The organism is Arthrobacter sp. TJ-240, from assembly GCF_058269195.1.
Map to the genome: position 1 here is coordinate 509,926 of NZ_JBZCNG010000003.1, position 54,698 is coordinate 564,623.

Annotated in this window: 58 protein-coding genes and 2 riboswitches (2 of these 60 only partly in view); of the genes, 23 read left to right on the forward strand and 35 right to left on the reverse strand. The window is 70.6% G+C overall.

The genetic code is table 11. The annotated features are described in order from the left end of the window. From AC4D2C_RS10670 to AC4D2C_RS10690, 5 genes are all read left to right on the forward strand, one after another. Positions 1-429 carry the 3' portion of a carbohydrate ABC transporter permease gene (locus AC4D2C_RS10670; RefSeq protein WP_490906591.1) on the forward strand. The gene continues 420 nt to the left of window position 1, outside the view, so 429 of the gene's 849 nt are visible here — the last part of the coding sequence; the start codon falls outside the window, past its left edge; it ends in the stop codon at positions 427-429. A 38-nt stretch (positions 430-467) separates the two neighbouring features. Then, the gene (locus AC4D2C_RS10675; protein ID WP_490914699.1) at positions 468-1,853 is read left to right on the forward strand and encodes an ABC transporter ATP-binding protein; all 1,386 of its coding nucleotides are present in this window, start codon (positions 468-470) and stop codon (positions 1,851-1,853) included. A gap of 91 nt (positions 1,854-1,944) precedes the next feature. Next, on the forward strand, positions 1,945-3,615 hold the full coding sequence (locus AC4D2C_RS10680; protein WP_490914701.1) for a helicase HerA-like domain-containing protein: 1,671 nt from the start codon (positions 1,945-1,947) through the stop codon (positions 3,613-3,615). Then, positions 3,606-4,040, forward strand: coding sequence for a hypothetical protein (locus tag AC4D2C_RS10685; RefSeq protein WP_490914703.1), 435 nt, complete (start codon positions 3,606-3,608; stop codon positions 4,038-4,040). The genes AC4D2C_RS10680 and AC4D2C_RS10685 overlap by 10 nt, the downstream gene beginning before the upstream one ends. Positions 4,041-4,066: 26 nt before the next feature. Further along, on the forward strand, positions 4,067-5,050 hold the full coding sequence (locus AC4D2C_RS10690) for a hypothetical protein (protein ID WP_490914705.1): 984 nt from the start codon (positions 4,067-4,069) through the stop codon (positions 5,048-5,050). Between the two features lie 28 nt (positions 5,051-5,078). On the opposite strand, the gene AC4D2C_RS10695 is transcribed toward AC4D2C_RS10690, so the two are convergent. The 11 genes from AC4D2C_RS10695 to AC4D2C_RS10745 form a co-directional block, all read right to left on the reverse strand. Then, positions 5,079-6,170 (reverse strand): SDR family oxidoreductase, encoded by a 1,092-nt coding sequence (locus tag AC4D2C_RS10695; RefSeq protein WP_490914707.1) that lies wholly within the window; start codon positions 6,168-6,170, stop codon positions 5,079-5,081. Between the two features lie 67 nt (positions 6,171-6,237). Further along, positions 6,238-8,220, reverse strand: a complete 1,983-nt coding sequence (locus AC4D2C_RS10700) for an NHL domain-containing thioredoxin family protein (protein WP_490914709.1) — start codon at positions 8,218-8,220, stop codon at positions 6,238-6,240. Then, on the reverse strand, positions 8,217-10,367 hold the full coding sequence (locus tag AC4D2C_RS10705) for a bifunctional copper resistance protein CopD/cytochrome c oxidase assembly protein (protein ID WP_490914711.1): 2,151 nt from the start codon (positions 10,365-10,367) through the stop codon (positions 8,217-8,219). The genes AC4D2C_RS10700 and AC4D2C_RS10705 overlap by 4 nt, the downstream gene beginning before the upstream one ends. Positions 10,368-10,486: 119 nt before the next feature. Next, positions 10,487-10,765, reverse strand: coding sequence for an HU family DNA-binding protein (locus tag AC4D2C_RS10710; RefSeq protein WP_104051767.1), 279 nt, complete (start codon positions 10,763-10,765; stop codon positions 10,487-10,489). Positions 10,766-11,012: 247 nt separating this feature from the next. After that, complete coding sequence (rpsN, locus tag AC4D2C_RS10715; RefSeq protein WP_026545363.1) at positions 11,013-11,318, reverse strand: 30S ribosomal protein S14; 306 nt, start codon at positions 11,316-11,318, stop codon at positions 11,013-11,015. Positions 11,319-11,321: 3 nt separating this feature from the next. Then, positions 11,322-11,489, reverse strand: a complete 168-nt coding sequence (gene rpmG, locus AC4D2C_RS10720; protein ID WP_019481734.1) for a 50S ribosomal protein L33 — start codon at positions 11,487-11,489, stop codon at positions 11,322-11,324. Beyond that, a complete protein-coding gene (rpmB, locus tag AC4D2C_RS10725) occupies positions 11,489-11,725 on the reverse strand; it encodes a 50S ribosomal protein L28 (protein WP_043441573.1) in 237 nt (78 codons plus the stop codon). Before rpmB ends, rpmG begins: the two co-directional genes overlap by 1 nt. 304 nt (positions 11,726-12,029) lie before the next feature. Beyond that, positions 12,030-13,172 carry a glucose-1-phosphate adenylyltransferase family protein gene (locus tag AC4D2C_RS10730; protein ID WP_490914712.1) on the reverse strand — a complete coding sequence of 381 codons (1,143 nt, stop codon included), beginning with the start codon at positions 13,170-13,172 and terminating at the stop codon, positions 12,030-12,032. A 111-nt stretch (positions 13,173-13,283) separates the two neighbouring features. Next, positions 13,284-13,796: a MarR family winged helix-turn-helix transcriptional regulator gene (locus AC4D2C_RS10735; protein WP_490914714.1), complete on the reverse strand. Its 513-nt coding sequence runs from the start codon at positions 13,794-13,796 to the stop codon at positions 13,284-13,286. A 175-nt stretch (positions 13,797-13,971) separates the two neighbouring features. After that, on the reverse strand, positions 13,972-14,589 hold the full coding sequence (locus AC4D2C_RS10740; RefSeq protein WP_490914716.1) for a M23 family metallopeptidase: 618 nt from the start codon (positions 14,587-14,589) through the stop codon (positions 13,972-13,974). Positions 14,590-14,632: 43 nt separating this feature from the next. Further along, the gene (locus AC4D2C_RS10745; protein ID WP_490914718.1) at positions 14,633-15,415 is read right to left on the reverse strand and encodes an SGNH/GDSL hydrolase family protein; all 783 of its coding nucleotides are present in this window, start codon (positions 15,413-15,415) and stop codon (positions 14,633-14,635) included. Between the two features lie 83 nt (positions 15,416-15,498). Here AC4D2C_RS10745 and AC4D2C_RS10750 point away from each other — a divergent pair, with 83 nt between their 5' ends. Next, positions 15,499-16,503 carry a diacylglycerol/lipid kinase family protein gene (locus AC4D2C_RS10750; protein WP_490906576.1) on the forward strand — a complete coding sequence of 335 codons (1,005 nt, stop codon included), beginning with the start codon at positions 15,499-15,501 and terminating at the stop codon, positions 16,501-16,503. A gap of 46 nt (positions 16,504-16,549) precedes the next feature. Here the strand turns inward: AC4D2C_RS10750 and AC4D2C_RS10755 are convergent, their stop codons facing one another. The 7 genes from AC4D2C_RS10755 to AC4D2C_RS10785 all read right to left on the reverse strand — a co-directional run bounded on the left by AC4D2C_RS10755 (position 16,550) and on the right by AC4D2C_RS10785 (position 24,581). Then, the gene (locus AC4D2C_RS10755; RefSeq protein ID WP_490914719.1) at positions 16,550-17,740 is read right to left on the reverse strand and encodes a M23 family metallopeptidase; all 1,191 of its coding nucleotides are present in this window, start codon (positions 17,738-17,740) and stop codon (positions 16,550-16,552) included. A gap of 3 nt (positions 17,741-17,743) precedes the next feature. After that, positions 17,744-17,947, reverse strand: a riboswitch (cyclic di-AMP (ydaO/yuaA leader). A gap of 183 nt (positions 17,948-18,130) precedes the next feature. Then, entirely contained in the window at positions 18,131-19,183 is a 1,053-nt protein-coding gene (locus tag AC4D2C_RS10760) for a siderophore-interacting protein (protein WP_490914721.1), read from the reverse strand. Next, entirely contained in the window at positions 19,180-20,130 is a 951-nt protein-coding gene (locus AC4D2C_RS10765; protein ID WP_490914723.1) for an ABC transporter ATP-binding protein, read from the reverse strand. The genes AC4D2C_RS10760 and AC4D2C_RS10765 overlap by 4 nt, the downstream gene beginning before the upstream one ends. A 2-nt stretch (positions 20,131-20,132) precedes the next feature. Beyond that, positions 20,133-21,104: a FecCD family ABC transporter permease gene (locus tag AC4D2C_RS10770; RefSeq protein ID WP_490914816.1), complete on the reverse strand. Its 972-nt coding sequence runs from the start codon at positions 21,102-21,104 to the stop codon at positions 20,133-20,135. A gap of 98 nt (positions 21,105-21,202) precedes the next feature. After that, a complete protein-coding gene (locus AC4D2C_RS10775) occupies positions 21,203-22,264 on the reverse strand; it encodes a FecCD family ABC transporter permease (protein ID WP_490914725.1) in 1,062 nt (353 codons plus the stop codon). A gap of 132 nt (positions 22,265-22,396) precedes the next feature. Then, entirely contained in the window at positions 22,397-23,407 is a 1,011-nt protein-coding gene (locus AC4D2C_RS10780; RefSeq protein WP_490914727.1) for a glutathione S-transferase family protein, read from the reverse strand. An 82-nt stretch (positions 23,408-23,489) separates the two neighbouring features. Further along, positions 23,490-24,581, reverse strand: coding sequence for a YihY/virulence factor BrkB family protein (locus AC4D2C_RS10785; RefSeq protein ID WP_490914728.1), 1,092 nt, complete (start codon positions 24,579-24,581; stop codon positions 23,490-23,492). Between the two features lie 139 nt (positions 24,582-24,720). On the opposite strand from AC4D2C_RS10785, the gene AC4D2C_RS10790 reads away from it, so the two are divergent. Beyond that, positions 24,721-25,803, forward strand: a complete 1,083-nt coding sequence (locus AC4D2C_RS10790; protein WP_490914730.1) for an NAD-dependent epimerase/dehydratase family protein — start codon at positions 24,721-24,723, stop codon at positions 25,801-25,803. 72 nt (positions 25,804-25,875) lie between these two features. Here AC4D2C_RS10790 and AC4D2C_RS10795 read toward each other — a convergent pair whose 3' ends face one another. The 3 genes from AC4D2C_RS10795 to AC4D2C_RS10805 all read right to left on the reverse strand — a co-directional run bounded on the left by AC4D2C_RS10795 (position 25,876) and on the right by AC4D2C_RS10805 (position 30,034). After that, positions 25,876-27,945, reverse strand: coding sequence for a sensor histidine kinase (locus tag AC4D2C_RS10795; RefSeq protein WP_490914732.1), 2,070 nt, complete (start codon positions 27,943-27,945; stop codon positions 25,876-25,878). A 182-nt stretch (positions 27,946-28,127) separates the two neighbouring features. Continuing rightward, the gene (locus AC4D2C_RS10800; RefSeq protein WP_490914735.1) at positions 28,128-29,171 is read right to left on the reverse strand and encodes an NAD(P)-dependent alcohol dehydrogenase; all 1,044 of its coding nucleotides are present in this window, start codon (positions 29,169-29,171) and stop codon (positions 28,128-28,130) included. 113 nt (positions 29,172-29,284) lie between these two features. Then, entirely contained in the window at positions 29,285-30,034 is a 750-nt protein-coding gene (locus tag AC4D2C_RS10805; RefSeq protein WP_490914737.1) for a DUF7793 family protein, read from the reverse strand. A gap of 150 nt (positions 30,035-30,184) precedes the next feature. Between AC4D2C_RS10805 and AC4D2C_RS10810 the strand changes: the two genes are divergently transcribed. From AC4D2C_RS10810 to AC4D2C_RS10820, 3 genes are all read left to right on the forward strand, one after another. Next, positions 30,185-31,555, forward strand: a complete 1,371-nt coding sequence (locus AC4D2C_RS10810; protein ID WP_490914738.1) for a dihydrolipoyl dehydrogenase family protein — start codon at positions 30,185-30,187, stop codon at positions 31,553-31,555. 156 nt (positions 31,556-31,711) lie between these two features. Beyond that, positions 31,712-32,044: a hypothetical protein gene (locus AC4D2C_RS10815; protein ID WP_490914740.1), complete on the forward strand. Its 333-nt coding sequence runs from the start codon at positions 31,712-31,714 to the stop codon at positions 32,042-32,044. 95 nt (positions 32,045-32,139) lie between these two features. Further along, on the forward strand, positions 32,140-32,403 hold the full coding sequence (locus AC4D2C_RS10820; RefSeq protein WP_490914742.1) for a DUF6480 family protein: 264 nt from the start codon (positions 32,140-32,142) through the stop codon (positions 32,401-32,403). Between the two features lie 87 nt (positions 32,404-32,490). Here AC4D2C_RS10820 and AC4D2C_RS10825 read toward each other — a convergent pair whose 3' ends face one another. The 4 genes from AC4D2C_RS10825 to AC4D2C_RS10840 form a co-directional block, all read right to left on the reverse strand. Further along, positions 32,491-32,817 carry a PRC-barrel domain-containing protein gene (locus AC4D2C_RS10825; protein WP_490914744.1) on the reverse strand — a complete coding sequence of 109 codons (327 nt, stop codon included), beginning with the start codon at positions 32,815-32,817 and terminating at the stop codon, positions 32,491-32,493. Between the two features lie 77 nt (positions 32,818-32,894). Beyond that, positions 32,895-33,944: an iron-siderophore ABC transporter substrate-binding protein gene (locus AC4D2C_RS10830; protein ID WP_490914746.1), complete on the reverse strand. Its 1,050-nt coding sequence runs from the start codon at positions 33,942-33,944 to the stop codon at positions 32,895-32,897. Positions 33,945-34,072: 128 nt separating this feature from the next. Continuing rightward, a complete protein-coding gene (locus AC4D2C_RS10835; RefSeq protein ID WP_490914747.1) occupies positions 34,073-34,498 on the reverse strand; it encodes a ChaB family protein in 426 nt (141 codons plus the stop codon). Between the two features lie 138 nt (positions 34,499-34,636). After that, on the reverse strand, positions 34,637-35,620 hold the full coding sequence (locus AC4D2C_RS10840) for an ATP-grasp domain-containing protein (protein ID WP_490914749.1): 984 nt from the start codon (positions 35,618-35,620) through the stop codon (positions 34,637-34,639). A gap of 187 nt (positions 35,621-35,807) precedes the next feature. Between AC4D2C_RS10840 and AC4D2C_RS10845 the strand changes: the two genes are divergently transcribed. From AC4D2C_RS10845 to AC4D2C_RS10860, 4 genes are all read left to right on the forward strand, one after another. Further along, on the forward strand, positions 35,808-36,368 hold the full coding sequence (locus AC4D2C_RS10845; RefSeq protein WP_490914751.1) for a dihydrofolate reductase family protein: 561 nt from the start codon (positions 35,808-35,810) through the stop codon (positions 36,366-36,368). A gap of 110 nt (positions 36,369-36,478) precedes the next feature. Continuing rightward, complete coding sequence (locus tag AC4D2C_RS10850; protein ID WP_490914752.1) at positions 36,479-36,697, forward strand: hypothetical protein; 219 nt, start codon at positions 36,479-36,481, stop codon at positions 36,695-36,697. 129 nt (positions 36,698-36,826) lie between these two features. Beyond that, a complete protein-coding gene (locus AC4D2C_RS10855) occupies positions 36,827-38,464 on the forward strand; it encodes an ABC-F family ATP-binding cassette domain-containing protein (RefSeq protein WP_490914754.1) in 1,638 nt (545 codons plus the stop codon). A 70-nt stretch (positions 38,465-38,534) separates the two neighbouring features. Then, positions 38,535-38,603, forward strand: a riboswitch (guanidine-III (ykkC-III) riboswitch). A gap of 9 nt (positions 38,604-38,612) precedes the next feature. Further along, the gene (locus tag AC4D2C_RS10860) at positions 38,613-38,927 is read left to right on the forward strand and encodes a DMT family transporter (RefSeq protein ID WP_490906544.1); all 315 of its coding nucleotides are present in this window, start codon (positions 38,613-38,615) and stop codon (positions 38,925-38,927) included. 41 nt (positions 38,928-38,968) lie between these two features. On the opposite strand, the gene AC4D2C_RS10865 is transcribed toward AC4D2C_RS10860, so the two are convergent. Then, positions 38,969-39,805 carry a hypothetical protein gene (locus AC4D2C_RS10865; RefSeq protein ID WP_490914755.1) on the reverse strand — a complete coding sequence of 279 codons (837 nt, stop codon included), beginning with the start codon at positions 39,803-39,805 and terminating at the stop codon, positions 38,969-38,971. A gap of 165 nt (positions 39,806-39,970) precedes the next feature. Here AC4D2C_RS10865 and AC4D2C_RS10870 point away from each other — a divergent pair, with 165 nt between their 5' ends. Further along, the gene (locus AC4D2C_RS10870) at positions 39,971-40,468 is read left to right on the forward strand and encodes a hypothetical protein (RefSeq protein ID WP_490914757.1); all 498 of its coding nucleotides are present in this window, start codon (positions 39,971-39,973) and stop codon (positions 40,466-40,468) included. A gap of 2 nt (positions 40,469-40,470) precedes the next feature. Here AC4D2C_RS10870 and AC4D2C_RS10875 read toward each other — a convergent pair whose 3' ends face one another. After that, complete coding sequence (locus AC4D2C_RS10875; protein WP_490914758.1) at positions 40,471-41,667, reverse strand: TerC family protein; 1,197 nt, start codon at positions 41,665-41,667, stop codon at positions 40,471-40,473. Between the two features lie 137 nt (positions 41,668-41,804). Between AC4D2C_RS10875 and AC4D2C_RS10880 the strand changes: the two genes are divergently transcribed. Next, positions 41,805-42,950 carry an alcohol dehydrogenase catalytic domain-containing protein gene (locus tag AC4D2C_RS10880; protein ID WP_490914818.1) on the forward strand — a complete coding sequence of 382 codons (1,146 nt, stop codon included), beginning with the start codon at positions 41,805-41,807 and terminating at the stop codon, positions 42,948-42,950. Between the two features lie 53 nt (positions 42,951-43,003). Then, complete coding sequence (locus tag AC4D2C_RS10885; protein WP_490914759.1) at positions 43,004-43,867, forward strand: aldo/keto reductase; 864 nt, start codon at positions 43,004-43,006, stop codon at positions 43,865-43,867. Between the two features lie 83 nt (positions 43,868-43,950). Here AC4D2C_RS10885 and AC4D2C_RS10890 read toward each other — a convergent pair whose 3' ends face one another. From AC4D2C_RS10890 to AC4D2C_RS10900, 3 genes are read right to left on the reverse strand one after another with little or no spacing between them, the layout of a single operon-like run. Continuing rightward, positions 43,951-44,604 (reverse strand): cyclase family protein, encoded by a 654-nt coding sequence (locus tag AC4D2C_RS10890; RefSeq protein WP_490914761.1) that lies wholly within the window; start codon positions 44,602-44,604, stop codon positions 43,951-43,953. After that, positions 44,591-46,003 (reverse strand): purine-cytosine permease family protein, encoded by a 1,413-nt coding sequence (locus AC4D2C_RS10895; protein ID WP_490914763.1) that lies wholly within the window; start codon positions 46,001-46,003, stop codon positions 44,591-44,593. The genes AC4D2C_RS10890 and AC4D2C_RS10895 overlap by 14 nt, the downstream gene beginning before the upstream one ends. Beyond that, positions 46,000-46,422 carry a nuclear transport factor 2 family protein gene (locus tag AC4D2C_RS10900; RefSeq protein ID WP_490914765.1) on the reverse strand — a complete coding sequence of 141 codons (423 nt, stop codon included), beginning with the start codon at positions 46,420-46,422 and terminating at the stop codon, positions 46,000-46,002. Before AC4D2C_RS10900 ends, AC4D2C_RS10895 begins: the two co-directional genes overlap by 4 nt. A gap of 194 nt (positions 46,423-46,616) precedes the next feature. Here AC4D2C_RS10900 and AC4D2C_RS10905 point away from each other — a divergent pair, with 194 nt between their 5' ends. Next, positions 46,617-47,315, forward strand: coding sequence for an SDR family oxidoreductase (locus tag AC4D2C_RS10905; RefSeq protein ID WP_490914767.1), 699 nt, complete (start codon positions 46,617-46,619; stop codon positions 47,313-47,315). 139 nt (positions 47,316-47,454) lie between these two features. On the opposite strand, the gene AC4D2C_RS10910 is transcribed toward AC4D2C_RS10905, so the two are convergent. Beyond that, a complete protein-coding gene (locus AC4D2C_RS10910; RefSeq protein ID WP_490914769.1) occupies positions 47,455-48,201 on the reverse strand; it encodes a YqjF family protein in 747 nt (248 codons plus the stop codon). A 49-nt stretch (positions 48,202-48,250) separates the two neighbouring features. Beyond that, positions 48,251-49,318 carry a spore photoproduct lyase family protein gene (locus AC4D2C_RS10915; protein WP_490914770.1) on the reverse strand — a complete coding sequence of 356 codons (1,068 nt, stop codon included), beginning with the start codon at positions 49,316-49,318 and terminating at the stop codon, positions 48,251-48,253. 123 nt (positions 49,319-49,441) lie between these two features. Between AC4D2C_RS10915 and AC4D2C_RS10920 the strand changes: the two genes are divergently transcribed. The 5 genes from AC4D2C_RS10920 (at position 49,442) to AC4D2C_RS10940 (ending at position 52,019) form a co-directional block, all read left to right on the forward strand. Next, complete coding sequence (locus AC4D2C_RS10920; protein WP_490914772.1) at positions 49,442-49,858, forward strand: DUF1801 domain-containing protein; 417 nt, start codon at positions 49,442-49,444, stop codon at positions 49,856-49,858. Positions 49,859-49,862: 4 nt separating this feature from the next. Then, positions 49,863-50,561: a hypothetical protein gene (locus AC4D2C_RS10925; RefSeq protein ID WP_490914773.1), complete on the forward strand. Its 699-nt coding sequence runs from the start codon at positions 49,863-49,865 to the stop codon at positions 50,559-50,561. A 227-nt stretch (positions 50,562-50,788) separates the two neighbouring features. Further along, positions 50,789-51,292: a MarR family winged helix-turn-helix transcriptional regulator gene (locus tag AC4D2C_RS10930; RefSeq protein WP_490914775.1), complete on the forward strand. Its 504-nt coding sequence runs from the start codon at positions 50,789-50,791 to the stop codon at positions 51,290-51,292. Continuing rightward, positions 51,289-51,501: a hypothetical protein gene (locus tag AC4D2C_RS10935; protein ID WP_490914777.1), complete on the forward strand. Its 213-nt coding sequence runs from the start codon at positions 51,289-51,291 to the stop codon at positions 51,499-51,501. The genes AC4D2C_RS10930 and AC4D2C_RS10935 overlap by 4 nt, the downstream gene beginning before the upstream one ends. Positions 51,502-51,689: 188 nt before the next feature. Next, on the forward strand, positions 51,690-52,019 hold the full coding sequence (locus tag AC4D2C_RS10940; protein ID WP_490914778.1) for a hypothetical protein: 330 nt from the start codon (positions 51,690-51,692) through the stop codon (positions 52,017-52,019). Between the two features lie 77 nt (positions 52,020-52,096). Here the strand turns inward: AC4D2C_RS10940 and AC4D2C_RS10945 are convergent, their stop codons facing one another. From AC4D2C_RS10945 to AC4D2C_RS10955, 3 genes are all read right to left on the reverse strand, one after another. Beyond that, entirely contained in the window at positions 52,097-52,729 is a 633-nt protein-coding gene (locus AC4D2C_RS10945; RefSeq protein WP_334211094.1) for a uracil-DNA glycosylase family protein, read from the reverse strand. A 108-nt stretch (positions 52,730-52,837) separates the two neighbouring features. Then, positions 52,838-54,067: a D-mannonate dehydratase ManD gene (gene manD / locus AC4D2C_RS10950; protein ID WP_490914780.1), complete on the reverse strand. Its 1,230-nt coding sequence runs from the start codon at positions 54,065-54,067 to the stop codon at positions 52,838-52,840. Then, positions 54,064-54,698 carry the 3' portion of a TolB family protein gene (locus AC4D2C_RS10955; protein ID WP_490914782.1) on the reverse strand. Its footprint extends 304 nt past the window's final position, so 635 of the gene's 939 nt are visible here — the last part of the coding sequence; the start codon falls outside the window, past its right edge; its stop codon occupies positions 54,064-54,066. The genes manD and AC4D2C_RS10955 overlap by 4 nt, the downstream gene beginning before the upstream one ends.

A 54,698-nucleotide genomic window follows, 5' to 3' on the forward strand; every position in this document is an offset into this window, starting at 1 on the left:
ACGTGGCTCGGCCTGATCATCCCGTACCTCTCGCTCACGCTCCCCATCTCCATCTGGACCCTCGCCGCGTTCTTCCGGCAGATCCCTTGGGAACTGGAGCAGGCGGCCCAGGTCGACGGCGCCACGACGTGGCAGGCGTTCCGCAAGGCCATCGTCCCGCTCGCCCTGCCGGGGGTGTTCACGACGGCGATCATCGCGTTCTTCATCGCGTGGAACGACTTCGTGTACGGCATCTCGCTGACGTCCACCGAAGCGGCGCGGCCCGTGCCCGCCGCGCTCGCGTTCTTCACCGGGGCCTCGCAGTTCGAGTCACCGACCGGAGCCATCTCGGCGGCCGCGATCATCGTCACGATCCCGGTGGTCCTCCTCGTCCTCCTCTTCCAACGCCAGATCGTCTCCGGCCTGACCTCGGGCGCCGTCAAGGGCTGACGGCCCCTCGCGGCGCGCTCAAGAAAAGGAATCGCACCATGGCTTCAATCACCCTCAACCACCTGGTCAAGAAGTACGGCGACGGTTTCCCCGCCGTCAACGACATCAGCATCGACATCGCGGACGGGGAGTTCATCATCCTCGTGGGCCCGTCGGGCTGCGGGAAGTCCACGCTGCTGCGCATGATCGTGGGCCTCGAGGACATCACGGACGGCGACCTGCTCATCGACGGCCAGCGCGTGAACGACAAGGCGCCCCGGGACCGCAACCTGGCCATGGTGTTCCAGAACTACGCCCTGTACCCGCACCTGACGGTGTACGAGAACATCGCGTTCCCCCTGCGCCTGGCCAAGGGCAAGCACTCGGAGGACCAGGTGAACAAGCTCGTCACCGAGGCCGCGGCGACCCTGGAGCTGACCGACCATCTGCAGCGCAAGCCCGCGAACCTCTCGGGCGGTCAGCGGCAGCGTGTCGCGATGGGCCGGGCCATCGTCCGCCAGGCGGACGCGTTCCTCTTCGACGAGCCGCTGTCCAACCTGGACGCCAAGCTGCGTGGGCAGATGCGGTCGGAGATCTCCCAGATGCAGCGGCGCCTCGGTGTCACCTCCGTGTACGTGACGCACGACCAGACCGAGGCCATGACCCTCGGCGACCGCGTCGCCGTGCTGAAGAAGGGCGAGCTGCAGCAGATCGCCTCTCCGCGGGAGCTGTACGAGCAGCCCGTGAACCTCTTCGTGGCGGGCTTCATCGGCTCGCCGTCGATGAACTTCCTGCCCGCGACCCTCGAGGGCACCACCCTGAGGACGGCGCTCGGCGACATCAGCATCCCGGAGGACAAGGCCCGCAAGGCGGCCGGCAAGCGCGTGGTCCTCGTGGGGGTCCGTCCCGAGTTCTTCGAGGACGCCAAGCTCGTGGAGGACAGCAAGCTCCCCCACGGGTCCACGTTCACGGCGACCCTCACGCACACGGAGTGGCTCGGCAACGAACAGTACGGGTACATCAACTTCGACCCGGCACCCGAGATGCGCGAGCTCCTCAACAGTCTCGCCCGGGATATGGACGCCGACGAACTGCGCCCGCAGGTGGTGGTCACGCTCGACGCCGCGAGCCGCATCCGGGGCGGGCGTGAGGCCGAGATCTGGCTGGACACACGGAAGCTCCACCTGTTCGACGCCGAGACCGGGGAGAACCTGACCCGTGATGCCGAGGCGGGTGCCGCGCTGACGCTCGAGGCCGCCGAGGACCGCGCGGAGGAGATCGCGACCGCCCAGCAGGCGGACCGTGACGGGAGCGCGTTCGGCAACGGGGCCTCCGGCAACGGCACGTCAGGCAACGGAACGTCGGCCGCGGGGAACGCCACGGTGGATGCCGGCGCCCGTTCGGGCGGCTCGTCAGCAGCCGGGGGCAAGCACGCGGCAGGCTGACCGGCCCCGGGCGGTCAGCCGTCCCGGAGAGCACCTACACGGCAGGACCGGCACCCGGGAGGGCACCGGTCCTGCTGTGTAGTGTGGCCCTATGGTCGAACACGACGGCGCCGCCCAGGTCGCCGACATCACCGCCGGGTACGTCTTCGAGGGACCGACCCTGCACCTCGGGGCGGCGCTGGTGGGCGGCACGGTGCACGCCGACGCGCAGGTGCGCCTGCCGCTCGCCATGATGAACCGGCACGGCCTGATCGCGGGCGCCACGGGCACCGGCAAGACCGTGACCCTCCAGGTCCTGGCGGAGCAGCTCTCCGCACAGGGCGTCCCCGTGTTCCTGTCCGACATCAAGGGCGACCTCACCGGGCTCGCCGCGCCGGGAACGGCGTCGGACCGGCTGACGAAGCGCACGGCGAGCGTGGGACAGGACTGGACACCCACCGGCCTCCCCGTCGAGTTCCTCACCCTCGGCACCGGGGACGGCGTCCCCGTCCGCGCCACCATCTCCTCCTTCGGTCCCCTGCTCCTCAGCCGTGTCCTCGACCTCAACGAGACGCAGGAATCCAGCCTGCAACTCGTCTTCCACTACGCGGACCGGAACGGCCTGGAGCTGTACGACCTCGCCGACCTCCGCGCCGTCATCGTCTTCCTCACCTCCGACGAGGGCAGGGACGCCCTGAGCTCCCTCGGCGGCCTGTCACGCGCCACGGCCGGCGTCATCCTGCGCGGACTCGTGACGCTGGAGGCACAGGGCATGGACGCGTTCTTCGGCGAACCGGAGTTCGACACCGCCGACCTCCTCCGGACCGCACCGGACGGCCGCGGGATCATCACAGCGCTGGAACTCGTCGGCGTGCAGCAGAAACCGCGGCTGTTCTCCACGTTCCTGATGTGGCTGCTGGCCGACCTCTTCGCCGAACTGCCCGAGGTCGGTGACACGGACAAGCCCCGCCTGGTGTTCTTCCTCGACGAGGCGCACCTGCTCTTCACCGGTTCCTCGAAGGCCTTCCGCGAGTCCATCCAGGCGACCGTGCGGCTGATCCGGTCCAAGGGTGTGGGTATCTTCTTCGTCACGCAGACACCGAAGGATGTGCCCGCGGAGGTCCTCGGGCAGCTCGCCAACCGCATCCAGCACGCGCTGCGGGCCTTCACCCCCGACGACGCCAAGGCCCTCCGCGCCACGGTGTCCACCTTCCCCATGAGCGACTACGACCTCGAGGAGGTCCTGACCTCGGCCGGGATCGGCGAGGCCGTGGTCACCGTGATGAACGAGCGCGGTGCGCCCACGCCGGTCGCGTGGACGCGGCTCCGCTCCCCCGAATCCGTTCTGGGCCGCGGACCCGAGGGGACGGTGTCCGCCGCCGTCGCCGCCTCCCCCCTCCTCCCCCGGTACAGCCAGGCCGTCGACAGGCATTCCGCGTACGAGAAGCTGACCGGACGGTCCGACGGCGTCCCGGCCGGCGCACCGGTTCCGCCTCCCGACCCGCCGGCGCACGATGCCGGGCCCACCGGGCCGTCGCGCGAGGCACGCGAGGCGCGCGACGAGGAGGCGCGCCGCATCGAGGAGGAGATCCTCGGCCCGCCCCCGCGCCGGGTACCCGAGCACGCGGAGCGCCGCCCGGACCGGGACGAGCGGACGACGGCGGGCCGCGGCCCGGACCGGGACGAGCTGGCGGATCTCGCCCTGAAGGCGGCCGGGGTCATCGGCAAGGAACTGGCACGCGGCCTGTTCGCCACGAAACGCCGCAAGCGCCCGTGGTCCTGAGCCTGCGGGCACCGGGGGCGGTGTCCGAGGAGACACGTGCTGCGGTGGTGATCGAGTTCGTGTCGGCGGGCCTGACGGCGCTGGGACTCGGACTGTTGATCGCAGCACTCGTCATCCGGCTGATCTACGGCTCGTGGACCCGTACGCAGGCCATCACCTTCGACCACGAGGGACACCCGTACCTCCGCTGGCACGATCACCGGTACCGGATCGTGGAGGCGCTGTGGTCCGGCGGTATCCGGCGACGGCAACAGGGTGCCGCCCCGTCACCGCTACCGCCCGGTGAGGACGTCACCATCTTCTACCAGGCGAGGAACCCCGTGCAGTGGACCCTCGAGGAGCCGTACCGGGGCACCCGGGTGGTCGCCGTCGTCGGGCTCGTGTGCGCCGTGCTCGGGGCACTCCTGGGCTTCCTGCCCGGCTGAACCGGACGAGCCGGTACCGTTGAGGGGTGCAAACCACTCCTGTCGTGAAGGCGCTCGCGGGCTGGCTGCTGGCGCTCATGCTGGTCGGCACGGGCTTCCTCGCAACCGTCTCCCTCCTCAACGGGCAGCTGTACGGCCCCGAGCACCAGGTCCGCCTGTACCTCGACGCGCTGCGCGACGGCGACGGCGGCAGGGCGCTGGGCCTGCTCAACGCCTCGGTGCCGGAGGGCTCCAACCCCGCCCTGCTGGACGGCGAGAGCCTGGAGCGGGCGAGCGCGTCCCTCGAGGACGTGACGGTGGGCGACGCACGCGAGGCGGGCTCGGACCGCGTGGAGGTCCCCGTCACCTATACGCTCGACGGAGCGCAGACGACCACCGCCTTCCCCCTCCAGCGCGTCGGCACCGAATGGGGCCTGTTCACCGTGTGGCGGTTCGAGCAGAGCGTCCTGCCGACAGTCGAGGTGTCCGCCGTGAACAGCGTCCGGGCCACGGTGAACGGCGTCGACGTCGGGCTCCCCGACGGGAAGGCATCCCTCGCGTCCTTCTACCCCGCAGCCGTCACGGCGCAGTACGAGGACAGGTACTTCTCGGCGCCGGAGCGCCACGCGACGGTCACCGGCCGGGACGCTCCGCCGCCCCTGGCGCTCGCCACCGAGGCCACGCCCGAACTGACCCGGACGGTCGACGACCAGCTGCATGCCTTCCTGGACGACTGCGCCCGCCAGACCGTCTTCCAGCCCACGAACTGCCCGTTCAACTACATCACCAACGAGCGGCTGGCCGGGGATATCACCTGGTCCATCGAGGACTACCCCCAAGTGTCCATCACGGCGAACGACGGCGGGTGGCTCCTGGCGCCGCTGCGCGGGTCCGCCCGCATCGAGACCCAGCTCCGGGACTTCTTCTCGGGCGACGTCCGGGACGTGGTCGAGTCCGTGCCCTTCGAGTTCGGCGCCGACCTCGCGGTGACCGGGGACGCCATCACCGTCACGCCCGTGGTCCGCTACTAGGCGCTGCCGCTACCCGGCACGGCCGGCATCACGGGATGAGGCGCTCGGCGCGGTAGCGGTCGAACAGCGCGGTGAACGCGTCCGGGGTCCGCCGGTACCCGGTGAACCCCGCCACGCGGCTCTTGCCCATGTCGGTGACCACCTCGATGTCCCGCCCGAGGTCGCCGTCGGTGTGCCACCAGGAGGCCATCCGATCCAGCCGGGGCTCCGCGAGGCCGTGGCGCTCCGCGATCCCTGCCCACTGCGCGTCGCGGCCGGCCATGGCCTGCTCGAGCGGGCGCGGCGCGCCGCTGTACCCCTCCCACTCCACGCCGAAGTAGGCGGCGAGCTGCGGCCATAGCCAGCGCCACCGGAAGACGTCGCCGTTGACGATGTTGAACGCCTGGTCCGCGGCCGCGGGAGCCGTCGAGGCCCACAGCATGTGCTCGGCGAGGAGCCCGGCGTCGGTCATGTCGGTGAGCCCGTTCCACTGCGTCTCCGACCCGGGGAACACGAACGGTTCGCCCGCCTCGCGGCAGAGGGTGGCCTGCGTGGCGAGCGTCAGCCCCATGTTCATGGCGTTACCGACCGCATGGCCGATCACGGTGTGCGCCCGGTGGACCGACCACGTGAAGCCCTGCTCCGACGCCGCGGCGAACAGCTCGTCCTCCTGCGCATAGTAGAAGTTCCGGACCGGCAGGCGCGGCTCCTCCTCGTGGAACGGTGTATCGGCCATCTGCCCGGCAGCATAGGCCTCGAAGGGCCCGAGGTAGTGCTTCAGCCCGGTCATGAGGGCCACATGCGCCACGTCCTTGCCGCGGAGGGCGAGCAGCAGGTCCCGCAGCATGCCCGCGTTGACCTCGATGTTCGCCGCCTCGGTGTCCTGCCGCGACCAGGCGGTGAAGAACACGTGCGTGGGCCGCTCCGGGGCGAGGGCGGCCGCCACGGCGTCGGCGGAGGTGAGGTCCGCGGACAGCCAGCGGACGCCGTCCTGCCCGGCACCGGGCCTGCGGGAGAGCGCCAGGACCGCCCAGCCCTCCGCGGTGAGCCGCTCCACGAGCGCTGACCCGGCGATACCCGTGGCTCCCACCACGAGAGCCGTGGGCCGTGTCGGTGCTGCGGGTCCGCTGTCGGTGGTCATGGTGGACTCCTCGTCGTGGTGCTGGTCGTGCGGTCTGAGTCGGTGGGTCGGCGGCGGCGCGGCGGGGTCAGTCCAGGCCGCGCAGGTCCAGCGTCAGGGCGGTGTCGCCGTCGGCCGTGACCGACACCGGGATACCCCAGTCCTGCTGGTACAGATGGCAGGCGGCGTGGTCGGGGATCTCCCCGCCCGGCTCGCCGTCGCAGGACGCCGCCCGCGCCGTGATGTGCAGGACGCCGTCGCCCGCATCCGGGGACAGCACGAGTTCCCGCGTCAGTCCCGTGGACGTACCTCCGCCGGAGACCAGCAGGGACTCCGGGGAGGCGCTGATCTTCAGCTGCGTGGGGTCGCCCCAGCGGTCGTCGAGCTTCTGTCCCGTGGGCGCGGAGAAGCGCACGGTCAGGGCCACGGGCCCGGCGGACATCGGCGTCTTGGGCCGCTGCGTCCGGGACGCGCCCTCGTCGACGGCGAGCGCCTCCTTGGGCAGCGGCACGCGGACGAGCTGGTGCCGGTTCGCTTCGACGACGATCAGCAGCGGGTCCCCGCCGTCGGCGACGGGGGTCATGTCGACCAGCACGTCGGACGGCTCGGACAGGCCGCGCAGCAGCGTGGAGACCTGGCGCGTGGCCGGGTCGTAGCGGCGCACGGCTCCGTTGTAGGTGTCGGCGATGGCGATGGAGCCGTCGGGCAGGGCGGTGACGCCGAGCGGGTGCTGCAGGCGCGCCTGGTCGGCGTCGCCGTCCCGGAAGCCGAAGTCGAACAGGCCGGTCCCGATGGCCGTCTGCACCTGCACGCGCCTGCGCCCGTCGACCTCGAGGAAGGACAGGATCCGCACCGACGACGTCTCGGAGTCGGCGATCCAGATGGAGCCGTTGGCGTCCTCCGCGAGACCCGAGGACTGGGCGAACCAGGCGGCGGAGGCGTCGCCGTCGAGCAGTCCCTCCAGGCCGGTACCGGCGAGGACCTCGACGGCGTGGGTGCGGGGGTCGTAGGTGAAGATCTGGTGCGTGCCGGCCATGGCGACGACCACGCGATCCAGGACCGTCGAGTGGAGCACGTCCCAGGGGGAGGACAGCGAGATGTTCAGGGCGTCGGTGCCCAGCTGCGTCTCCGTGAGGCGCGGCGTCTCGCTCTCCGCGCCGACCTCGTGCGCGTTCTCCTGTCGGCCCGTCTTGGTGTGGTTACCGGCGTCGAGCAGGCGCTGCGTACCGTTCCCGGCGAGCGTGCGCACCTCACCCGTGGCGAGGTCCACCCCGCGGAGGCGGTGGTTCACCGAGTCGGCGACGACGACGTCGTATCCGACCTCCGCCGCGAGCCCTGCCGGGAGGAGGGCGACGCCCTGGGGCTCGTTGAACCGGGCCTCGCCGGCCGCGCCGTCGCGGAAGCCCTTGGTGCCGGAGCCGATGGTGCGGCGCACGGTGACGAGGTCCGCCTCGAGCTCCACGAGCCGGTGGTGGCCCGTGTCGCCGGCCAGGAAGGTGCCGGTGGCGGGCAGGGCGAGGAGCTTGCCCGGGAACTTCAGCTCCCCGGCCGTGCTCTCGGCCGGCACGTAGGGCCCGTCCCCGCGGTGCAGCGTGCCCTTGGCCTCGTGCTCGGCCACGAGCTCCTCCACGAGGGAGGTGAGCCCTGCGGCGTGGCCCTCGCCGGAGAGGTGCGCCACGATGTAGCCCTCGGGGTCGATGACCACGAGCGTCGGCCAGGCGCGCGCCGTGTAGGCCTGCCAGGTGGTCAGTTCCGGGTCGTCCAGCACCGGATGGTGGATGTCGTAGCGCTCGACGGCGGCGGCGAGCGCCACCGGGTCGGCCTCGTGCTCGAACTTCGGGGAGTGCACGCCCACCGTGACGAGGACGTCCGAGTACTGCTCCTCGAGGGGGCGCAGCTCGTCGAGGACGTGGAGGCAGTTGATGCAGCAGAAGGTCCAGAAGTCGAGGATGACGATCTTCCCGCGCAGGTCCTCGAGCTGCAGTTGCTTCCCGCCGGTGTTCAGCCAGTTGCGGCCGGTCAGCGCTGAACCGCGCACGCGGTAGCCGGTGCGCACGGTGGTCTCGGTCATTCGGTCTCCCCTGCAGAGTCTCCTGGTGTGGCCCGCGCGGGGGGCTGCTGCCCTGGCCTGCGGGTTCCGGCGTCGCGCTTGGCGAGGTCGGCGAACATGCTGTTGTAAGCCGCCAGGTCGGCGTCGTTATTCCTGTCCGCCGCGCGGTCGGTGCGCTTCGTCTCCCGGGCGTCCGATCTGGACCACATGATCGCGACGCCGATCGCGAGCAGCAGCGTCGGGATCTCGCCGACGCCCCACGTCACGGCACCGCCCACCTGCTGGTCGGCGAGCGCCGAGACACCCCATTCGCGGCCCATGTTGCCGAACCAGGACGCCTCGAGCAGGGAGGTGGAACCCATGAGGGTCACACCGAAGAAGGCGTGGAAGGCCATGGTGGCGAACAGGAGCACGATCCGCAGCGGGTAGGGCGCACGGAACGGGACCGGATCGGAGCCGATCATCGAGAGCACGAAGATGTACCCGGTGATGAGGAAGTGCGTGATCATGAGCTCGTGGCCCACGTGCTCGCGGAGCGCGAACCCGAACAGCGGCGAGTAGTAGAAGACGATGATCGAGGCCACGAAGTTGCCGGCCGCGAAGAGCGGGTGCGTGATGATCCGTGACGGCCAGGAGTGCACGATCACGAGGATCCATTCGCGGATGCCGCGCGTGCCGTCGCGTCGCGCGTCGAGGGCCCTGAGTGCCAGCGTGACGGGCGCTCCGAGGACGAGGAACAGCGGCACCACCATGGTCAGCGCCATGTGGTCGATCATGTGGGCGCTGAACAGCACCATGCCGTAGATGGCGGGGGCGCCGGACGTGAAGTAGGTGAGCAGCAGCAGACCCACGATCCAGCTGACGAGCTTCAGCGGCGACCAGGAGTCGCCGCGGCGGTGGAGCTTCACCGTGCCGAGGATGTAGGCGACACCGAGGGTCAGGGCGACGGTGATCCACAGCCAGTCGGGCCGCCACTCGCTGAGCCAGCGCATCGGGGTGGGCTCGGGCGGGAGGTCGTACCCCGTCAGGATGCGGGCAGGCCCTGCCGCGGTGGGCAGTTCCTCGGCGCGGGGAGGCGCGGTGCGGCCGAGGGCCCCTGCCACGCCGGAGACCGCGGCCATGATCACGAGTTCCACCGTGATGAGCTGCCACAGCACCCGTCGCGCGGACAGCTTCGACGCGGCCGTCCCGGCGGCGGCTTCCAGCTGCGGGATGATCCACTGCCGGTGCATCCAGCCGATCCCGCCCAGCAGCAGCGTGGCGATGGTCTTGAAGGTGACCAGCAGGCCCCACTGCGAGCTGAGCTGCGCGAGGTCCGTGATGCGGAGGCTCGCGTTCACCACGCCCGAGGCCACCACGAGCAGGAACGCGAACCCGGCCAGGGCCGAGAAGCGCTTGAGGACGGGCAGCGTCTGCTCGCCCAGCTTGCCGCCGACGACGGCGAGGGAGATGATCCCGCCCACCCACAGGCACACCCCGACGAGGTGGAGGGCGATCGAGTTGACGGCCGCGTTGTGGTCGTCGCCGCTGGCGGAGTGGCCGATCAGCGCCATGGGCAGCAGGTTCAGGAGCGCCAGCACCAGGGCCAGCGCCAGCCCGATCTGGGACCGCACCCCGAACAGGACCGTGGCGAGGACGGCGGACACGATGGATGTCACGAGCCAGGCGCGCCCCGTGGAGAAGTCGGTGAGGAACGCCGCGAGGCCCTGCGTGTAGGTGGGGTCGGAGCTGAGCGGGAGGCCCGCCGCGTCCGAGTAGGTGAAGACCATGACGCCCAGCGCGCCGAGCGTCCAGGCGACAGCGGAGGCGGAGGCAAGGAGCAGCACGCGGGAGAAGGCCGGATGCTCGCCGGCATCCTCCCGGGGCTTCCGCCCCTTCGAGCCGACCTGCCGCGGCAGCATGACGACGGCGAAGACGAGGGCACCGATGGTGGCGGCGGCCGCGGTGTTGTTGAGTACCTTGGCCACGGGAAGGCCCCACCGCGTCAGGGCACCGGGGTCGCCGAGCTGGCGGGCAGCCGCCGCGCCGGAGAAGAACAGGGCGACCACGAGTGCGGCGAGGACCGCGACGCCGGCGAGAACCAGCCAGACGGTCCCGATGGCGCGCTCCGGGGAGGTGCTGGCGAGCGTCTCGCGCGGGTGCTTGGCAGTAGTGGACACATACACCATTCTCTACCCGCAGTAGAAATAGGGCGAATTCCCCGCGCCCCCCACGCTTCGGGCGGATCCGTGCAGGAACGACGGAGGGCCGCTGCCATGATGGCAGCGGCCCTCCGGTGGAACGTGGACTACTTGGCGGAAGCCTTCAGCTTCGAGCCGGCGGTCAGCTTGACGCTGTGGCCGGCCGCGATCTGGATGGTCTCGCCGGTCTGGGGGTTGCGGCCCGTGCGGGCTGCGCGGCTGGTGCGCTCGACGGCGAGCCATCCGGGGATGGTGATCTTCTCGTCCTTGGCGATGGACTCGGCGAAGACGTCGAACAGCGCGTCGAGGACGCTGTTGACTGCAGCCTGGCTGGTGTCAGCCTTCGCTGCTACCTCGGAGACAAGTTCACTACGGTTCTTAGCCAATTTAGGTCCTCCTGGACGTACTCTTCGGAACGAGCTTTTCGCGGTATTCGAAAAGCCTCTGTTCGAAAACCTATCAGCTTGCACGCGGTGTTCCGCGTGTTTACGCGGCTTTTCGGCTCGATCGGGGCCGGATTGACCCAGTTCCGGTCTCTTTCGCGGGCTTCGGGCGGGAAACGGCAGAAGCCGGCAACCCGCGGGTTGCCGGCTTCTGAGGTGCCGTGCGGAGGGCGTCACGCCCCGGTGGCTGTTACCAGCTCGACTTGGTCACGCCGGGCAGCTCGCCCCGGTGCGCCATGTCACGGAAGCGGACACGCGAGATGCCGAACTTCTGGAGCGTGCCGCGGGGGCGGCCGTCGATCTGGTCGCGGTTACGCAGGCGAACCGGCGAGGCGTTCCGGGGAAGCTTCTGCAGGCCGAGGCGTGCTGCTTCGCGGGCTTCGTCGGTGGCGTTCTCGTCGACGAGGGTCTTCTTGAGCTCGAGGCGCTTGGCCGCGTAGCGCTCGACGATGACCTTGCGCTGCTCGTTGCGAGCAATCTTTGACTTCTTGGCCATGGTTTAGCGCTCCTCTCGGAATTCGACGTGCTTGCGGATCTTGGGGTCGTACTTCATCAGGACCATGCGGTCCGGATCGTTACGACGGTTCTTCCGCGTCACGTAGGTGTAGCCCGTCCCTGCGGTGGACTTCAGCTTGATGATCGGACGTACGTCCTTGTCCTTTGCCATTAGAGCTTCACTCCCCTCGCGAGGATCGACGCGACGACAGCGTCGATACCGCGGACATCGATCGTCTTGATGCCGCGGGCCGAGACCTGCAGCGTCACGTTGCGGCGCAGGGAAGGCACGTAGTAGCGCTTCTTCTGAATGTTGGGGTCGAACCGGCGCTTGTTGCGGCGGTGCGAGTGGGAAATGCTGTGTCCAAAGCCGGGCTCGGCTCCGGTCACTTGGCAGTGGGCTGCCATAACTCTCCTCCAGATTAGATGAACGTGACGGAATCACTTGTTGAGCGTCCCGCCACCAGTAATGACACCGCTATTACTGCAGCTTTCCGGAGGTTGGCCTGGCAGGGTGAGAACCTGCCGAAGCGCCTCGCCGCGGGGAAGACGGTGAAGATCGGGCGTCGCGCAGCCTCGCGGCGCACAGCCCGACATTTCAGGTAGTCGCGGGTAGCCGGGCGGACTCCGTCCCGCCCATGGACGGATCGGCGTCAGCCACAGCCAAACGCCCTACCATACTACCGACAGGATTCGGCTTGACCAAAACGGGTCAGTCGCCCATCCGCCCATCCCGGTCGACGACGACGGGCTCGTCCGGTCCTGCCCCCGCGCAGTCCCCGGACACGACCGCGCCGGAGTCGACGATCGCGTACCGGACGCGGCCTCCTGCGGTGATCCGCACGCGGTTGAGCAGCACCGAGTCCTCCACGACGGCGCCGGCCTCCACCGTGGCACCCGAGCCGATGACGCTCCTGCGGACGGTACCGCGCACCGTGGCTCCGGGGGCGATCAGCGCGTCGGCGACCACGGCGCCCTCGCCGATGCGCGCCGGGACCAGCTGCGGGGGCTCGGTGAGGATCGGCCACTGCGGGTCCGCAAGGTCCAGCCCCCGGCCGTCGACGAGGTCGAGGTGGGCGCGGAGGTAGTTGACCGGCGTCCCGAGGTCCCGCCAGTACCCTTCGAGCCGGTGCTCCACCACGGCGCCGCGTTGCACCAGGTGGGGAACCAGGTGGTGTCCGTAGTCCCCGAGCCCGTCCTCGGTGTCCTGCAGGCCGTCGAGCGTGTCGAGCAGGGCGGCCGCGGTGTAGAGGAAGATCTCGGCTGCCACGATGCTCGTGGGAGGGCTCTCGGGCTTGTAGGCGAAGTCGGTGACCCGGCCGGCGTCGTCGACGGTGGCCACGCCGTGGTTGGAGGCGTCACCGTCGAAGTCGACAGTGACCATGGTGAGGTCCGCGCCGGTGCGGAGGTGCGTGTCGACGACGTCGCGGTAGTCGAGGCGGTAGAGGTGGTCGGAGCTGAGCACCAGGACGAGGTCCGGCGCGAAGTCCCGGATGAAGGCGGCCTGGCGGAGCAGGCCGTCCGCGTTGCCGTCGGCGAAGCCCTCACCTTCCCTGCCGCTGAAGGGCGGCAGGACCAGCAGGCCGCCGCGCGTGCGGTCGAGGTCCCAGGGCCGGCCGTTGCGGAGGTGGTCGTTGATGGTCTTCGGCTGGTACTGCTCCATGATCCAGACGTCGGAGATGCCGCTGTGCTGCAGGTTCGACAGTGCGATGTCGATGAGCCGGAAGCTGCCGCCGAGGGGCATGGCCGGCTTGGCGCGGTGGTCCGTGAGGGCGCCGAGGCGGCCGCCCGCCCCGCCGGCGAGGACGATCGCGAGGACGCGGGGTTGGTGCCGGAACTGTCCGTGCGGGGCCATCTGACGTCCTCTCCCCGGCCCGCGCCGGGTGCTGTCGGATCCTCGGGACGGGGGTGCCCGGCCGAGGGGAATCGGGGAATCGGGGGAATCGGCACGACGCCGATGCCGGGCCTAGGGCGACCGGGGCGAGGCGCTCGCCCCGACCTCCTCGCCGTCGGCCAGGATCCAGTGGGCGCTGTCCATGCCGCGGAGGATCTTGCGGCCGACCCGCTCGAGGTCGGCGACGTCCTGCCCGTCGAGGGCGTCGAAGACCGTGGCGCGGACCTGTGCGACGTGCGCGACCGCGAGTTCGGTCAGCATCTCGAGTCCGGCGGGCGTCAGGGAGGCCGTCGTCACCCGGCCGTCGGAGTGGGACGGGAGGCGGGACACCCAGCCGCGCCCTTCCAGCTTCTTCACCACGTGGCTGAGACGCGAGAGCGACGCCGTCGAGCGTGCAGCCAGTTCGCTCATGGGCAGGCACCTGCCCTCGGACTCGGAGAGCATCGCGAGGACCGTGTAGTCGAACAGGGTGATGCGTGCCTCGCGGAACAGGTGCGCGTCGAGGCTCGCGGGGACCAGGGACGTCAGCGCATACAGTGCCAGCCATGCGCGCCGCTCGTCCGCTGTGAGCCATTGCGCCGCCATCCGCTCATTCTGGCACACCGGTTCCGGGCCGCCGAAGGGCTGCGCGCGGAGCGGCGCGGGCTTGCGGGCCGCCACCGGGGGTGCTTGCCGGAGCCCGTCCGGCGCCGGGGCGGAGCGGTCCCCTCCCCGGGTGCCGGATCCGGTGCGCGCGGGCCGGCCTCCCGGCCGGCGGTCCTCACGCCCGGACGATCTGCGACTCGCGCGGCACCTCGGTGCCCGTGGCGGTCCGGAAGGCGAGGGGCAGCCCACGGGCGGCGCCCCAGTCGATGCTGTCGGTGACCTGCAGGTGCACGTGCGGCTGGGTGCTGTTGCCGGAGTTCCCGCACTCGGCCAGCAACTGCCCGGCGAGGATCCGGTCCCCCACCCGGACCCGGAGCGATCCCAGGCGCAGGTGGGCGACCAGCACGAAGGGCCCGCCCCGCTCGAGGGCGACGACGACGTGGTTGCCGGCTATCGCCGCCGGCCCGTCGTGGATCCGGCGGGACTGGCCCGCGGTGTAGGCCAGCAGCGCAGGCTGCGACCTCCGCGCTGCATGGTCCTCCTCGCCGTCGTGGGCGATCACGACGGTGCCGGCGGCCGGCGCCAGGACCGGGGCCCCGAAACCGACGAACGCCTCGGGTGGTTCGGTGGCCAGCAGGGCGCGCCACCCCCGCGAGGCCACCCGGCCGTGCGCGTCGACGGGGACGAGGTCGATGGCGTAGGTGGTGCCCATCAGGTGGGTGCCGTGGCTCGGTACGCGGCGGGCGGGGCTGTTGCGGGCTCGGAAGAACCCACGGAGGGGATACTGCAGCACGACCGGTTCACGAGTGGGCGGCAGCACGTCGGGCCGGGAGGCCTCAGGCCGGAACGGTCGCCCGGTCGGGCTGGACCGGCGTCGGGTACTTGGCTGTCAGTTCGTCGCCCGAGGAGACGCCGCGCAGGCGTCGTCCCACCCACGGCTTCAGGTACTCCCGCGCCCATTGCGCGTCCGCCTTGAGCTGCTCGGCCCGCCGGAGGACCGGGCGCGCCTCCAGCTCCGGCAGGTCGATCCGGTGGGAGGCCTTCAGCGCCTCGAGGACGCGCGCGGCCATCAGCGTGTGTCCGGCGGCGGACATGTGCATGCGGTCGACGTCCCAGTAGCCCCAGTCCTGGAACTCGCGCAGCCGCCAGTAGTCGACGATCGTCGCGTCGCGCTTGTCCGCGATCTCGCGGACCCACTCGTTGTAGACGGCCGTACGCCCGCGGGTCTTCCCGAACACGGCGGAGCCAGCCGCGTCGAAGCCCGTGAACAGCACGACGGCGGCGCCGGCGTCGCGGAGCCGCCCGACGCCGTCGTCGTAGTGCGCCATGAGGGCGTCGATGTCGATGCGGGGCCGCAGGATGTCGTTGGCGCCCGCGTAGAGGGTCACGAGCGTCGGCTGCAGCGCCAGGGCGGCGTCGATCTGCTCGTCGAGGATCTGGCGCATCTTCTTCCCGCGGATCGCGAGATTCGCGTAGCCCCAGGAGGGGTCGGCGAGGATGAGCTGCTCGGCGACGCGGTCCGCCCAGCCGCGCACGCCGTTGGGGGACGCCGGATCCCAGTCGCCCACCCCTTCGGTGAAGGAGTCGCCGAGGGCCACATAGCGCTGGGGAAAGTTCACGTCCCAAAGATTACCCTCGGCGCCGGGGACGGCCGGGATAAGCTCGACGAAGCCACCCGTTGACACCCCGCACGAAGGACACCATGCCCACCGACGTTTCACCCGCGCCGACCACCGACACCGTCGCGGATGCCGGATCGGGCGGCCGTCGAGCCGCGCTGATCGTCAACCCGATCAAGGCCACCACCGCCGACGTCGAGGGCGCCGTCCGGCGCATCTCCGCCGAGGACGGCTGGGAGGAACCACTCGTGATCGAGACGACCGCCGATGATCCGGGGCACGGCCAGGCCCGGGAGGCGCTCGAGGCCGGGGTGGACCTCGTCATCGCGGCCGGCGGGGACGGCACGGTCCGGTGCGTCGCCGAGGAACTCGCCGGCACCGGGACCATGATGGCCCTCGTGCCGCTGGGTACCGGGAACCTGCTCGCCCGGAACCTCGACATCGCCGTCGACGATCCGGATGCCGCCGTCGAGTCCGCTTTCCGCGGGACGGAGCGGACCATCGACGTCGTGCACGTCACCGTGGACCGCGCCCAGGACGCCCACGTGTTCCTGGTCATGGCGGGGATCGGCTACGACGCCGCCATCATGTCCGACACGCGGGATGACCTGAAGGACAAGGTCGGCTGGCTCGCCTATGTGGACGCCGGGATCAGGAACCTGCCCGGCAGGCCCTCGCGCACCACCATCTCCGTGAACGGGGGCAAGCCCTTCGAGCGCCGCCTGCGCAGCGTGATGGGCGGCAATTGCGGGAAGATCATGGGCGGCCTGGAGATCTTCCCCGGCGCCAGGATCGACGACGGCCTCATGGACCTCATGACCGTGGCCCCCAAGGGCAGGCTCGGGTGGCTGGCCGTCGTGGGCAAGCTGGTCGCGCGCGGCAAGGGCAGGAGCAAGGATCCGTCGCTGGAGTACTTCCAGTGCCGCACCGCCGAGATCACGCTGCGTGAGCCGCTCGAGGTGCAGCTCGACGGCGACGCCCTCGGCAAGGCGACGCACATGGCCTTCGAGGTCAGGCCGGACTCGCTCCGCCTGCGGATGCCGCTCGGTTACAAGGATCCCGCAGTCGTGAGCGAACCGCTGCCCTGACGGGGCCTCCGGCAGCTGCGGCCCACGCGCCGGCGGCTGCCCCCGGTCACAGCCAGGGCTGCGGGTCGACCTTCTCGTCGTGGACCAGAACCTCGAAGTGGAGGTGGCACCCCGTGGAGTTGCCGGTGCTGCCGACGGCGCCGAGGGGGTCGCCGCGCTTCACAGTGGTGCCGGCCGGCGCCTCGAGGGCGCTCATGTGGTTGTAGGTGGTCTTCAGCCCGTCGCCGTGGTCGATCACGATGCGCTGCCCTCCGCCGTAGGCGTGCCAGCCCGAGTCGACGACCGTCCCGGCGTCCACGGCCTTCACCGGGGTGCCGCAGGCGCTGGCGTAGTCGACGCCCGTGTGGAGCTCCGTCCCGAAACCGCCCATGGGGTTGACCCTGTACCCGAAGGTCGAGGCGACCGTCGGGGACTCCACCGGGGCGCTGAAGGCCTTGCGTTCCTTCGCTGCCGGTGCGAGGGAGGCCGAGAGCGCCCGCGCACTCGCGATGCTCGGGGCGATGCCTTCGGCGGCGGGCCCCGCAGCCTCGAGGCCGAAGGTCACCGTGGCTCCCGCGGGCGCGGTGACGGCCTGCGATACGCCGGACGCGGGGGCAGCGTCCGCACCGTCGGCGGGAGCCGAGGTGGCCGACGGCGCGACGGCGCCCATGAGCAGGCCGGCCGAGGCCAGGACGATGCCGGCGGTGGCGGCGTTGTCCCGGAGGCGGGTGAGCGACGCAGGGACAGTGCCGCCCCGGGATGCCGTCCGGCGGGTCGCCGGGGGACGCGCGTCCGTCCGTCGCTGAACCGGCGACGGCGTGCGTCCGCTGCTGCGGACGCTGCGGCGCGACGGCAGGGACACGGTGGCGTTGTCGGCCTCGGCGGCGTCGCCGATGCCGTCGATGGCGTCGTCGACAGGGATGTCGCGCGCGGCCCGCTCCCGGGCCCGGAGTTCGCGGCGGGTCGGCGGCGCGGAGGTGCTGGGACGCGGCGCATCCCCGGAAGGAGTCGGGACTGCGGCGGGCGCGGACGCATCGGGTCCCGGCTCCACGGGCGCGACGCCAGGGGTCGGCGCGGGAATGGACGGTGCAGCCGGCAAGGAGGCCGCGAAGAGGGGGCTGTGCACCGGGTGGGGCTGCGCACGCAGCGAGCGGCGGTTCGGCGGAGGGGTGTGCGCGGAAAGCTGCGGCGTCGCGTGGTGCTGGTCCGGGCGGGCGTCGGACGCGCGACGGCGCCCGGACATGAGCGTCTGGGTCAACTGCATACCTCTCTCACACGCCCGCGAAGTTAGCTGTCGGATTCGAGCAAGAGTTGACTCGGCCCCACGGCGCGGTCCTCGGCGCGGCAGAAGCGCAGGAAGGACCGTGCTGTCGACTATGCGTGAGGGCTTCACCCCGAGGCGGCTCGTGCCGCCGGAATGTGGGTCCTCCACCCCTGTCACAGGTTGTTCAGGCGGTCCGCTGACAGGGTTAGGCGTGCGGACCTGAATTCCACGATGGAGCTTTGACTGCTCAAACATAGGCGAGGAAAGGCGAAGTTACAATTCCGTTATCCAGCCTGTGGACAATTCATGCAATACTGCATTCCGTCATCAGGAATCCTGAGGAAATGTGCGGCAGAACCTGAGTTTCGGCCGCGGAAAACCCAGTCAGGACAGCTCGGCCCGCCCCTTGCGCCAATACCCCATGAAGGCAACCTGTTTCCGGTCCACCCCGACGTCACGCACGAGGTAGCGGCGCAGGCCCCGGACCACGGCGGCCTCGCCCGCGATCCAGGCGTAGAAGGGCTGGGTCCCGGGAGGCCGTTCCGGGTTGACGCTCGACTGCACGATTGCCGCCTCGAGCAGCTGCGGTGTCTCCCAGAGGATGGTCCTGTCGATGTCCACGTCCTCCGGCTCGCTGCCGCCGCTGGCGGTGACCTCTCCGGAGAGGGAGACCCACCCCGGCAGCCGCACCGCGTTCCGGACGGCGGTCTCGAGCAGCTCCCCGTGGGGGCGCCGGCCGCGGGCGAGCCAGGTGATGGAGACCGAGGAGCGGGTGTCGATGTTCTGGAAGTCCGCGCCGTCCGGCACCTCGAGGAACGCATGGCCGCTGATGTCCTCGGGGAGCGACTCGAGGATGGCGCTGATCGCGGGCACTGCGGTCTCGTCGCCGGCGAGGAGCACGTGCTGGGCGAGGCCCGGGCTCCACTCGATGCCCCCGTAGGCACCCGCTGTCGCGCACTGTGCGGCGGCGGAGTTGGGTCCGATGACGCACACCCGGTCCCCGCGCCTTGCCGCTGCCGCCCATTCGGACGCGGGACCGCCGCGGCCGTCCTCGTCGAGGTGCATCACGAAGTCCACGTCGATCTCCGGCTGCGGGCCCGTGCAGCGCGAGGCGCGCACGGTGTAGGTGCGCATGGAGCCGCGCTCCTCCGCGTCCATGCCGAGCCACAGCTGGTACCAGCTGGACGCAGCGCCGCCGCGCATCATCCCCGCGATGTCCGGGCACGCGCGTCCGGCGGACGGGATGACGATCTTGATCCGGAGGTCGAGGGAGTCCCCGGCGACGCCGAATGACTCCAGGCAGGCGCCGCCGAACGTGATGCGGCGGAAGTTCGCGGTGAGGTCCTGCACGGCCGTGACGACGACGTCGAACGCCAGCACCATGGGCTCGGTGTCCGCCGCGGTGCGCCGGGCAGTCCTCTGTGTCACATCGGTCATGATGCCTCCATGCGTGCCGGAACGATGTCCTGCGGATTGGATCGGTAGCCGCGTCCCGGCTCACGGCCGGAAGCGGGGTTTCTGGTGGGAACGGCTGCGGGGGCACGGACGGGCTCGGCTGCGGGGGCACCGTGATGTCTGCCGACGGGCACCACCATCGGCGTACCGGACACGGGGTCCTCGATGATCCGGCAGTCGAGGTGGAACACACCCCGCACCGTCTCCTCGGTGACGACGGCGGACGGCGCGCCCTCGGCGACGATCCGGCCCTCCCGCATGGCGATCAGGTGGTCCGCGTAGCGCGCAGCCAGGTTGAGGTCGTGCAGCACCATGACCACGGTGGTCCCGGAGCGCCGGTTGAGGTCGGTGATGAGGTCCAGCACCTCGATCTGGTGGGTGACGTCGAGGAAGGTGGTGGGCTCGTCGAGCAGGAGGATCCCCGTCTGCTGGGCGAGCGCCATCGCGATCCATACGCGCTGGCGCTGCCCGCCGCTCAGCTCGTCCACGGTGCGGTCCGCGAGGGACAGCGTGTCCGTGGCCTCGAGCGCGCCCGCCACGGCGGCGTCGTCCTCCGGGGTCCACTGGCGGAACCAGCCCTGGTGCGGGTAGCGCCCGCGGCCTACGAGATCGGCGACGGTGATGCCGTCCGGGGCCACCGGGGTCTGCGGCAGGAGACCGAGCAGGCGGGCGACGGCCTTCGTGGACTGCGTGGCGATGTCCGCGCCGTTGAGCAGCACGGTGCCCTCGACGGGCTTGAGCAGGCGTGCGAGCCCTCGCAGCAGCGTCGACTTGCCGCACGCGTTGGCGCCGACGATCACCGTGACCTTCCCGGCGGGCAGCGAGACGGAGAGCCCGTCGACGACGGTCCGCTCGCCGTAGGCGAGCGTGATCCCGGCGGCGGACAGCGTGGCCGCCGCTCCCGGATCCATCGGTGGGCGTGGAGCCATGGTCAGCCTCCCTGGCCGGAACGGTTGGCGGTGGCGAGCAGCCACAGCAGGAACGGCGCACCGAGGGCGCCCGTGACGATGCCGACCGGCAGTGACGTCCCGGGCACGAGGTTCGCGGCGACGAAGTCCGCGCCCAGCACGATGACCGCGCCGACGAGGGCCGCCATGGCCAGCGACGGCCGGTTGCCGAGCAGGCGGCGGGCGATAGGCTCGGACAGGAACGCGACGGAGGCGACAGGGCCGGCGGCGGCGGTCGCGACGGCAGCGAGGGCCACGGCGGTGGCCATCAGCCCCAGACGGGACGCCTCGACGCGGATCCCGAGTCCCGCGGCGGCGTCGTCGCCCAGTTCCAGGCCGCGGAGGTTGCGCGCGAGGACCGCGGCTGCCGGCAGCAGCACCACGAGCGCGCCGACCAGCACGGTGGCGCGGTCCCAGGTGCTCGAGTTGAGCGAGCCGCCGAGCCACAGCACGGCCTCGCTCGCCGTGCGCAGGTCCGTGCGGGTGATGAGGAAGCTCACGACAGCGTGCAGCACCGCGGCGAACCCGATGCCCACGAGGATGAGCCGGTAACCGGCCACTCCCCCGCGCCGCGAGACGAGGTAGATCGCGGCCGCGACCATCAGCGCGCCGAGCAGTGCCGAGACGGACACCGCGGCTCCCGCGGCACCGAACAGCACGATCGCCGTCACCGCGGCCGCGCTCGCGCCGTAGCTGATGCCGATGATGTCGGGGCTCGCCAACGGGTTGCGCAGCATCGTCTGGAAGACCGACCCGGCGATACCGAAAGCCACACCGATCAGGAGCCCGATCACGGCCCGCGGCAGCTTGTTCTCCAGGACGATGAAGCTCGCCCCCGGGATGTCCGCACCGCCGAGGATCCGGAAGAAGTCGGGGATGGTCACGGTGTAGGAGCCGAGGAGGACGTCCATGGCGAAGAGCACCACGACGACGACGGCCGCCGTGGACAGCCGCAGCCCCGTGCTCCTCCGGCGACGGGCACGGGCGGCGACGAGGTGCGCGGTGGGATGCAGCGGGCGTCCGGTTTCGACGGCAGCGTGCTCGAGCGACGCGCTCACAGCTGGGCCATCCGCCGACGCCGCACGAGCCAGATGAAGAAGGGCGCTCCCACGACGGCGGTCATGATGCCCACCTGCACCTCACCGGGGGGCAGGACGACGCGGCCGAGGACGTCCGCACCGAGCAGCAGCACCGGCCCGAGGAGCGCGGAGAAGGGCAGGATCCAGCGGTAGTCGGCGCCGACGACGAGCCGGACCGCGTGCGGGATGACGAGGCCCACGAACGCGATCGGTCCGGCCGCGGCCGTGGCGGCACCGCACAGGACCACGACCCCGAGGGCCGTGACGCCGCGTGCCAGGTTCACGTTCTGCCCGAGTCCGCGGGCCACGTCGTCGCCGAGTGCCAGGCTGTTGAGGACCTTGCCCGTGGCGAGCGTTAGGACGAGGCCACCGAGGAGGAAGGGTGCGACGGCGCCGATCACGTCCCAGCCGCGCCCGGACAGCGTGCCGACCTGCCAGAAGCGGAACGCGTCGAGCGTCTCCTGGCTCGAGACGAGGACGGCGTTGGTGAGGCTCCCGAGGCCCGCGGCGAGGGCCGCGCCCGCCAGGGCGAGCTTGACCGGCGTCGCACCCTCCCGGCCGAGGCTCGCGACGGCATAGACCAGCAGCGCAGCCGCGCCGGCTCCGGCGAACGCGCACCAGATGTACCCGGAGGCGCTGCTGAGGCCGAGGACATAGATGCCCAGGACGACGGCGAGGGACGCGCCCGCGTTGATGCCGAGGATGCCCGGGTCCGCCAGCGGGTTGCGGGCCACGCCCTGCAGCGCGGCGCCGGCGGTCGCGAGTGCGGCGCCGACGAGCAGTCCGACGACGGTGCGCGGCACACGGGAGAGCACCACGGCGTGATCCCCGTTGGCGGGGTCGAATGCCGTGACGGCGTCCAGCATGGTGCCCACACCCACCGAGCGTGCCCCGATGGTGAGCGAGGCGAGGCATGCCGCGAGCAGCACCAACGCCGTGAGGACGAGCTTCGCGAGGGTCCTGGAGGTCGACGCCCGGCGACGGGCGGGGCCGTCACCGGCAGGACCAGGGCGCAGGGAGGTGGCCTGGACTGCCATGGTGCCTCCCTCAGACGGTCAATCGGTCTGAGGTAAGGCTAGCCTATGCTCCGAGCAATTAAGAAACGAGTTCGTTCCCTAATCCGGCGAGGGGACGTGCGGCCGGGAGGGCTCGCCGGCCTGTCCGGCGCCCTAGACGGCAACCGGCGGGGTGCCGTTCCCGAAGGGCCGTCCGCCCAGCGCCTCCCTGCCGTGCGCCGTCGTCCACCCCGCGAGGTCCGGACCCTTGGGCACGATGCCCGTGGGATTGATGTCCTCGTGGACGATGTAGTAGTGCTGCTTGATCTGCTCGAAGTCGATCGTGTCGCCGAAACCGGGTGTCTGGAACAGGTCGCGGGCATATGCCCACAATGCCGGCATCTCCGTCAGCTTGTTCCTGTTGCACTTGAAATGGCCGTGGTAGACCGGATCGAACCGGACCAGCGTGGTGAAGAGGCGCACATCGGCCTCAGTGATGGTGTCCCCCACCAGGAACCGCTGTGAGCTCAGGCGCTCCTCGAGCCAGTCCAGGGCAGCGAAGAGGCGGTCGTAGGCGGCTTCGTACGCGTCCTGCGAGCCCGCGAAGCCGCACCGGTACACGCCGTTGTTGACCTCCGTGAAGACGCGCCGGTTCACGGTGTCGATCTCCTCGCGGAGCGGCTCCGGGTAGAGGTCGAGAGCGCCCTCGCGATGGAAGTCCTTCCACTCGCTCGAGAAGTCGAGGGTGATCTGGGGGAAGTTGTTGGTGACCACGGCGCCGGTGGTCGTGTCCACGATCGCCGGCACGGTGATGCCGCGGGAGTAGTCCGGGTCCCGCCTGAAGAAGGCTTCCTGGAGACGCTCGATACCGAGCACGGGATCACGACCGTCGGGGTCGAGGTCGAACGTCCAGGAGCGGCTGTCATGGGTGGGGCCGGGAGTGCCGAGGGAGATCGCGTCCTCGAGTCCGAGGAGCCGCCGGACGATGATGGTCCGGTTCGCCCAGGGGCAGGCCCGGGCGGCGATGAGCCGGTACCGTCCGGCCTCGACGGGGAAGCCGTCGGCGGCGTCGCGCGTGATCCGGGTCTCGATGTACTGCGTGTCCCGCGTGAACTCCTTGCCACCGGTGACGTAGGACCCCTTGGTGCTGTGCTCGGACGTGTCGGCCTGCTCGGTGTCGGTCATGCTGCCAGTCTAGGCCGCGGGCATGCAGGAGGCCCGGCCGAAGAGCGTGGCCGGGCCTCCTGACGGGAGTGGGTCCGCAGAGCTACCGCTGTGCGGACTCCCGCCCGTACTTCTCGCGGAGCTCGCGCCCTTCCCGGACGAGCTTGAGGTGCTTCTCGGCCTTCTTCTCGGCGGCCTTGGAGTCGCGCGGCGGGAGCTGGATGCTCTCCTCCGCCTCGATACCACCCTGCAGCTGGCGCCCACGCTCCATCTCGGCGTCGAACTCGACACCGAACAGCAGCGAGATGTTCGCGAGCCAGATCCACAGGAGCAGGACGATCACGCCGGCGATGGCACCGTAGGTCTTGTCGTAGCTGCCGAAGTTGGCCACGTAGAGGGAGAACGCCGCCGTGGTGATCGCCAGGACGATCAGGGCGATGAAGCCGCCCAGGCTCATCCAGCGGAACTTGGGCTGCTTGACGTTGGGGGCGCCGTAGTACAGCACGGCGATCATCAGGACGGCGAAGAGGAGCATGACGGGCCACTTGGCGATGTTCCAGATGACCAGGGCAGTACCGCCCAGGCCGATGGTGTTGCCGACGGCCTCGGCGACGGGGCCGGACAGCACGAGCATCAGGCCCATCGCCACGATGAGGACGAGGACGATGACCGTGATGAGCAGCATCTGGGGGCGCAGCTTGATGAAGCCCCGGCCCTCCTCCACCTCGTAGACGCGGTTCATGGCGCGGGAGAACGCGTTGACGTACCCCGAGGCCGACCAGATGGCACCGACGAGGCCGATGACGAAGGTCAGGCCGGCGGCCTGGTTCGAGGCGAGCCCTTCGATGGTGGGCCTGATCGTCTCGAGCGTCTCCGGCGGAGCGAACTGGCCGATGATCTCCAGGACCTGGTTCGTGGTGTTCTGCGCCTGCCCGAAGAGCCCCAGGAGGGACAGCAGGGCGAGGATGCCGGGGAAGATCGCGAGGACGGCGTAGTAGGTCAGCGCGGCTGCGAGGTCGGTGCACTGGTCCTTGCCGAACTCGTTCACGGCGCGCTTGAACACGTATTTCCAGGCCGGCTTCTTGACGTCGTTCGGATCGTCCGGCTTGCGGGGATCGTTCGGGTCGGGCGCGGTCCGGGCTTTCTTCGCCGCGTCGCTCTGCGGCTCGCTGCCCACCCTGCTGTTGCTGCTCACGGATACCTCCGGATCTGGCCCCGGGAAGGGGCGTTCGTGCTGCTGTACGTCTGCTTCAACTGCACCATAAGCTTGCTTACCAGTCCAGTCCGGATCGGCACACCCGCCGACCGGCACCATTCGGCCCAGGAGAGTACACATGCGTATCGCAGTCATCGGCGCCACCGGCAATGTCGGCACGGCGGTCCTCTCCCGGCTCCAGCGCGCCGCCGGCGACCGGGAGGCGATCCAGCGTTCCGGCTACGACACCTCCGCGGACACCGGTGGCATCACGGTCACCGCGGTCGCCCGTACGGTGCCGGACACGTCCCGACCTCCGTACGACGGCGTGGACTGGCACGCGATCGACATCGGCACGGACGAGGGCCGGGAGGCGTTGACCCTCGCCCTCGCCGGCGTCGACGCCGTCATCCACCTTGCGTGGGCCATCCAGCCGAACCGCGACGAAGCGGCCATGCACAGGACCAATGTCACAGGCACGGCCAACGCCCTCGCCGCGGCGGGCGCCGCAGGCGTCCGCCAGTTCGTCTGCGCCTCCTCGGTCGGTGCCTACTCCGCCGCGGACAAGGCCACGCGGAAGGACGAGTCCTGGCCCACCGGAGGTATCGACTCCTCGCACTACAGCCGCCACAAGGCCGAACAGGAGCGGCTGCTCGACGCGTTCGAGCGCGACCACCCCGAGATCCCGGTGGCGCGTCTCCGGCCCGGGCTGATCTTCCAGGGCCGGGCCGGCAGCGAGATAGGCCGCTACTTCCTGGGGCCGCTCGTGCCCAAGGTGCTCCTCGGCGGGCTGCCGTTGCCCCTCCTGCCCATCCCGGCGTCGTTCGTCTTCCAGGCGGTGCACGCCGACGACGTCGCGGAGGCCTACTGGCGCGTCGTCGCTCGCCGCGCCTCGGGCGGCTTCAACATCGCCGCTGAGCCCGAGCTCACTCCGGAGCGTGTCGCCGACCTGCTGAACGCGCGTCGCGTCATCGGTTTCCCGGTGCGCCTGCTGCGGTGGATCGTCGGCGCCAGCTGGGCCCTGGGCCTCCAGCGGACGGATCCGGGCTGGATCGACATGGCGTCGCAGAGCCCGGTCATGGACACCTCGAGGGCGCGGGACGTCCTCGGCTGGGAGGCCAGGCACTCCTCGCGGGAGGCCATGGCGCAGGTCCTGGCGGGTCTGCGTGCGGGCAGGGGCCAGGGCGGCTCGCCGAAGCTGTACCCGCGCTCGGACGCATAGCCGCCCGGTCGTACAGTCCGCCCGGTCGCCCGGTCGCCCGGTCGCCCGGTCGTCCGCGCCCGGTCGCACGCGTCAGGGCGCCGGGACGCGGGGGGTGTGCTCGGCGCTCACCAGCGGGATGCCCTCCGGCAGCTGGTCCGGCGCCCCCGGCAGGCTGACCGTGAACTGCGCGCCGCCCTCCTCGAGGTTCCGGACGCTGATGGATCCGCCGTGGGCCTCGGCGATGCGGCGGCAGATGGCGAGCCCCAGACCGGTGCCCGTGGCCTGCCCGAGCCCGTTCTCGGAGCGGTGGAACTCCTCGAAGACCCGCTCGAGATCGCCCTCGGGAACCCCGATCCCGTTGTCCCGCACGTGGACCAGAGTCTGCCCGGTCGAGGCGTCCGGATTCGTCGCCACGGTCACCTCGCCCGTGCCGTCCGTCCTCCCGTACTTCATGGCGTTGCCCACGAGGTTCTCCATGAGCTGCAGGAACAGCCGCTCATCGGCGTAGACGGGATCGGGCGCGTCCACGGTGAAGGCGACGTCGGGGAGCTGTGTCCCCGGAAGCGCGGTGCGGAGGTCGATGATGCCCTCCACCAGTCGGCCGACGTCGATCCTGGACGCGGTGAGCCGCTCCTCCTTGGCGAGGCTGTACGCGAGCAGGTTGCGGATGAGGGTCCTCATGCGCAGGCTCGCCTGCTGGAGCCGTTCGATGCTGGCCTGCCTCTCGGCGGGCGGGAGATCCGGGTCCTCGAGCAGCTCGAGCCACCCGTCGAACACCGTGAGCGGCGTCAGGAGATCGTGTGCGACGACGGACGCGAACCGCCCGAGATCGCGCTGGTACAGGCGCTCCCCCGTCACGTTGCGCATGACGAGCACCGCACCGCGTCCGCCGGGAAGGGGGACGGCGTCGACCGAGAGGTGCGTGACCTCGCCCGTGCGATGCGTGAGGTCGAGGTCCATGCGCTCGGTGACGGTTCCCTGCAGCGCGAGGGTCAGGGGGTTGTCCTCGTCGGTCACGGGCTCCCCGCGCACGGTGGTGGCCTCGTAGTCCCGCCGCCATACCTCCCCGGGCCGCGCGGTGCCCGGCCCCAGCCAGCGCTCGCTCGCCCCGTTCTGGAAGATCAGGCGCCGATCCGGGCCGGCGACGAGGACGCCGTCGTTCATCCTGCCGATCACGAGGTCCCGGAGCTCCGCGGCCGCCCTGGCCTCCTCCGTGGCACGGTACAGGCTGGCGATCAGTCGGCGCCGCTCGTCCATGCTGAGGGCGAGGACCGCCGAGAGCGAGAAGGCGATGAACATGAAGGACTGCGCCACGTATGCCGCGGTTCCCGGTCCGAGTTCCTGGAACGGCCCGAGGCCCGCGAGGGTGAAGAAGACGAGGAAGGCGCCGCTCAGGAGGCCGTGCAGCATGGCCCACCCCGCGCGGAGCCGGAGCCCGGCCCACATGTGGGCGGGGATGGTGATGTAGGCGATCGGCAGGGCCGCGGCGGTCCCGAAGGTCGCGGTGTACAGGATCACCGAGACGAGGACGAGGAGTGCGTACTCTCCGCGGCGCGCCGCGGAGAGCGGCGTAGGCACCTCGCCGTCGGCCCGGGCCCTGAGGTTCGAGGCCAGGACGATGCCGAGGGACCCGAGCGCTGTCAGGGACACGGCGTGGCGGACGAGCCAGGGGATGAAGGCCGCCATCGGCTCGGCCATACCGTCGAGGGCACTGCCGGCGACGATGAACAGCGCGCCCACCGAGCAGGCGGCGACGGCCACCCCGCCGAGCCGGAGGTAGTCCCCCACGGACCGGATGGCGAGGCCCGGCACGAGTCGCCGGAAGAGGGCGGCGGCCACGGCCGTCTGCACCATGCTCCCGAAGGCGACCGCGAGCGCGAGCGCCGGGCTGAGGCCGGTGGCCAGGTTGACGACGGCCAGGAGGGGCAGGGTCGCCATGAGGGCCACGGCGAGGTCGCGGCGGGTCCGGGAAGCCCAGAGACCCCAGAGGAAGTTGATGCCCGCGGCGGGCCAGACCAGGGCGAGGCCCGAGGACTCGAGATTGGTGTGGCGGCCGAAGATCGCGGCCGCGGCGAGCAGCACGGCGAACAGTGCATGGAGGGACACGGGAGGAAGCGCCACCAGCGTCCGCGCGACCACCTGCATGCGCCTGTCACCCATCCTGCCTGTCCACCGGGCACCCGTGTCCAGCCTCGATGGACCGGGAGCGCGGCCGGGACCGGCCGCCGATGGCCAGCATACTTGCTGCTTCCCCCGGCCCGGGGCTGGTCCGGCACCGGGCGGGGCGGGCATCCGTTGGTGCCCGCCCCGCCCGGCGTCCTGCTGTCCTGCTGTCCTGCCGGTTACCCGAGGGTTGCGGTGTCGATGACGAAGCGGTAGCGCACGTCGGAGGACAGCACGCGCTCGTAGGCCTCGTTGATGGCATCGGCGGAGACGAGCTCGATCTCGGGGGCGATGCCGTGCTCGGCGCAGAAGTCGAGCATCTCCTGCGTCTCGCGGATGCCACCGATGCCGGAGCCGGCGAACGAGCGCCGCTGGTTGAACAGGGTGAACACGTGCAGGGGCAGCGCGTCCGCGGGAGCACCCACGTTGACCATGGTGCCGTCGAGGCGGAGCAGCGAGAGATAGGCGTCCAGGTCGATCTTCGCGCTCACGGTGTTGATGATGAGGTCGAAGCTGCTCGCGAGCTGCTTGAACGTGTCGGGATCGCTGGTGGCGTAGTAGTGCTCGGCACCGAAGCGCTTGCCGTCGTCCTGCTTGCTCAGGGTCTGCGACAGCACCGTGACCTCGGCGCCCATGGCGTGCGCGATCTTGACGGCCATGTGACCGAGACCGCCGAGTCCGACGACGGCGACCTTCTTGCCGGGGCCCGCGTTCCAGTGGGCGAGCGGCGAGTAGGTGGTGATGCCGGCGCAGAGCAGCGGCGCGGCGGCCTCGTAGGGGATGCTCTCCGGGACGGACAGCACGAAGTCCTCGACGACCACGATGTGCGTCGAGTAGCCGCCCTGGGTGATCGTCCCGTCGCGGTCCACGCCGGCGTAGGTGCCGACGTTCCCGTTGAGGCAGTACTGCTCCTCGCCCTGCAGGCAGTTGGCACACTCACGGCACGAGTCGACCATGCATCCTACGCCCACGCGGTCGCCGACCTTGTGCCGGGTCACCTCGGTCCCGGCCTCCTCCACGATCCCGACGATCTCGTGGCCGACGGTCAGCGGGTACTGCTGCGGCCCCCATTCGCCACGGACCGTGTGGATGTCGGAGTGGCAGATCCCGGCGTAGGCGATCTTGATCAGCACGTCGTGCGGGCCGACGTCGCGGCGCTCGATGGTCGTGGGGACGAGCGGGTCCGTGGCGGATGGGGCTGCGTAGGCCTTGACGGTTCTCATGCGGTTCCTCCTGAAGACTGGGTACTCACCGTCTCCACGGTAGGCCGGATCGGCCTACGCCGGGGAATCCCGTCGGTCGGCCGCGCCCGACGGACGCGTCACGCGGATCCTCCTCAGGACGTGTCCATCCGGGTCAGCCAGTGCAGGGCGGCGGCCGTGGAGGCGAAGAACCTCGTGGGATAGGGAGGCGCGTGGAGCTGCTTGTAGTACCTGGCGATCGTCCTGTCACCCTCCGCTCCGACGATGGCGAGCGCGCAGACGCCCAGCCGCTCCGCGAACACGTCGAGCGCCTCGCGCGTGAGGGACACCATGTCGTTGTTGAGCGCGAGCATCGGTGGACGCCGGAGGGGATTCAGGGCTGCCGCTGCTGCGACCAGCGATTCCGCCGCGTCGGCGGTCACGCTCGTGCCCCGGTCCCACTCGACCATCAGGATGCCGTCCTCCATCCGGGCCCGGAACGGGTGGGGATCGGCGGCCTCCCGGCTGGTGGTCTCTCCGCCCTCGGCCCTCCCGGTCAGCCACGCGATCGCCTCGGCCTCTGCGGTGAAGTACCTGCTCGGCGTCGCCGACCGGTAGTTGAAGGCCGTGAGCACCTTGCCCACCTCGTCCACGCCCACCACCGCCGTGCGCAGCGAGCAGGTGTCCTCGACGAGGAGGCGCCGGGCATCCCGGGTGATCGCGTCGACCAGTCCGATGTTCACCAGGAGCGGGCGCCTGCCGGCGCGAGACGCCGCCGTCACGGCGGCCGTCGTCGAGCGGACGTCGTCCGCCTCGATGACGACCCCCGCGGCCCAGCGCAGGCGCAGGAAATCGCCGTCATCCGTCAGCGTGTAGCGTGACCGCTCCCCAGCGTGCCCAGGCATCTGCATCCGTTCGAATCGAGTGAGCTTCGATCCTAGGCGCAGGGGGATGCCGGCGGCAGCATGCGGCGTCCGCGGCGGCGGTGCATTGTGGCCCCGGCTGCAGCCGTGCAGGATGGGACGAGCCCCCGGAAGAGACCGAAGGAGTGTTCCATGGACTACACGTTCGACGTCCTCGTGATCGGCGGCGGACCCGCCGGAATGGCGGCGGCCACGCGCGCCGCCGAACTGGGGGCGCGCACCGCCGTCGTGGAGCGCTCGGCCCTGGGGGGCACCTGCGTGAACTCCGGCTGCGTGCCCACCCGTGTGCTCGCCAAGACGGCACGCCTGTTCCGCGAGGTCCGGACGGCGTACGACTACGGGATCGTGGTGGACGCGCCGTCCGTCGACTGGGACAAGACCGTGCAGCGCGTCCACGCGACCGTGGCCCGCGTGCTCGACGCGAAGGGGTACGGACCCACCATGGAGCGCCTCGGCATCGAGCTGATCGAGGGCGACGCCGAGCTGACGGGTGAGCACACGGTCGTCGCGGGCGATCGCGAGGTGACCGCCGCGTCGATCATCCTGTGCATCGGCGGGAGCGGCCGGCGCCTGCCCATCGAGGGCGCCGAGCTCGCGGTGCTGCCGCACGAGGTGCTGGGCCTCGAGCGTCTCCCGGGCACGGTGGCGATCATCGGCGGCGGGCACACCGGCGCCCAGATGACCACCATCTTCGACGCCCTGGGCTCCGAGGTCCTCCTGCTGGACCTGGCGCCGCGCATCCTCATGACGGAGGACGACGACGTCGCGGCCGCGGTCACGGCCGCCTTCACCGGCAAGGGCGTGCAGGTGGAGACGGGCATCGGCGGGGTGGACAGCATCCGCACGGACGGCAAGGGCCTGGACCTCACCTGGCAGCAGGGCGGCGCACCGCGCTCCCGGTCCGTGGATGCGGTCATCATGGCCGCGGGCTGGCCCGCGAACCTGCCGGGACTGGGCCTGGAGGCTGCCGGCGTCGTGACCTCCCGCTCCTTCATCCCGGTGGACGAGTACCTGCGGTCCAACGTGCCGCACATCTTCGTGGCGGGCGACGCCAACGGCAGCAGCATGCTCGTGCAGGCGGCCGTCTTCGAAGGCGAGACGGCGGCCGAGAACGCCGTGCTGGGTGCCACGCGCACCACCCCGCACCACCTCCTGCCCGAGGGGGGCTTCACGGACCCCGACTACGCGGGCGTAGGACTCACCGAGGCCAGGGCCAGGGAGCGCGACGCCGAGTGCCACGCCGTCACCGTGCCCTACGCCGCCGTCGAGCGCCCCATCATCGACGACCGCGAGCAGGGGTTCCTCAAGCTCGTGGTCGACCGGCGGCGGGAGCTGATCCTCGGGGCGCACGCGGTCGGGGAGAACGCGGTGGAGGTCATCACCGCGGTGGCGTCCGCAATGGCCGCCGGCACGGACCTCGCGACGCTCGCCCGGGTGAAGTTCGCCTACCCCACGTACAGTGCCGTCATCGGGCACGCGGCACGGGCGGGCCTGCGCAGCTAGTGCCCTGCGGCGGAGGAACCGGGCGGAGCGCGGGCGCCGATCGACGCGGAGCAGTACCCGGCAGCAGCCTGTTCTGCCCCGGAACCGCGCTGCTACAGTGGCTGTCACCCCAAGGGCAGGTCTCATTCCTCACACCACGGCAGGAAGACGACGGCGATGACCGACAGGAAATTCAGCGCGACGGAAGAATCGACGAGCAAGCACCCGCAGGACTGGGGGCGCGCGATGGCGGTGGCCATCTGCCGCCTCGCGGAGATGGCCAGGGAGGCCGGAGATCCGGTGCATCACGAGGCACTGATCGGCGAGGACCTCCGCCTCTACGTGGCGGACACGGAGCACGGCGTGAAGATCACGATGTCCTGGACACCCCGCGAGGAGGGAGCCCTGCCGCCCGGAAGCGGGACCCCGGCAGACAGCGACACCCTCGGGCCCGCCACGGACCGGCCGTTCGACCCGACCGGCGGCAGCACCGCCGGTCTCGGCCAGTAGTCCAGCCCGGTCTGCACCGAACAGTTGATAAGCAGCCTTACGATCCGCGGGGTAGGGTGAAACAGAATCACCCGGCCAACCACGCGGAGGACAGCATGAGTGAACGCCCGGATCCCTCGAACGCGGGGAACCCCGATCCCATGGAGAACAACATCACGGGGCTGGAGCCCGGAGGCGGTGTCCCGCCCGGCGAGACGCCCCCCGGAGAGGCCAGCACCACCTGGCAGCAGGGACACGCGGACGAGGAGAAGCCCTCGAAGGGCCGCCAGGCGCTCTGGGTCACCATCATCGGGATCGTCGTGCTTCTGGCACTGCTGTACTTCGTCGGGTACATCGTGGGGATCATCGACCTCTTCTAGGGCCCCCGCCCCTGCGGAAAGCACGAAGCCCCCGTCCGCTCGCGGACGGGGGCTTCGTGCGTTCCGCAGGAGCGGAGCCGGCCGGGCCTACGAGGCGTCGGCGCCGTCGCGGAGCCTGTAGTAGTCGATCAGGGCCGACTCCTCCTCCGGCGAGAGCTGGATGCTGCTGGCCGCACTGGGCGCGTCGGCGATCGTGCTCTTCGTCCAGGCGAGGTGGAGGGCGTCTCCCTCGAAGCGGGAGTTGGCGAGGGGCACGTAGTGCTTGCGCGAGTTGAGCAGTCCGAGGGAGACGGTGATCCATGCAGGGATTCCGGACTCCTTCTCGAGGTGCACGTCGTTCACGTCACCGAGCTTCTTGCCGTTGCTGTCCCAGGCGGTTGCCGCCTGGAGTTTGTTGATTTCCGACTGGGCCATCGGTTTCCCTTCGTAGGACGAGCTGTCGATCCGCTCCCATTCCAGCCCAGATACGGCCGAAGGGCAATCGGCCGGCGTCAGGCCTTGTCCGCGGCCTCGCCGAGCATCGGCAGGAAGCGGTCCAGGGCCCAGACGAGGCTCAGCGGGTTGGCGGCCGAGATGGAGAGCGTGAGGGTGTTGTCGCTGTCCGCCACGAGCGCTCCGCGTTCGACGGCGGGGATCTGGCCGAGGAGCGGGTCGCCGGCGATGGCGTCCTTGGTGGCGGCGTCGGGCACCCAGGTGACGAACACGTCCGAGTCGAGTTCGTCGGCGCGCTCCGCGGACCACGGGATGAAGAACTCCTCCGAGTCCCTGGTGTTCTCGGTGACGACCTCCGCCTGCACCATGCCGAGCTCGGTCAGGAAGCGCGGGCGGTTGTCATTGGCGGTGTAGACGTTCACGCCCTCGGCGCTGGCCGGCTCCAGGTTGCCATAGATGAAGGTCTTGCCCTTCAGCTGCGGGTACTCGGCGGCGGCGTCGGCGATGGCCTGCTCCGTCTCGGCCACGAGCTGCTCGGCGTCGTCGGACAGGCCGAGCGCCTCGCCGATGATGCGGGTGGAGTCCTGCCACGCCGTGCCGTAGGCGACCTCCGGGTACGCGACGACCGGCGCGATCTTGCTGAGGGTGTCGTAGTCCTCCTGCGAGAGGCCGGAGTAGGCGGCGAGGATGACGTCCGGGTCCGTGGCGGCGATGTCGTCGAAGGCGATGCCGTCCGTCTCGGAGTACTGCGCCGGGGCGTTCTCCGTGCCGATGGCGGCCCCGAGCTCCTCGAGCGCGGTGTCCTTCCAGGGGGTGGACTGGTTCTCGTTGCCGCCGTAGGTATCCGCCGGCATGCCGACGGGCACGACGCCGAGGGCGAGGGACACATCCGCGTTGACCCAGGAGACGGTGGCCACGCGCTCGGGCTTCTCGGTGAGGGTGGTCTCCCCGAAGGCGTGCTCGATCGTGACGGGGAAGGCGTCGGCGTCGGCCGTGGCGCTGCTGCCACCGGTGGCCGCGGTGCCGCCGTCGGCGGGGCCGGTGGAGCAGGCGGACAGCGTGAGGACGACGGCGGCGGCGGCGATCAGGCCGCGCAGGCGGGGGGCCATGGGGCTCCTTGACTTCTAGGACGAGCGGGGCCTCGCTCGAGACCTCCGGGGAACTAGAAGTAAGGCTAGCCTAAGGAGTCGGTGATTACGAAATGTTTTTGTTGCGTAATGGGCCCACGAACCCTCGCCTACCGTGCCTCGCGTGCCCTGCGCGTCTCCCGGTCGTTGGCCTTCTGCAGCGCCACCACGAGTTCGTCCTTGGACATGCGTGAACGGCCCGGCACGTCGAGTCCCTTCGCGAGGTCGTAGAGGTGCTTCTTCGAGGCGTTGGCGTCCACGCCACCCGCCGTGGGTCGTGCCTCGGCACCCCCACCGGCCGCCTGCTGGTCCGAGGGCCCCTTCTGCGCCTTCGGCTCCCAGTGGTCCCCTACCTTCTCGAAGCCGTGCTTCAAGGAGGCGAACGCCGTGCGGCGCGCCCGCTCGCCGTCGCCGTACTGCTCCTCGGCGGCGTCGAGGGTCGCCGCGAACGTGTCCTGGGCCTTCTCGTCGGACCGCTGCAGCGTACTCGGGAGGGTCTCGGTCTTGACCTTGCCGTCCTTCGTGAAACGGGACATCGGCTGCATCCTTCCATCGGCACTCCCCGCGGGACAGCCGCGGGCCGTAGGAGCACGCTACCGCGGGGCTCGCCCCTCGGGCGAGGCCCGCGACCGAGGGGCGAGGCCCGCGCCCGAGGGGCGAGGCCGGTGCGGCCGTCAGGCGAGCGTCCTGAGGTACCGCGCGAGCTCCCGCGGCGCGGACTTCGGGGCCACCGCCTCGACGGCCGCGTTGTAGTTGGTGTTCGTGTTGACGTCGTACGTCAGCACTCGCCCGTCCGCCGTCTCGATGAACTCGATGCCGCACACCTCGAGGCGGTTGCGCCGCGCGAACTCCTCGTACTGGGCGATCACGGGGTGGCTGAATCCCTCGCGGAGGCTGAAGAGCTGCTGGCCCGGTTCGGGGGCGATCGTGGCACCGGGCGGCATGATCGGCCTGCCGGTGTCCGGGTCGATCGCGCAGGCATCGGCGGGGCACAGCTGGAAGCCGCCGCGCGCGGTGTCCGCCGTGATGGCGTAGACGAACGTCCCGCCCACGATCTCCGCGCGGGTGATGAAGGGCTCGGCGGCCTGGATGTACTCCTGCACGAGGGTGATGCCGTCCTGAGGCTCCTCGAAGTCCGGTGAGCCCACGTAGGCGGCCAGGTCCTCGTGCGAATCGAACTTCCGCACGCCCAGGCCCTTGCCGCCCTGGTTGTGCTTGACGATGAAGGGGGTCGCGAAGCCCTCGGCGGCCTCGAGGATGCGCTCCCGGCCGATGGCGGCCACCGTCCGCGGGGTCTCGATGCCGGCCGCCCTCAGCGCGGTCAGCTGGTCCACCTTGCTCATCTCGAGCTCGAGGACGCGCCGCCCGTTCACGGTGCGGCGCCCGTGGGCCTCGAGCCACGACAGGACGGACCGGGCGTAGTCCTTGGACAGGGCGTGGTCCCGCGTGTGCGCCGAGGCACTGATGCGGGACCAGAAGATACCCTCCGGCGGTGTCGAGTCGAGGTCCAGCACTCCGTCCGTGAGCAGCCACTCGACCACCTCGACGCCCTCGGCCTCGAAGGCGCGGGCGAACGGCGGGAACCACTCCGGGTTCTCGTGCAGTGCGTAGACCGTGGTCACAGGGGTCCTTCCGTCGACGAGGGGATCTGCCGGCATAACCTGTGCGTTCGGGCACCTATTCCGGACGGTACGGCCGGCGGGCGACCTGCGGTCCGGCGGCGCTCCGCAGGCGCGCCGATGAGTTCCGGACGTACCGCCCGTCTACAGTTCGATCTGACGCACCGGCTCGCCGTCCTGCGGCGCCGGTGGGGCCGGACGATCCGCCACCATGGAGAGGAACACCATGCGCACACTCATCGTCACCGAATTCATGTCGCTCGACGGCGTCATCGACTCGCCCGGCGGCGGCGAGCACCCGCACGCCGGCTGGACCTTCAAGGACATCGAGTTCGACGAGGCGGCGTACGAGATCAAGGACCGCGAGCAGGAGCAGGCCACCGCGCTGCTGCTGGGCCGCGTCAGCTACGACGAGTTCGCCCCCGTCTGGCCCACCATGGACGAGTTCGCCGAGTACAACGCCATGCCGAAGTACGTCGTGTCCAGCACACTGACCGCCCCCACCTGGAACAACACCACCGTGCTGCGGTCCCTGGACGACGTCGCCCGGCTGAAGCAGGAGGACGGCGGAGCCATCCTGGTGCACGGCAGCGGCACCCTCGCGAAGAGCCTCGCGGCCGCGGGCCTCGTGGACCGGTACCACCTGCTCGTCTTCCCGGTGCTGCTCGGCTCCGGCAAGCGACTGTTCGACGACGCGCCGCAGGCGACCACGACGGCGCTCTCCCTCGTGGAGCACGCCGTCTACCCGAACGGCATCGCGCTGGCCGTGTACGACGTCGTCCGCTGACTCGTCCGCAGAAGATAACCTTCGCGAAACACCCCGGCAACACCGCTCCCGAATCATGGAAGTGGCCCGCAGTCTCGACGGGCCACTTCCAGGATCACCAAGGAGCACCGATGACCGCCATCGCCACCACCACCGCCCGCGTCCTCGACCTCGCAGACCTGGGCGCGGGGACGCTCATCGAGGCGCGCCGCCGTGACGAGGTCCACTACCGCGGATGGGTCGAGGACACGGCTGCGGCCCTCGGTGTGATCTGGATCCGCGACGACGCCACCGGCCACCGCGCGATCCTCCACGTCGAGGAGTACAGCATCCGGCGCGTCGCCGCCTGACCGGCATCCGGCCCCGTGCCCCTGCCCGCCGCCCGGGCTGACCGGGTGGGTGTCCGCAGCGCTGCCGTCCTCCCGCTCCCTGCCGGGGCCGGCTCGTCGGGCCGGTGCGGCGCCTCCTAGACTGGACGGATGACTGCAACCCTCGTGGCGAAGGACCTGTCCGGGGGCCACGCCCACCGCACCCTCTTCTCGAAGCTCGACCTCACGGTCGCGCCGGGTGACGTCGTCGGCGTGGTGGGCGCGAACGGCGCGGGCAAGACGACGCTCCTGCGCCTGCTCGCCGGAGCCGACACCCCGCTCGCGGGCACCGTGCGGACCACGCCCCCGAACGCCTTCGTGGGGTGGCTCCCGCAGGAGCACGAGCGGCTCGACGGCGAGACGGTCGCCGCGTACATCGGCCGACGGACCGGCACCACGGCGGCGACCACCGCCATGGAGGACGCCGCCGCGGCCCTGGGCAGCGGTGCGAAGGGCGCCGACGACGCCTACGCCGCCGCGCTCGACCACTGGATGGCGTCCGGTGCCGTGGACCTCGAGGACCGCATGCCGGGCGTGCTGGCGGACGTCGCCGGCGGCATCGACCCCGCGTCCCTCACCACGGCCCTCTCCGGCGGGCAGCTCGCCCGCGTCGCGCTCGCGGCGCTCCTCCTCAGCCGCTTCGACATCGTGCTGCTCGACGAGCCCACCAACGACCTCGACCTCGCCGGCCTCGAACGCCTCGAGGCGTTCATCCAGAACCTGCGCGGCGGCGTCGTCCTCGTCTCCCACGACCGCGAGTTCCTCGCCCGGTGCGTCACCACCGTCGTCGAACTCGACCTCGCGCAGAACAGGGTGGCCGTGTACGACGGCGGTTACGACGCCTTCCTCGAGGAACGCGCCGTGGCGCGGCGGCACGCCCGCGAGGCGTACGAGGAGTACTCCGAGAAGAAGCAGGACCTCGTGGGACGCGCCCGGACGCAGCGGGAGTGGAGCTCGCAGGGTGTGCGCAACGCGATGAAGAAGAACCCCGACAACGACAAGATCCGCCGCAAGGCGAGCGCGGAGTCCTCCGAGAAGCAGGCGCAGAAGGTGCGGCAGATGGAGTCGCGCATCGCCCGCCTGGAGGAGGTCGAGGAGCCGCGCAAGGAGTGGCAGCTGCAGTTCACCATCGGCGCGGCGCCGCGCTCCAGCGCCGTCGTCGCGACCCTGAGCAACGCCTCCGTCACGCAGGGCGGCTTCACCCTCGGACCGGTCTCGCTGCAGATCGACGCCGGCGAGCGCATCGGGATCACGGGCCCCAACGGCGCCGGCAAGTCGACGCTGCTGCGCCTCCTGCTCGGTCACCAGCAGCCCGACGACGGCGCCGCCGCCCTGGGCGCGAGCGTCGCCGTGGGTGAGATCGACCAGGCGCGCGGGCAGCTCGACGACGCCCTCCCCCTCGGCGCCGCGTTCGAGGCACTCGTGCCGGACCTCTCGCAGGGCGAGGTGCGGACCCTGCTCGCGAAGTTCGGGCTGAAGGCCGATCAGGTGCGCGCCGTCGTCGACTCCCTCTCCCCCGGCGAGCGGACACGCGCCGGACTGGCCCTGCTGCAGGCCCGCGGCGTGAACCTCCTCGTCCTCGACGAACCGACCAACCACCTCGACCTGCCGGCGATCGAGCAGCTCGAGGACGCCCTCGAGTCCTACACGGGCGCCCTGCTGCTCGTCACCCACGATCGCCGGCTGCTGGAGAACGTCCGCCTCGACGGGCGCTGGAGCGTGGAGCAGGGCCGGGTCACGGTCGCCTGACCCCCGGGTCCGGTGTGCAGGATCACCGTTCCCGGCCGTGCGGCCCGCTCGGAGGCGTGCCACCATGGGAGGTGAGGCGGTCACGAGCCGCCTCCCGGACGATGGGTGCCGTACCCGGTGTGCGACAAGACGGCCCAGGGAGAGAATCATGGCCTGGATCGTCCTCGTGATCTCCGGAGTCCTCGAAGCCGTCTGGGCCACCGCCCTCGGCAGGTCCGACGGCTTCAGCAGACTCGCACCCACCGTCGTGTTCGGCGTCGCGATCGTCGCGAGCATGGCAGGCCTGGCCTATGCCATGCGGACCCTGCCCGTCGGCACGGCCTACGCCGTCTGGGTGGGGATCGGTGCGTCCCTCACCGTCGTCTACGCGATGGCCACGGGCACGGAACCGGCGTCGCTGCTGAAGATCGTGTTCCTCCTCATGATCGTCGGCGGCGTGATCGGGCTCAAGCTCGTCCACTGACGGGACGCGGCCCGAGAGGGCTCGGCGGCGGCCGGCCGCCGCTAGACGCCGATGAGGCCCTGCACGGATGCCGCGAGGATCCGCAGGGACCGTGCGTCCGCCAGGGAGAATCCCCGGGGCTGGTCCGCGACGACGCAGAGGGAGCCGATGCGCCAGCCCCCAGGCCCGAGCACGGGGTAGCCCGCGTAGAACCGGAGGTGGGGTTCCCCGACCACGAGGGGGTCCGAGGACACCCGGGGGTCGTGGAGGGCGTCGGTGACGATGAACGGCCCCGGACCGTCGATGGTGCGGTGGCAGAAGAAGGCCTCCCTCGCGTCGGCCGGCCCGATGCTGCCGGCCGCGGACGCGACGACGTGGTGCCTCCTCGTGGCGAGGGCGAGCGAGGACGCGCAGCCGGGGAAGCGCCGGGCAGCCTCCGCGGTCACGGCGTCGAGTTGCCTCCGGCCGGCGCCCTGCAGGAGCCCTGCGCGGTCGAGCGACTCCAGGCGCAGGGCTTCCGCGACGGACGCGCCGACCAGGGGGCTGATCAGGTCCGCCGGGACCACATTGGAGTCCTGGTAGGAACCGAAGGTCTCCGCGCCCTGCCAAAGCGGATCACCGCGCAGGGGTGCGCGCCCGCCGGAATCGAGCCGTTCCTCGGCGAGGACGTTGACGGCACGGGCGATCAGGTCGCGGTCGGCGCGCGGGGCGGGCAGCAGACCGCTCAGGTAGCCGTCCACGAGGAGGCCCTCGCCCGTACCGCCGAGGCCGACGTAGACGACCCATACCTCGAAGGGATCCACGCCCGCCTCGGCGAGGACCTGCCGGGTCAACCACTGCTGGGGAACTGCCTTCACGGGGAAACCGCCCTCATCGGCGCCGACACTGATGATCGGCATTCGGTGCGGCCCCGCGCCCGGATGTGTCGGTCCCGCGTGTTTTCTCCGGGCTGGCTTGAGGTATGGCGGGCGGGTTGCGGCAAAACTGAGCCCGGCCACCCGGTTGAGTTGAGCTGCACCCGGAAGGATCGGAGATACGAGCGGCCAGAACGAGGAGTTGATGACATGCAGAACGACGACACCCTGTCGGCGATGGACTTCGCCGGGCTGTCCGCGTACGAGACCTGGATGCACTACTGCGCCATGGGCGGGCCCACCGACTACTTCGAGTTCGACGCGTACCTGCACGGCCTGGCCCCGCTCGACGGCGACGACGCCGACCTCGTCTCCCAGGCCGTCAACGAACTGATCGACGACGTGCTCCCCGAGGAGGAGGCGACGCTCTGCCGCGCACCCTACTCGTGGCGCCCGGTGGTCGGAACGGCCCTCCTGCACCTGCAGGAGGATGGCGGGTTCGAGGACGCCGTCCCGCTCCCGATGGCGGCTCTCGCTGCCCCGCACACGGCGGCGACCTTCGGCTCGCTCTTCCTGGCAGGGCTCGATGCCGGCGTCCTGTCCGGCCGGCCCGGCGTCCCCCTCCCCCCGGGTGCGCCCACGGAACTCCTCGGCGAGATCCTCGACAGCGCCGTGGTGAGCCGCGCCGTCTCACGACCGCGGCACTAGCCTCACCGGCCGGGTTCCCGCTCGAGGGCGGCGTCGTGCTCGGCGTGCGCCCTGCGGATCATCTCCATGAACGCCGTCTCGTTGCGGATGAGGCGCTTGTACTTCTCGGGCAGCTTGCGGAGGTCCTGCTCCTCGGCGCACAGCCTGTCGTAGATCTTCTCGCGCTCGGTGATGTCCGTCTCGTAGTTGAGGTCGAGGTATTCGGCGGCATGGCGCTTGGCGCCGGAGATCGCGTTCTTCGCCCGGCCCTTCGGGCTGAGGACGGAGGCCAGGACGGTCACGACCAGCACGCCGAGGATGACGCTGAGGGAGAGCCCTGTACTGATCTCGACGACCTCGACGTGCTCCCCGTTGTTGATGAACGGCAGGTTGTTCTCGTGCAGGGCATGGAGGATGAGCTTCACGCCGATGAACCCGAGGATCACGGCGAGACCGTAGGACAGGTAGATCAGGCGGTCCAGCAGTCCGTCGATGAGGAAGAACAGCTGGCGCAGGCCCATGAGGGAGAAGGCCGTCGCGGTGAACACGATGAACGTGTTCTGCGTCAGGCCGAAGATCGCCGGGATGGAGTCGAGGGCGAAGAGGATGTCGGTGCCGCCGATCGCCACCATGACCAGCAGCATCGGCGTCAGGACGCGCTTGCCGTCCTCGACGGTGAACAGTTTGTCGCCGTCGTAGTGCTCGGAGGCCGGCAGGAAACGCTTGGCGAGCCGGATGATGAGGCTCTCGCCCTCGTCGTCGTGCCCGTCGGGCTTGAGCAGGTTGCCGGCGGTGATCAGCAGGATCAGGCCGAAGATGTAGAACACCCAGGCGAAGGTGTTGATCAGCGCGGCGCCCAGGAAGATGAAGCCGGTCCGGGCGATGAGCGCGAAGACGATGCCGAACAGCAGTACCTTCTGCTGGTCCGCCCGCGGCACCCTGAAGCTCGACATGATGATGAGGAACACGAAGAGGTTGTCGACGGACAGCGCCTTCTCCGTGACGTAGCCCGCGAAGTACTCGGTGCCCATGGTGGGGCCGCCCAAGACGAGCACACCGACGCCGAACAGCAGCGCGATGCCCACGTAGATCGAGGACCAGATGGCGGACTCGCGGAGCGTCGGCGTGTGCGCCTTCCGGACGTGGAAGAAGAAGTCGAACAGGAGCAGTCCCACGATGCCGATGATCGTGGCGGTCCAGACGTAGATCGGTACTTCCATGCTGCAGGTCTCCTCGGGGGTCGTATGCCGGCCTCGGTCCTTGGTGCGCGCTTGATCCATTGTGCCTGTACCTGCCCTCCCGCCCTAGACTGACGCCATCCGTAGGACCATGACGAAGGGATGCCATGAGCCCGATGATGCGCGCCGCGGTGCTTCGCACTGCCGCACTGCCCGCTCCCTACGCGGGGAGCAACCCCCTCTCGCTCGAAGCCGTCCCCGTCCCGGAGCCCCGGCCGGGCGAGCTGCTGGTGCGGATCGCCCGGGCCAGCCTCTGCCACTCGGACCTGTCCGTCATCAACGGCTCCCGGATCCGCCCTCTGCCCATGGCCCTCGGCCACGAGGCCGCCGGCGTCGTGGAGCGCGTGGGCGACGGTGTGGGGGACGTACGCACGGGCGACCGCGTGGTCCTCGTGTTCGTCCCGTCGTGCGGCTCCTGCCGGGCGTGCTCCGCGGGGCGCCCCGCGCTCTGCTACCGCGGCGCGGACGCGAACAGCACCGGTGACCTGCTGCACGGTCCCGCCGTCCTGAGGACCGCGGACGGCGAGCGCATCAACCACCACCTCGGCGTGTCCGCCTTCGCCGACTACGCGGTCGTGGCCCGGGAGTCGGTGGTGGTGATCGACGACGACGTGCCGTTCGACATCGCCGCCATGTTCGGCTGCGCGGCCCTGACGGGCATCGGGGCCGTACTGAACACCGCCGCGGTGCAGGAGGGCCAGTCCGTCGTCGTGTTCGGCCTGGGCGCGGTGGGGCTGATGGCGGTGATGGCCGCGGCGCAGGTCCCCGGGACGACGGTGGTCGCCGTGGACCCCCTCGCGTCGAAGCAGGAACTCGGCCTGCGCTGCGGCGCCCGGCAGGCATGTGCGCCGGAGGACGCCGCCGCATTCGTCCAGGAGGCGACCGACGGCGGGGCCGACGTCGTGATCGAGGCCGTGGGCAGCGCGCGGGTCCTGGACGCCGGCCTGCAGCTGCTCGCCCGCGGCGGCGCGCTCGTGTCCGTGGGACTGCCGCACCCGGACCAGCAGCTCACCACGCAGGCTCTACAGTTCGCCGGTCTGGGGCACCGCCTGCTCGGCTCCTACATGGGTGACGCCGTCCCCGAGCGCGACATCCCGGCGTACCTCGACCTCTGGCGGCAGGGGCGCCTGCCCGTCGAGCTGCTCCACACCGACACGCGACCGCTGGCCGATCTCAACGAGAGCCTCGACGCGCTCGCCGAGGGCCGCGTGGTCCGGAGGCTCTTCATACCGGACCAGGAGGGCCTGAGTTCCACTCGCGGATAGATCGAAAGCATGCTTACCATGTCGGCGGCACGTCTATCCGAAGGAGAACGACAATGCAGCAGCGCACACTCGGCGGAACCCCGGTCAGCGCCCTCGGTCTGGGCGGCATGCCCATGTCCATCGAGGGACGCCCCGACGAGGACCGCTCCATCCGCACCATCCACGCAGCGGTGGACGCCGGCATCACCCTGATCGACACGGCGGACGCCTACCACCGGGACGCCGACGAGGTGGGGCACAACGAATTGCTCATCGCGAAAGCCCTGGCCACCTACGGCTCGGACAGCTCCGGAGTGCTCGTCGCCACCAAGGGCGGGCACCTGCGCCCCGGCGACGGCTCGTGGACGCTGAACGGCCACCCCGACTACCTCAAGGAGGCGGCCAAGGCCTCCCTCAAGCGCCTCGGCGGGGACGCGATCGACCTCTACCAGTACCACCGCCCGGATCCCGAGGTCCCCTACGAGGACTCCGTCGGGGCCCTCAGGGACCTGCTCGACGAGGGCGTGATCCGCATGGCGGGCATCTCCAACGCCACCGTGGACCAGATCCGGCAGGCGAACGAGATCCTCGGGGGACGGCTCGCCTCCGTGCAGAACCAGTTCTCACCGGCCTTCCGCTCGAGCGAGGACGAACTGCGGTACTGCGGCGAGAACGGCATCGCCTTCCTGCCGTGGAGCCCGCTCGGCGGCATCAAGAAGGCCGGCGGGCTCGGGGAGCACTTCGCGCCGTTCCAGGAGATCGCCGACCGGCACGGCGTCAGCCCGCAGCAGGTGTGCCTGGCCTGGGAACTGGCGCTCGCCCCGACGGTCATCCCCATCCCGGGCGCCTCGCGCCCCGAGAGCATCCAGGACTCGGCACGGGCCCCCGGGCTCGAGCTCACGGCCGAGGAGATGGCCACGCTCTCCAGCACCGACTGATCCCCTCCCCGGACGCCCGCCTCCCTCGGAGGCCGGGCGTCCGGGCCGGCTCCCGTCGACCGCGCAGGGCGTGGCCGCCCGGGCTATGCGCCGATCGGCTCCATGGCGACGGCCCGGACGGGTGCGCCGTCCGCTCCGGCGAGGGCCAGCGGGAGCACCGAGACCAGCGGGCGGTCCCAGTCCACGGCGCCGAGGTTCGCGAGGTTCTCGACGATCACCCCGCCCGCCCCGAGGAACACGGTGTGGAACGGCAGGACGCCGTTGTTCCGCAGCGTGGAGTCCGGGTTGAGCGTGTCGACGCCGACCACCGTGATACCCGCCGCCAGCAGCCCCTCGGCCACCTCGACCGCGAGCACGGGATGCTCGAGGTAGCGCGGCGAGCCGAAGTGCTCGGACCATCCGGTGCGGAACAGCACCATCGCGATCCCGTCGAGGTCCTGCAGCTGACCGGCGACCGACGACCACCTGATGACCTCGTGCGGCGCGGGCGACCCGCACTGCACGATGCGCGCCGGACCGACGAGCCGCCCGAGGTCGATGCCGTCCACCGACTCGCCGCCGAGGATCGAGTGGAGGGGTGCGTCGAGGTGTGTCCCGGTGTGCGATCCGGCGTGGAGGGACGCCACCTGGTACCCGTCCTGCGCGACGGTCGCCACCGTGGTCACGGTGACCTCCGGGTCCCCGGGGTACACCTGCATCCCCGTACGGATGGGCTGGGAGAGATCAGTGATCCGCATGCGTGGGCCGCGACTCGGGCAGGTGGAGGAGGTGGACGTGCGGGCGTCGCGTCCGGTCGATTCGCCGGGTGGCCGCCGCCCAGCCGAAGTAGAGCAGCGCGGAGAGCACGAAGGTGGGGATGGTGGCCCCGATCGGGCTCGGCACCACATAGGTCAGCAGCAGGGAGGCGCCTGCTCCGGTGAGCCACACCAGGACGGCCGCCACGTTGACGCCGCCGGTGTACCAGTACTCCCCGCCCCGGGCCTGCAGGATGTCCCGGCCGTAGTGGCGTGACCGCACCAGGTAGTAGTCCACGATCATGATGGCGAACACCGGGATGAACAGCGCCCCGATGACCGTGAGGAACGACGTGAACCGGTCGAGGAGGGCGAGCCACGTGGATCCGAGGATCGAGACCGCGCCGAGGACGATCGCCGTCGGCAGGAACGTGATCCTGCGTGAGGGCGTCATGTTCACCACGGAGGCCACCATGCCGTAGACCACCATGGTGTTCGTGGCCATCACGGACAGGAAGATCACGACGGCCACCGGCGCACCGAAGGCGGCGACGAGCACGGTCGGATCGAACGGCACTGCCTCGCCGCCCTCGAGCACCACGTAGCCGATGGCGGTGGCCCCCAGGGTCATGGCGAGCACGGTGGAGAGTGTGTACCCGATGCCGGAACCGATGATCCCCGCGGCCTGCGTCCGAGCGAGGCGGTTGAACTCCGCGGACAGGACGGTCCAGGAGATCGCGGTCGCGATGACGACGTCGAGCGCTGCGACGGGTGTCCAGCCGGCCGCGGCGTCCTGGGGGATGGCGGAGAACTCGGCCGGGCTGTGCGCGAGGAACGCGACGGTGAAGACGTACGCCATGAACGCGAGGATCACGAGGGCGAGCCACGGTTCGACGCGCGCGATGCCGGTATGGCCGAAGACCGCCAGGCACACCACGAGAAGCTGGCACAGGACCGAGAACAGGACGGGGCTCGAGAAGCCGGTGGCCTGCTCGACGAGGAAGTTCACAGTGACCCCGGCGAGCATCGCCTGCACCCAGCTCCAGCCCATGAGGGTCACCACGTTCGCGGCGACGGGCAGGAAGGACCCGCGGAGGCCGAAGGACCCCTTGGTGAGGGACATCGTGGGCAGGCCGGTCCGGGTGCCCATGTTGCCGACCAGCACGAGGACCGAGCCGCCGATCAGCGTGCCCAGGACGATCATGCCCACTGCGACACCCCAGCTGATGCCGGGGACGAACAGCGTTCCCGTCAGCAGGGTCGTGACGACGAGGTTCGCCGCCAGCCAGATCATCCCCATGCGCACGGGTCCGAGGGTGCCGCGGAGGGGCCCGTAGCCGTCCGAGTTCTTGTCGAGGTGGTTCGACAGGCGCCGGTACGCCGAGCCGGTGGTGTCGGTCATGGTGCGCTCTCCTCAGGGGCATCGGCGGGAACAGGGCTCAGGTGCTCGTGGACGGCACGGAGGGCGGTCCCGGAGCGGCGGAACACGATCGTCTCGCGTTCCCGGGTGGTGTCGGAGACACCGTCGACGGCGGTGGTGGTCCTGACGTCGTGGGTGAACACGGCCGTGTCGCCGAGGAGCTGCACCCGCGGGTTGCTGCTGATGCACCCGGTCACGCGCCAGCCGTCGGCGAGCCATCCGGCCCAGAGCTGCTCGTAGGCCGCCCTGCTGTCCAGCCGGCGAGGTTCCGTGTGGAACACGAACGTCGCATCCTCCGCGAAGGACCCGAAGTAGGCGCGGGTGTCGGTGGCCCGGAAGGCATCCACCAGGGCGGTCGCCGCAGCGAGGACGTCCTCGTCGGTCAGGTTCTCGTTCGGCATGCAGCCCTCTTCTGTCCTCTTGTTGTCCCCCGGTGAACATTTGTTGTCCGGTGATCATGGGTGACGCGCACCACGAATGTCAATGAGGAGTCGTCCCGCGCGGCGACAGCAGCGAACGACGGCGGGACGGAGCGCCCCGGAGCCCCTGCGGCCCGCCCGGCGCGCCCGCAGGTCGGCGTTGCTAGGGTTGCAGCATGTCCTCGAACCCCGTCGCCCTCATCACCGGTGCGTCCCGCGGCATCGGCCGCGCCATCGCCGACGAGCTCGCCTCCAGCCATCACCTGCTGCTCGGCGGACGCGACCTGAGCGCCCTCGCGGACCTGTCGTCGTCGTTCCCGTCCGCCGAGCCGTTCGCGGCCGAGTTGCGCGACGCCGGCCAGGTGGCTGCCGCCGTGGCCGGCATCCCCCGGATCGACGTGCTCGTCCACTCGGCAGGGGTACTGCGCATGGGCTCCGTGGCGGAGCTGTCCGACGACGCCTGGCGCGAGAGCTTCGAGGTCAACGTCTTCGCGGTCGCCGCACTCACCCGGGCGCTGCTGCCGGCCCTGCGCGCGGCATGCGGCCAGGTGATCACCATCAACAGCGGCTCGGGGTACAGCTCGGGAGCGGGTTCGGCGGCGTACAGCGGCACGAAGTTCGCGCTGCGAGCGTTCACGGACGCCCTCCGGGAGGAGGAGCGTCCGCACGGCGTGCGGGTCAGCTCCATCCACCCCGGGCGGGTCGCCACCGACATGCAGGAGGAACTGCACGCCTGGGAAGGCAAGGACTACCGGCCCGCGGCGTGGATCCAGCCGGACCAGGTGGCCAAGGCCGTCCGGCTCGCGGTCGATGCCACGCCGGAATCGACGATCGAGTCCCTCAGCATCCGCCCGTCGGGCATCGTGCTCGGCTGACGCCATGACACGGCGCCATGACATGGCGCCATGTCAGGGCGCCATGTCAGGGGGCCGCTGACGCAGACCCGAACGGAGTCAGCTGACGCAGAGGCAGAACGGGTGCCGGGGTCCGGAGGAAACGGGACCGCGGCGGCCGTCAGGACCGGTGGACCACGCGGGGCTTCCCGAACTGCGTCTGCACACCCGGTGAGAACAGGACCGATTCGGGTGCTCCCTCGACGTGGATCCCCGCGGCGGCCAGCAGCCCGTCGTCGAGCTCCGTCAGCGTGGCGGGATGGATCGGCCACGGGGTGTGCGTGTTCGGGATGTAGAGGGTGCGGCGGCCGAAGGTGCTGTGCAGGCCGAAGCGTGCCGTGAGTTCCAGCGACAGCGTGTCCGCCGCCGTCGCCCCCTGGTCCGGACGCGCAGCGAACCGGGATGCGGCCTGGTGTCCGTACCGCGCGACGTCGTACCCGTACTCCCGCTGCCCGCCGTCACCGCGCGTCGACGGTGCGCACCTCGACCAGACATAGGGGATGCCGCCGGCCCGTGCGGCGAGCACGACGGCGAGGCGTGAGGCGTCGAGGGTCACGAACACGACGCCGCGGGTGCCGTCCGCCCCCCGCGAGTAGAGGCGCACGTTGATCTCGGTGAAGGACCCGAAGTAGGGCACGGGCAGGCCCTTGCCGAGCCCGGCGCCGACCATCCGGAAGCCGATCAGGCCGACCCACGAGGAACCGTCCACCTCGTCGGGCACGACGCCGGCCGGCATGTAGCGCGCGACGGCACCGGCGTCGATGCGCCAGTGCAGGAACACCGCGTCGGCCCAGAACTGGTCCATGATGACGGGGCGCGGCAGGTCGGGTGCGAGATGCCACGCCGGGTCCTGGTAATCCGTCCTCATGCGCCTCCCAGTCGCACCGGGCGAGGATCCCGGCGGCACGGCGCCCCGGTCAGAACGCATAGCGGATCCGGCAGTAGGGCAGCTCGGCCGCGGCGAGGCGGAGGAACTGGTCGAGGTAGCCGCGCTTCTCGTAGGCGATGTAGCGCACGTTCGTGAAGCCGTTCTGCGACTGCTTGGTCTCCTGGAGGTCCGGCCTCCACAGGATCTCCTCGGCCTGCGGGTGCCAGCCCAGGTTGACCTCGTGCAGCTGCTGGTTGTGCGTGAGGAAGATGACCTCGGCCGCGAGCTGCTGCTTCGCGGCCTGCGACAGCGCGGCGTCGAGCTGCCGGAAGAGCTCGCACCAGTCCGCCTGCCAGCCGGGCGTGATGATCACCGGCGAGAAGTTGACGTGCACCTCGTAGCCCGCCTCGACGAAGTCGTTGATGGCCGCGATCCGCTCGCTGACGGGGGTGGTCCGCACGTCCACGGTCTTCGCGAGCCGCTCGGGCATGAGCGAGAAGCGTACGCGCGTGCGCGCCTGCGGGTCCCATGCCAGCATGTCGCGGTTCACGTACTTGGTGGCGAAGGAGAGCTTCGCGGTCGGCAGGTCCCGGTACAGGTTCACGAGGTCCTGGACGTTGTCGCTGACGAGCGCGTCCACGGAGCAGTCGCTGTTCTCCCCGATGTCGTACACCCATGCGTGCTCGTCGCACTGATTGGGCTCCAGCTTGATGCCCTGGCGGGCCACGTGGCGCTCGAGGTACCCGCTGATCTGATCGATATTGGCGAAAACCGTGATGGGGTTGCTGTAGCCCTTGTGGCGGGGCACGTAGCAGTAGGCGCACGCCATGGCACAGCCGTTCGCCGTGGACGGAGCGATGAAGTCCGCGGACCGGCCGTTGGGCTTGGCCGTGAGGCTCTTCTTGACGCCGATGATCAGCGCCTCGGTCTTGATGCGCACCCAGCGCCGTACGTTCGCCTCGTCGCCGCTGAGCTCGGGGATGCGCCAGTGGCTGGCGACCTCGACGACGTCCGCGTCGGGCCACCGCGCGATGATCTCCTTGCCGCGCGGGAGCTCGGCGGCGGCCGGTTCCACATAGATCCGGCTGATCTGGAGCAACTTGCTGGCCTGGAGCATACGACCTCTCGACGGTGCGGCTTTGCCCCGAGGATATCGGTCCGCACCGACACTCCTGGGCCGGCGGATTCGGTCCTACAGTGGGGTACGGAGGCGCACGTGTCCCGGGAGAGGTGGTCGGTGATGGCTGAACTCCGCACGCAGCCGACGGCGCAGGACCCCCGAGCCTTCATCAGCACGGTGACGCATCCGACGCGCCGCAGGGACGCCGGGGAGTTGCTCGAGCTGATGAGCCGGATCACGGGTGAGACCGCCGTGATGTGGGGGCCGTCGATGATCGGTTTCGGCCAGTACCACTACCGGTACGCGTCGGGCCACGAGGGTGACGCCCTGGCCGTCGGCTTCTCCCCGCGCGCGTCGGCCCAGGCCCTGTACGGGCTGCTCTCCGCACCGGAGGCGGAGCTCCTGCTGCCGCGCCTCGGCCGGCACCGGCGGGGCGCCGGGTGCCTGTACCTCACCTCCCTCGCCTCGGTGGATGCCAGTGTCCTCGAGGAGCTCGTGGGCACCGGCTACCGGTTCACCACGGGGAAGTCCGCGTGACCGGATGAGACCGGGCCAGGACCCGGACCGGGCACTCAGGAAGCCGGGGAAGCCCGGCCCCCCCGGACGCGGCACGGGCGACCGGGGGCCGGTCGTCGTCGTCGACCTCGGGGACCACGAAGCGTCCGAGGTCGCGCCCACCCCCGGCGGCCGGCGGGGGACCGCGTCCACCGGGATGCCCGCCGCCCTCGGCGGCCCCTCGACGGACGCCGCCCCCGCCGCGGAGGAGGCGCGTGCGCGCCGCCGCCGTACCGCCTACCTCGCTGCCGGTGTCGCGGCGCTGCTGGTCGTCGCCGTGAACCTGGTGCCCCGCGGCGACGCGCCGCCACCGCTCGGGAAGGGCGCCGAGGTTCAGGACCGCCCGCTCGGCGTCTGCGAGGCCGTGGCCTTCGCGAACCAGACCGGCGGACTGCCGTCGAAGCCCACCGTGCTGCCCGACCGGTCCAGCGGCTACTACGCCTACACCGATCCGGCGACCCGCACTGCGGTGGTCGTGGGCCTGACCTACCAGGACGGCACCGTGTCGCTCTGCCGGCCGGTCCGCGAGGCCGGGACGGGCAGTCCGCAGCCCCGGCAGCGCGAGCTCCCCCTGCTCGGCAGGGGCGACACCTATGCCTATGAGATCCGGTCCGGTGGTCTCACGCTCGTCGGGGAACGCTCGGCCGACGGCACCATCACGCGCGACGGCGCACTCACGTCCTAGCCGTCGGCCCGTCGGCGCCACTCCTCGGCCAGGATCCCGTATCCCACCCCGTCCAGCCTCCGGCCGGAACGGTGCAGGGAGGCGGCATGCGTGCTCGACTCGCGCCGCATGCCCAGTCTCTCCATCAGGCGCCAGGAGGGATCATCGCCCGCGTCGGCCGGAAGACCGAACGCGCAATCAGGAGTACACTAACTATTAGCGCACTGACCATTGGAGGTGGAAGAACCTTGGAGACGACCCTCGACGACAACCTCCTGCTCGAACGCCAGCTGTGCTTCGCCCTGTCCGTGGCATCGCGGAGCGTGGTGGGCGCCTACCGGCCCGTGCTCGAGCGGCTCGACCTGACCCACCCGCAGTATCTCGTGATGCTCGCCCTGTGGGAGGAGAGCCCCCGCACGGTCCGGAACGTCGGCCGGGCGCTCGCCATGGAATCGGCAACCCTCTCCCCCATGCTGAAGCGACTCGAATCCCAGGGGCTGCTCACCCGCACCCGCGTGCAGGGCAACGAGCGGGCCCTCGCCGTGGACCTCACGCAGGCGGGCCGCGACCTCCGCGCCGCGGCGCGCCAGGTGCCCGTCACCATGATGGAGCGGCTCGGGCTCACGCGCGAGCAGGTGGAGACCCTGAACGGCGCCATGCACGACATCATCCGCGCCACGGGGACCGAGCTCCCGGGCTCCCCCCGCAGTACGGACGCCGCCCGCCCGACACCAGGAGAGACCTCGCAATGAGCAAGAAGGAACCGCTGTCCGCGCGCTTCATGACCGCTACGGGGAAGCTGCGCATGTTCTTCGGCCCCGCTGCCCGGGGCACCACCGCGGGCCCCATCGTGTACCACGACGACGAGGCGCACCGTCGGCGGCAGGAGGAACTGCAGCAGTGGACGGTGGTGCGGAACCCGGACGGCTCCACCTACCTCACCACCAGGCGGGAGCCGTAGCGGACTGACGGCCGGGAGCCTCCCGGAGTCCCGATGACGCGCCCGCGATCCGTCGATGCAAGCGGGTTTCGGAAATCTTGCGTCGGATCTGGCGTGGGCGGTCCGCCGCAAGTGGCAGACTATCCTTGACAATGTCGTGTGCCCATGGCAACTACTGGGCGCTTTTCCTGACCGAGCAAAGGTCCCCCATGAGTACACAGTGCCCGTCTGCGCCCGCGTCCTTCGACGCCGCAGACCTTCCCCGGACCATGCTCCTCGTGGCCGGCGCCCGCGCCGCACAGGACGCCGAGGCCGACGCCGATCGGCTCGCCGCCGAAGCGGCCGAACTCCTCGACACCCTCGAGCAGACCATCGAACGCCTCGCCCTTGCTCATCGCGGGTGCATCCCCGCCGCCGAGGACCGGCAGGCCGACGACGAGGCCTTCGAGTGGGTACAGCAGTCCCTCGAGGACATCTCCGCGACGCTCCGCGGGCTGGCGCTCGGCCGCGCAGGATCCTTGGCTACCAAGGCCCAGTAGCCCCCGCCACCGGGAGGCAGGGCCGCGGCTTCAGCAGCGGGCGGACCACTGGCCTGCAGCCGCGGCGAGCCGGACGGTCAGATGGACTGGCGGGCCCGGATACCTGCGCGGCCCATCGCGTCCGTGTAGGCCGACTGGATGTCCTTCAGCCACTGCTCCTGGTTGGCGGGCGTCCCCTTGAAGGCGCGCTCGCCCGGGGACCGGACCTCGTAGATCTTGAAGCCGCGCTTCGCGATGGCCCGGTTCTCCAGCTTCATGAGCCGCCGTGCGGCCTTGTGAGCGTCGGCTCCGTGGGCCACGAGGGCGGAGGCGCGGGGCACCTGCTGCAGGAACGTGAGCAGCGGCTTCACGCCGTCGGCGATCTGCTCCATGGTCAGTGCCCGCTCCTTGCCTTCCGGCAGGTACCACGGGTAGGCGTTCCACGGCATGACCGCATCCGGTCGCAGGCCCACGGCCTCATAGATCCCTGCCATGCGGATGGAGCTGGGGTCGTCGTTCTCGAACGAAACGAAGCCCGAGGGCAACGATGCTCCCGGGCTTGAGAAGAGACTGACGATCTTGCAACCGTCCACGTCGTGCACCGGGTCGATGTAGGGGACCGCCGATCCGGGCTTCGACTCAGCCAGCGTGTCGCACAGCCGGTTCACGTCCTCGATCCGCGGATCGTAGCGTAGTTCCCACTGCTGGTCCCGATAGGTGGGGTCTGACATGCGCTGTACCAATTCTGCCTCCTCGCGGACGGCGCCAGAGGTGACGCGAACGTGTCCGCAGGATTCCAGCCTACGCCAGTGTGGCACCGACGCCGGGAGCACGGGCCCTCACCAGTCGTGGACGGTGCCGTCGGTGAGGCGGTTGTAGGGCAGGTAGGCCTGCTGGTAGGGGAACGACGCCGCCGCTTCCTCGTTGAGTTCCACGCCGAGTCCGGGCTTGTCCCCCGGGTGGAGGTACCCGTCGGCGAAGGTCATGGACTGCTCGAACACCGTGTTGGTCTTCTCGCTGTGCTCCATGTACTCCTGGATCCCGAAGTTGTGGATCGCCAGGCCCACGTGAGACTGGGCGGCCAGCCCGACGGGCGAGACGTCCGTGGGCCCGTGGAACCCGGACCTGATCTGGTACTGGGCGGCGTAGTCCATGACCTTCTTCAGCGGGCTGATCCCCCCGAAGTGCGTGGACGCCGCCCGCACGTAGTCGATGAGCTGCTCACGGATGAGGGTCTGGAAGTCGAAGACCGTGTTGAAGACCTCGCCCACCGCCAGCGGCGTGGTGGTGTGCTGGCGGATGAGCCGGAACGCCTCCTGGTTCTCCGCCGGCGTCACGTCCTCGAGCCAGAACAGGTCGTAGGGCTCCAGGGACTTCCCGAGCTTCGCGGCCTGGATCGGTGTCATGCGGTGGTGGCCGTCGTGCAGCAGCGGGAGCTCGGGCCCGAACTCGTTCCGGACGGCCTCGAACACGGTGGGGATGTGCCGCAGATAGGCGCGGGTGTCCCAGTCCTCCTCGGTCGGCTGGGCGCCGCGGCCGGCGGGTTCGAAGTCGTACCGCTCACCCGTGGCCTGGGCCTGCGCCGCGACCCCGTAGAGGGATTTGATACCGGGCACGGAGGTCTGCACGCGGATGGACTTGTAGCCCTCCTCGAGGTGCTGCCGGACGGAGTCGAAGAGTTCAGGGATGTCCCGGCCGGAGGCATGCCCGTAGGTGCGGAGCGCCGTCCGCGACGCGCCGCCGAGCAGCTGGTACACGGGCATCCCGGCGGCCTTGCCCTTGATGTCCCACAGGGCCATGTCGACGGCGGCGATCGCGGCCATCGTGACCGGCCCCCGCCGCCAGTACGCGCCGCGGTACAGGAACTGCCAGGTGTCCTCGATGCGGTGCGGATCCCGGCCGATCAGCAGTTGCGTCACGTGCTCTGTGAGATACGACGCCACGGCCAGCTCACGGCCGTTAAGCGTCGCATCGCCGAGACCCGTGAGCCCCTCGTCCGTGGTGATCTTCAACGTCACGAAGTTCCGGGACGGACTCGTGACGACGACGTCTGCGGCGATGATCTTCATGCGTCCTCCATGGGGTAGTCGACGTATGCGAACCGCCTGCTGTCGGGTGCCCAGCTGTTGACGTTCAGGGTTCCCTGGCCGCCGAACAGCGCGACGGCGTCCCACGCGTCCCGCCCCTCCGGGTCGGCCACGCGGAGCAGCACGCGCTCGTTGGCCGGGTGGCCCTGCACGCCCGGCGGGTAGCTGAGGTAGACGAGGCTGGCGCCGTCGGGTGCGGGGTGCGGGAACCAGTTGACGCGCTCGTCGGTCGTCAGCTGCTCCAGGCCGGAGCCGTCGGTCCGCATGCGGAACAGCTGCGAGTGCCCGGGCAGCTCGGAGCCGCGCTCCGAGTTGAAGTAGAGCCACTGCCCGTCCGGGCTGTACTCGACGCCGTCGTGGGGGCTGTCCGAGTCGGTGAGCTGGCGCGTTACGCCGTCCTCGACGCCCACGGCGTAGATGTTGAAGCGCATCCCGTCCGGCCGGCGGCGGCCACCGATGTGCACGAGGGTGCCGCCGTCGGGCGAGATGCCGTGCAGGTAGCGTGCGTCGAGCCCGTCGTCGGGCCGGGTGATGCGCTTCGCCTCTCCTCCCCCGAGCGGCACCTGGTAGAGGTGCCCGTCCTGGGAGGACAGGTAGAGGAAGCGCCCGTCGG

Coding starts and splice junctions, on each gene's coding strand:
- AC4D2C_RS10925 (WP_490914773.1), top strand. CDS start 49,863: ATGAGACCGGGCCAGGACCCGGACCGGGCACTCAGGAAGCCGGGGAAG.
- AC4D2C_RS10855 (WP_490914754.1), top strand. CDS start 36,827: ATGACTGCAACCCTCGTGGCGAAGGACCTGTCCGGGGGCCACGCCCAC.
- AC4D2C_RS10845 (WP_490914751.1), top strand. CDS start 35,808: ATGCGCACACTCATCGTCACCGAATTCATGTCGCTCGACGGCGTCATC.
- AC4D2C_RS10825 (WP_490914744.1), bottom strand. CDS start 32,817: ATGGCCCAGTCGGAAATCAACAAACTCCAGGCGGCAACCGCCTGGGAC.
- AC4D2C_RS10915 (WP_490914770.1), bottom strand. CDS start 49,318: ATGCTCCAGGCCAGCAAGTTGCTCCAGATCAGCCGGATCTATGTGGAA.
- AC4D2C_RS10750 (WP_490906576.1), top strand. CDS start 15,499: ATGCCCACCGACGTTTCACCCGCGCCGACCACCGACACCGTCGCGGAT.
- AC4D2C_RS10920 (WP_490914772.1), top strand. CDS start 49,442: ATGGCTGAACTCCGCACGCAGCCGACGGCGCAGGACCCCCGAGCCTTC.
- rpmB (WP_043441573.1), bottom strand. CDS start 11,725: ATGGCAGCCCACTGCCAAGTGACCGGAGCCGAGCCCGGCTTTGGACAC.
- AC4D2C_RS10875 (WP_490914758.1), bottom strand. CDS start 41,667: ATGGAAGTACCGATCTACGTCTGGACCGCCACGATCATCGGCATCGTG.
- AC4D2C_RS10775 (WP_490914725.1), bottom strand. CDS start 22,264: ATGGCAGTCCAGGCCACCTCCCTGCGCCCTGGTCCTGCCGGTGACGGC.
- AC4D2C_RS10675 (WP_490914699.1), top strand. CDS start 468: ATGGCTTCAATCACCCTCAACCACCTGGTCAAGAAGTACGGCGACGGT.
- AC4D2C_RS10730 (WP_490914712.1), bottom strand. CDS start 13,172: ATGGCCCCGCACGGACAGTTCCGGCACCAACCCCGCGTCCTCGCGATC.
- AC4D2C_RS10820 (WP_490914742.1), top strand. CDS start 32,140: ATGAGTGAACGCCCGGATCCCTCGAACGCGGGGAACCCCGATCCCATG.
- AC4D2C_RS10760 (WP_490914721.1), bottom strand. CDS start 19,183: ATGACCGATGTGACACAGAGGACTGCCCGGCGCACCGCGGCGGACACC.
- AC4D2C_RS10735 (WP_490914714.1), bottom strand. CDS start 13,796: ATGGCGGCGCAATGGCTCACAGCGGACGAGCGGCGCGCATGGCTGGCA.
- AC4D2C_RS10890 (WP_490914761.1), bottom strand. CDS start 44,604: ATGCGGATCACTGATCTCTCCCAGCCCATCCGTACGGGGATGCAGGTG.
- AC4D2C_RS10880 (WP_490914818.1), top strand. CDS start 41,805: ATGCGCGCCGCGGTGCTTCGCACTGCCGCACTGCCCGCTCCCTACGCG.
- AC4D2C_RS10945 (WP_334211094.1), bottom strand. CDS start 52,729: ATGTCAGACCCCACCTATCGGGACCAGCAGTGGGAACTACGCTACGAT.
- AC4D2C_RS10765 (WP_490914723.1), bottom strand. CDS start 20,130: ATGGCTCCACGCCCACCGATGGATCCGGGAGCGGCGGCCACGCTGTCC.
- AC4D2C_RS10800 (WP_490914735.1), bottom strand. CDS start 29,171: ATGAGAACCGTCAAGGCCTACGCAGCCCCATCCGCCACGGACCCGCTC.
- manD (WP_490914780.1), bottom strand. CDS start 54,067: ATGAAGATCATCGCCGCAGACGTCGTCGTCACGAGTCCGTCCCGGAAC.
- AC4D2C_RS10680 (WP_490914701.1), top strand. CDS start 1,945: ATGGTCGAACACGACGGCGCCGCCCAGGTCGCCGACATCACCGCCGGG.
- rpmG (WP_019481734.1), bottom strand. CDS start 11,489: ATGGCAAAGGACAAGGACGTACGTCCGATCATCAAGCTGAAGTCCACC.
- AC4D2C_RS10870 (WP_490914757.1), top strand. CDS start 39,971: ATGCAGAACGACGACACCCTGTCGGCGATGGACTTCGCCGGGCTGTCC.
- AC4D2C_RS10905 (WP_490914767.1), top strand. CDS start 46,617: ATGTCCTCGAACCCCGTCGCCCTCATCACCGGTGCGTCCCGCGGCATC.
- AC4D2C_RS10780 (WP_490914727.1), bottom strand. CDS start 23,407: ATGACCGACACCGAGCAGGCCGACACGTCCGAGCACAGCACCAAGGGG.
- AC4D2C_RS10835 (WP_490914747.1), bottom strand. CDS start 34,498: ATGTCCCGTTTCACGAAGGACGGCAAGGTCAAGACCGAGACCCTCCCG.
- AC4D2C_RS10900 (WP_490914765.1), bottom strand. CDS start 46,422: ATGCCGAACGAGAACCTGACCGACGAGGACGTCCTCGCTGCGGCGACC.
- AC4D2C_RS10860 (WP_490906544.1), top strand. CDS start 38,613: ATGGCCTGGATCGTCCTCGTGATCTCCGGAGTCCTCGAAGCCGTCTGG.
- AC4D2C_RS10695 (WP_490914707.1), bottom strand. CDS start 6,170: ATGACCACCGACAGCGGACCCGCAGCACCGACACGGCCCACGGCTCTC.
- AC4D2C_RS10865 (WP_490914755.1), bottom strand. CDS start 39,805: ATGCCGATCATCAGTGTCGGCGCCGATGAGGGCGGTTTCCCCGTGAAG.
- AC4D2C_RS10850 (WP_490914752.1), top strand. CDS start 36,479: ATGACCGCCATCGCCACCACCACCGCCCGCGTCCTCGACCTCGCAGAC.
- AC4D2C_RS10815 (WP_490914740.1), top strand. CDS start 31,712: ATGACCGACAGGAAATTCAGCGCGACGGAAGAATCGACGAGCAAGCAC.
- AC4D2C_RS10910 (WP_490914769.1), bottom strand. CDS start 48,201: ATGAGGACGGATTACCAGGACCCGGCGTGGCATCTCGCACCCGACCTG.
- AC4D2C_RS10885 (WP_490914759.1), top strand. CDS start 43,004: ATGCAGCAGCGCACACTCGGCGGAACCCCGGTCAGCGCCCTCGGTCTG.
- AC4D2C_RS10810 (WP_490914738.1), top strand. CDS start 30,185: ATGGACTACACGTTCGACGTCCTCGTGATCGGCGGCGGACCCGCCGGA.
- rpsN (WP_026545363.1), bottom strand. CDS start 11,318: ATGGCCAAGAAGTCAAAGATTGCTCGCAACGAGCAGCGCAAGGTCATC.
- AC4D2C_RS10705 (WP_490914711.1), bottom strand. CDS start 10,367: ATGGTGTATGTGTCCACTACTGCCAAGCACCCGCGCGAGACGCTCGCC.
- AC4D2C_RS10790 (WP_490914730.1), top strand. CDS start 24,721: ATGCGTATCGCAGTCATCGGCGCCACCGGCAATGTCGGCACGGCGGTC.
- AC4D2C_RS10830 (WP_490914746.1), bottom strand. CDS start 33,944: ATGGCCCCCCGCCTGCGCGGCCTGATCGCCGCCGCCGCCGTCGTCCTC.
- AC4D2C_RS10795 (WP_490914732.1), bottom strand. CDS start 27,945: ATGGGTGACAGGCGCATGCAGGTGGTCGCGCGGACGCTGGTGGCGCTT.
- AC4D2C_RS10935 (WP_490914777.1), top strand. CDS start 51,289: ATGAGCAAGAAGGAACCGCTGTCCGCGCGCTTCATGACCGCTACGGGG.
- AC4D2C_RS10895 (WP_490914763.1), bottom strand. CDS start 46,003: ATGACCGACACCACCGGCTCGGCGTACCGGCGCCTGTCGAACCACCTC.
- AC4D2C_RS10700 (WP_490914709.1), bottom strand. CDS start 8,220: ATGACCGAGACCACCGTGCGCACCGGCTACCGCGTGCGCGGTTCAGCG.
- AC4D2C_RS10940 (WP_490914778.1), top strand. CDS start 51,690: ATGAGTACACAGTGCCCGTCTGCGCCCGCGTCCTTCGACGCCGCAGAC.
- AC4D2C_RS10805 (WP_490914737.1), bottom strand. CDS start 30,034: ATGCCTGGGCACGCTGGGGAGCGGTCACGCTACACGCTGACGGATGAC.
- AC4D2C_RS10840 (WP_490914749.1), bottom strand. CDS start 35,620: ATGCCGGCAGATCCCCTCGTCGACGGAAGGACCCCTGTGACCACGGTC.